Annotated in this window: 58 protein-coding genes and 1 tRNA gene (2 of these 59 only partly in view); 32 read left to right on the forward strand and 27 right to left on the reverse strand. The window is 64.4% G+C overall.

Annotated elements, in window-relative coordinates:
- The 3 genes in view from DDE75_RS09695 to DDE75_RS09705 are tightly spaced (at most 52 nt apart) and all read right to left on the reverse strand, a layout consistent with a single transcriptional unit that may run on beyond the window.
- On the reverse strand, positions 1-874 hold the 5' portion of the coding sequence (locus DDE75_RS09695) for an imelysin family protein (protein ID WP_108502185.1). Its footprint begins 86 nt before the window's first position; only the first 874 of its 960 coding nucleotides appear in the window; its start codon is at positions 872-874; its stop codon lies off the left edge, out of view.
- On the reverse strand, positions 874-2,412 hold the full coding sequence (locus tag DDE75_RS09700) for a di-heme oxidoreductase family protein (RefSeq protein ID WP_245894689.1): 1,539 nt from the start codon (positions 2,410-2,412) through the stop codon (positions 874-876). The genes DDE75_RS09695 and DDE75_RS09700 overlap by 1 nt, the downstream gene beginning before the upstream one ends.
- 52 nt (positions 2,413-2,464) lie before the next feature.
- The gene (locus tag DDE75_RS09705) at positions 2,465-3,727 is read right to left on the reverse strand and encodes an imelysin family protein (protein ID WP_108502186.1); all 1,263 of its coding nucleotides are present in this window, start codon (positions 3,725-3,727) and stop codon (positions 2,465-2,467) included.
- A 150-nt stretch (positions 3,728-3,877) separates the two neighbouring features.
- Between DDE75_RS09705 and DDE75_RS09710 the strand changes: the two genes are divergently transcribed.
- The gene (locus tag DDE75_RS09710; RefSeq protein WP_211659325.1) at positions 3,878-5,092 is read left to right on the forward strand and encodes an NAD(P)-dependent oxidoreductase; all 1,215 of its coding nucleotides are present in this window, start codon (positions 3,878-3,880) and stop codon (positions 5,090-5,092) included.
- A gap of 33 nt (positions 5,093-5,125) precedes the next feature.
- Here DDE75_RS09710 and DDE75_RS09715 read toward each other — a convergent pair whose 3' ends face one another.
- Positions 5,126-6,157: an L-idonate 5-dehydrogenase gene (locus tag DDE75_RS09715; protein WP_108502187.1), complete on the reverse strand. Its 1,032-nt coding sequence runs from the start codon at positions 6,155-6,157 to the stop codon at positions 5,126-5,128.
- Positions 6,158-6,164: 7 nt separating this feature from the next.
- Entirely contained in the window at positions 6,165-7,112 is a 948-nt protein-coding gene (locus DDE75_RS09720; RefSeq protein WP_108502188.1) for a 2-hydroxyacid dehydrogenase, read from the reverse strand.
- 86 nt (positions 7,113-7,198) lie between these two features.
- Between DDE75_RS09720 and DDE75_RS09725 the strand changes: the two genes are divergently transcribed.
- The 4 genes from DDE75_RS09725 (at position 7,199) to DDE75_RS09740 (ending at position 10,303) form a co-directional block, all read left to right on the forward strand.
- Positions 7,199-7,966 carry an SDR family oxidoreductase gene (locus DDE75_RS09725; protein WP_108502189.1) on the forward strand — a complete coding sequence of 256 codons (768 nt, stop codon included), beginning with the start codon at positions 7,199-7,201 and terminating at the stop codon, positions 7,964-7,966.
- A 29-nt stretch (positions 7,967-7,995) separates the two neighbouring features.
- On the forward strand, positions 7,996-8,883 hold the full coding sequence (locus DDE75_RS09730; protein WP_108502190.1) for an NAD(P)-dependent oxidoreductase: 888 nt from the start codon (positions 7,996-7,998) through the stop codon (positions 8,881-8,883).
- Positions 8,880-9,143, forward strand: a complete 264-nt coding sequence (locus tag DDE75_RS09735) for a hypothetical protein (protein ID WP_211659326.1) — start codon at positions 8,880-8,882, stop codon at positions 9,141-9,143. Before DDE75_RS09730 ends, DDE75_RS09735 begins: the two co-directional genes overlap by 4 nt.
- Positions 9,144-9,346: 203 nt before the next feature.
- Positions 9,347-10,303, forward strand: coding sequence for a substrate-binding domain-containing protein (locus tag DDE75_RS09740; RefSeq protein WP_211659333.1), 957 nt, complete (start codon positions 9,347-9,349; stop codon positions 10,301-10,303).
- A gap of 58 nt (positions 10,304-10,361) precedes the next feature.
- On the opposite strand, the gene DDE75_RS09745 is transcribed toward DDE75_RS09740, so the two are convergent.
- From DDE75_RS09745 to DDE75_RS09755, 3 genes are read right to left on the reverse strand one after another with little or no spacing between them, the layout of a single operon-like run.
- Entirely contained in the window at positions 10,362-11,339 is a 978-nt protein-coding gene (locus DDE75_RS09745) for a TRAP transporter substrate-binding protein (RefSeq protein ID WP_108502192.1), read from the reverse strand.
- Between the two features lie 19 nt (positions 11,340-11,358).
- A complete protein-coding gene (locus DDE75_RS09750; protein ID WP_108502193.1) occupies positions 11,359-12,639 on the reverse strand; it encodes a TRAP transporter large permease subunit in 1,281 nt (426 codons plus the stop codon).
- The gene (locus tag DDE75_RS09755) at positions 12,636-13,139 is read right to left on the reverse strand and encodes a TRAP transporter small permease (protein ID WP_245894690.1); all 504 of its coding nucleotides are present in this window, start codon (positions 13,137-13,139) and stop codon (positions 12,636-12,638) included. Before DDE75_RS09755 ends, DDE75_RS09750 begins: the two co-directional genes overlap by 4 nt.
- A gap of 188 nt (positions 13,140-13,327) precedes the next feature.
- On the opposite strand from DDE75_RS09755, the gene DDE75_RS09760 reads away from it, so the two are divergent.
- The gene (locus DDE75_RS09760; RefSeq protein WP_108502194.1) at positions 13,328-14,617 is read left to right on the forward strand and encodes a PQQ-dependent sugar dehydrogenase; all 1,290 of its coding nucleotides are present in this window, start codon (positions 13,328-13,330) and stop codon (positions 14,615-14,617) included.
- Between the two features lie 21 nt (positions 14,618-14,638).
- On the opposite strand, the gene DDE75_RS09765 is transcribed toward DDE75_RS09760, so the two are convergent.
- Both DDE75_RS09765 and guaB read right to left on the reverse strand, forming a co-directional pair.
- Positions 14,639-15,880 (reverse strand): Hsp70 family protein, encoded by a 1,242-nt coding sequence (locus tag DDE75_RS09765; protein WP_108502195.1) that lies wholly within the window; start codon positions 15,878-15,880, stop codon positions 14,639-14,641.
- A 109-nt stretch (positions 15,881-15,989) separates the two neighbouring features.
- A complete protein-coding gene (gene guaB, locus DDE75_RS09770) occupies positions 15,990-17,438 on the reverse strand; it encodes an IMP dehydrogenase (protein ID WP_108502196.1) in 1,449 nt (482 codons plus the stop codon).
- 215 nt (positions 17,439-17,653) lie between these two features.
- On the opposite strand from guaB, the gene DDE75_RS09775 reads away from it, so the two are divergent.
- The 8 genes from DDE75_RS09775 to metH all read left to right on the forward strand — a co-directional run bounded on the left by DDE75_RS09775 (position 17,654) and on the right by metH (position 27,431).
- A complete protein-coding gene (locus DDE75_RS09775) occupies positions 17,654-18,805 on the forward strand; it encodes an OmpP1/FadL family transporter (RefSeq protein WP_108502197.1) in 1,152 nt (383 codons plus the stop codon).
- Positions 18,806-18,933: 128 nt separating this feature from the next.
- Positions 18,934-19,797 (forward strand): ATPase, encoded by an 864-nt coding sequence (locus tag DDE75_RS09780; protein ID WP_108502198.1) that lies wholly within the window; start codon positions 18,934-18,936, stop codon positions 19,795-19,797.
- A 1-nt stretch (position 19,798) separates the two neighbouring features.
- Positions 19,799-20,725: a homoserine O-succinyltransferase gene (locus DDE75_RS09785; RefSeq protein WP_108502199.1), complete on the forward strand. Its 927-nt coding sequence runs from the start codon at positions 19,799-19,801 to the stop codon at positions 20,723-20,725.
- Complete coding sequence (ppk2, locus tag DDE75_RS09790; protein ID WP_108502200.1) at positions 20,722-21,606, forward strand: polyphosphate kinase 2; 885 nt, start codon at positions 20,722-20,724, stop codon at positions 21,604-21,606. The genes DDE75_RS09785 and ppk2 overlap by 4 nt, the downstream gene beginning before the upstream one ends.
- 64 nt (positions 21,607-21,670) lie before the next feature.
- Complete coding sequence (locus tag DDE75_RS09795) at positions 21,671-22,414, forward strand: SDR family oxidoreductase (RefSeq protein WP_108502201.1); 744 nt, start codon at positions 21,671-21,673, stop codon at positions 22,412-22,414.
- 94 nt (positions 22,415-22,508) lie between these two features.
- Positions 22,509-23,546, forward strand: a complete 1,038-nt coding sequence (locus DDE75_RS09800; RefSeq protein WP_108502202.1) for an extracellular solute-binding protein — start codon at positions 22,509-22,511, stop codon at positions 23,544-23,546.
- Between the two features lie 134 nt (positions 23,547-23,680).
- Positions 23,681-24,724: a homocysteine S-methyltransferase family protein gene (locus DDE75_RS09805; protein ID WP_211659328.1), complete on the forward strand. Its 1,044-nt coding sequence runs from the start codon at positions 23,681-23,683 to the stop codon at positions 24,722-24,724.
- Positions 24,717-27,431, forward strand: coding sequence for a methionine synthase (metH, locus tag DDE75_RS09810; RefSeq protein ID WP_108502204.1), 2,715 nt, complete (start codon positions 24,717-24,719; stop codon positions 27,429-27,431). The genes DDE75_RS09805 and metH overlap by 8 nt, the downstream gene beginning before the upstream one ends.
- A gap of 39 nt (positions 27,432-27,470) precedes the next feature.
- On the opposite strand, the gene betA is transcribed toward metH, so the two are convergent.
- The 3 genes from betA to betI are packed head-to-tail and all read right to left on the reverse strand — an operon-like array spanning position 27,471 to position 31,130.
- On the reverse strand, positions 27,471-29,135 hold the full coding sequence (gene betA, locus DDE75_RS09815) for a choline dehydrogenase (protein ID WP_108502389.1): 1,665 nt from the start codon (positions 29,133-29,135) through the stop codon (positions 27,471-27,473).
- Positions 29,122-30,561 (reverse strand): betaine-aldehyde dehydrogenase, encoded by a 1,440-nt coding sequence (betB, locus tag DDE75_RS09820; RefSeq protein ID WP_170310943.1) that lies wholly within the window; start codon positions 30,559-30,561, stop codon positions 29,122-29,124. The genes betA and betB overlap by 14 nt, the downstream gene beginning before the upstream one ends.
- Positions 30,562-30,563: 2 nt before the next feature.
- On the reverse strand, positions 30,564-31,130 hold the full coding sequence (gene betI / locus DDE75_RS09825; protein WP_108502206.1) for a transcriptional regulator BetI: 567 nt from the start codon (positions 31,128-31,130) through the stop codon (positions 30,564-30,566).
- Positions 31,131-31,218: 88 nt separating this feature from the next.
- Here betI and DDE75_RS09830 point away from each other — a divergent pair, with 88 nt between their 5' ends.
- From DDE75_RS09830 to choV, 3 genes are all read left to right on the forward strand, one after another.
- The gene (locus DDE75_RS09830; protein WP_108502207.1) at positions 31,219-32,160 is read left to right on the forward strand and encodes a choline ABC transporter substrate-binding protein; all 942 of its coding nucleotides are present in this window, start codon (positions 31,219-31,221) and stop codon (positions 32,158-32,160) included.
- A 61-nt stretch (positions 32,161-32,221) separates the two neighbouring features.
- Positions 32,222-33,070 (forward strand): choline ABC transporter permease subunit, encoded by an 849-nt coding sequence (gene choW, locus DDE75_RS09835; protein WP_108502208.1) that lies wholly within the window; start codon positions 32,222-32,224, stop codon positions 33,068-33,070.
- On the forward strand, positions 33,067-34,077 hold the full coding sequence (gene choV / locus DDE75_RS09840; protein WP_108502209.1) for a choline ABC transporter ATP-binding protein: 1,011 nt from the start codon (positions 33,067-33,069) through the stop codon (positions 34,075-34,077). The genes choW and choV overlap by 4 nt, the downstream gene beginning before the upstream one ends.
- 20 nt (positions 34,078-34,097) lie before the next feature.
- Here the strand turns inward: choV and DDE75_RS09845 are convergent, their stop codons facing one another.
- Positions 34,098-34,967 (reverse strand): ABC transporter permease, encoded by an 870-nt coding sequence (locus tag DDE75_RS09845; protein ID WP_108502210.1) that lies wholly within the window; start codon positions 34,965-34,967, stop codon positions 34,098-34,100.
- 122 nt (positions 34,968-35,089) lie between these two features.
- Between DDE75_RS09845 and DDE75_RS09855 the strand changes: the two genes are divergently transcribed.
- Both DDE75_RS09855 and DDE75_RS09860 read left to right on the forward strand, forming a co-directional pair.
- Positions 35,090-36,490 carry a KpsE/RkpR family capsule polysaccharide export protein gene (locus tag DDE75_RS09855; RefSeq protein ID WP_245894691.1) on the forward strand — a complete coding sequence of 467 codons (1,401 nt, stop codon included), beginning with the start codon at positions 35,090-35,092 and terminating at the stop codon, positions 36,488-36,490.
- A complete protein-coding gene (locus DDE75_RS09860) occupies positions 36,487-37,155 on the forward strand; it encodes an ABC transporter ATP-binding protein (protein WP_108502211.1) in 669 nt (222 codons plus the stop codon). Before DDE75_RS09855 ends, DDE75_RS09860 begins: the two co-directional genes overlap by 4 nt.
- On the opposite strand, the gene DDE75_RS09865 is transcribed toward DDE75_RS09860, so the two are convergent.
- Together DDE75_RS09865 and DDE75_RS09870 are read right to left on the reverse strand one after the other, a co-directional pair.
- Entirely contained in the window at positions 37,152-37,970 is an 819-nt protein-coding gene (locus DDE75_RS09865; protein ID WP_108502212.1) for an alpha/beta fold hydrolase, read from the reverse strand. The genes DDE75_RS09860 and DDE75_RS09865 overlap by 4 nt on opposite strands.
- Before the next feature lie 89 nt (positions 37,971-38,059).
- Entirely contained in the window at positions 38,060-38,443 is a 384-nt protein-coding gene (locus DDE75_RS09870; protein WP_108502213.1) for a DUF2147 domain-containing protein, read from the reverse strand.
- Between the two features lie 137 nt (positions 38,444-38,580).
- Between DDE75_RS09870 and hisA the strand changes: the two genes are divergently transcribed.
- From hisA to aat, 6 genes are all read left to right on the forward strand, one after another.
- Positions 38,581-39,297, forward strand: coding sequence for a 1-(5-phosphoribosyl)-5-[(5-phosphoribosylamino)methylideneamino]imidazole-4-carboxamide isomerase (gene hisA, locus DDE75_RS09875; RefSeq protein WP_108502391.1), 717 nt, complete (start codon positions 38,581-38,583; stop codon positions 39,295-39,297).
- Between the two features lie 87 nt (positions 39,298-39,384).
- A complete protein-coding gene (hisF, locus tag DDE75_RS09880) occupies positions 39,385-40,146 on the forward strand; it encodes an imidazole glycerol phosphate synthase subunit HisF (protein WP_108502214.1) in 762 nt (253 codons plus the stop codon).
- Complete coding sequence (locus tag DDE75_RS09885) at positions 40,143-40,469, forward strand: phosphoribosyl-ATP diphosphatase (protein WP_108502215.1); 327 nt, start codon at positions 40,143-40,145, stop codon at positions 40,467-40,469. Before hisF ends, DDE75_RS09885 begins: the two co-directional genes overlap by 4 nt.
- Before the next feature lie 126 nt (positions 40,470-40,595).
- A complete protein-coding gene (gene accB, locus DDE75_RS09890; protein WP_108502392.1) occupies positions 40,596-41,123 on the forward strand; it encodes an acetyl-CoA carboxylase biotin carboxyl carrier protein in 528 nt (175 codons plus the stop codon).
- Positions 41,124-41,134: 11 nt separating this feature from the next.
- The gene (accC, locus tag DDE75_RS09895; RefSeq protein ID WP_108502216.1) at positions 41,135-42,481 is read left to right on the forward strand and encodes an acetyl-CoA carboxylase biotin carboxylase subunit; all 1,347 of its coding nucleotides are present in this window, start codon (positions 41,135-41,137) and stop codon (positions 42,479-42,481) included.
- A gap of 7 nt (positions 42,482-42,488) precedes the next feature.
- Entirely contained in the window at positions 42,489-43,118 is a 630-nt protein-coding gene (aat, locus tag DDE75_RS09900; RefSeq protein ID WP_245894692.1) for a leucyl/phenylalanyl-tRNA--protein transferase, read from the forward strand.
- Here the strand turns inward: aat and DDE75_RS09905 are convergent.
- The 5 genes from DDE75_RS09905 to DDE75_RS09925 form a co-directional block, all read right to left on the reverse strand.
- On the reverse strand, positions 43,085-43,435 hold the full coding sequence (locus tag DDE75_RS09905) for a DUF2155 domain-containing protein (protein ID WP_335672040.1): 351 nt from the start codon (positions 43,433-43,435) through the stop codon (positions 43,085-43,087). The genes aat and DDE75_RS09905 overlap by 34 nt on opposite strands.
- Positions 43,432-43,902, reverse strand: a complete 471-nt coding sequence (gene mlaD / locus DDE75_RS09910; protein WP_108502218.1) for an outer membrane lipid asymmetry maintenance protein MlaD — start codon at positions 43,900-43,902, stop codon at positions 43,432-43,434. The genes DDE75_RS09905 and mlaD overlap by 4 nt, the downstream gene beginning before the upstream one ends.
- Entirely contained in the window at positions 43,903-44,277 is a 375-nt protein-coding gene (locus DDE75_RS09915; protein WP_108502219.1) for an NADH:ubiquinone oxidoreductase subunit NDUFA12, read from the reverse strand.
- A 93-nt stretch (positions 44,278-44,370) separates the two neighbouring features.
- Positions 44,371-45,636, reverse strand: a complete 1,266-nt coding sequence (gene clpX, locus DDE75_RS09920) for an ATP-dependent Clp protease ATP-binding subunit ClpX (protein WP_108502220.1) — start codon at positions 45,634-45,636, stop codon at positions 44,371-44,373.
- A 158-nt stretch (positions 45,637-45,794) separates the two neighbouring features.
- Complete coding sequence (locus DDE75_RS09925; RefSeq protein WP_108502221.1) at positions 45,795-46,427, reverse strand: ATP-dependent Clp protease proteolytic subunit; 633 nt, start codon at positions 46,425-46,427, stop codon at positions 45,795-45,797.
- A 163-nt stretch (positions 46,428-46,590) separates the two neighbouring features.
- Between DDE75_RS09925 and pth the strand changes: the two genes are divergently transcribed.
- The 4 genes from pth to DDE75_RS09945 all read left to right on the forward strand — a co-directional run bounded on the left by pth (position 46,591) and on the right by DDE75_RS09945 (position 49,314).
- A complete protein-coding gene (pth, locus tag DDE75_RS09930; RefSeq protein WP_108502222.1) occupies positions 46,591-47,289 on the forward strand; it encodes an aminoacyl-tRNA hydrolase in 699 nt (232 codons plus the stop codon).
- A complete protein-coding gene (locus tag DDE75_RS09935; RefSeq protein ID WP_108502223.1) occupies positions 47,286-48,287 on the forward strand; it encodes a DUF2332 domain-containing protein in 1,002 nt (333 codons plus the stop codon). Before pth ends, DDE75_RS09935 begins: the two co-directional genes overlap by 4 nt.
- Before the next feature lie 120 nt (positions 48,288-48,407).
- Positions 48,408-48,725, forward strand: a complete 318-nt coding sequence (locus tag DDE75_RS09940) for a DUF2237 family protein (RefSeq protein WP_245894702.1) — start codon at positions 48,408-48,410, stop codon at positions 48,723-48,725.
- Positions 48,703-49,314 (forward strand): DUF4893 domain-containing protein, encoded by a 612-nt coding sequence (locus DDE75_RS09945; RefSeq protein WP_108502225.1) that lies wholly within the window; start codon positions 48,703-48,705, stop codon positions 49,312-49,314. Before DDE75_RS09940 ends, DDE75_RS09945 begins: the two co-directional genes overlap by 23 nt.
- Before the next feature lie 26 nt (positions 49,315-49,340).
- On the opposite strand, the gene trpB is transcribed toward DDE75_RS09945, so the two are convergent.
- The 6 genes from trpB to pdxH form a co-directional block, all read right to left on the reverse strand.
- On the reverse strand, positions 49,341-50,567 hold the full coding sequence (gene trpB / locus DDE75_RS09950; protein ID WP_108502226.1) for a tryptophan synthase subunit beta: 1,227 nt from the start codon (positions 50,565-50,567) through the stop codon (positions 49,341-49,343).
- Between the two features lie 96 nt (positions 50,568-50,663).
- Positions 50,664-51,239 (reverse strand): hypothetical protein, encoded by a 576-nt coding sequence (locus tag DDE75_RS09955; RefSeq protein WP_108502227.1) that lies wholly within the window; start codon positions 51,237-51,239, stop codon positions 50,664-50,666.
- A gap of 98 nt (positions 51,240-51,337) precedes the next feature.
- A tRNA-Pro gene (locus tag DDE75_RS09960) sits at positions 51,338-51,414 on the reverse strand.
- A 40-nt stretch (positions 51,415-51,454) separates the two neighbouring features.
- On the reverse strand, positions 51,455-51,955 hold the full coding sequence (locus tag DDE75_RS09965) for a DUF192 domain-containing protein (protein WP_108502228.1): 501 nt from the start codon (positions 51,953-51,955) through the stop codon (positions 51,455-51,457).
- Positions 51,942-52,538 (reverse strand): cold-shock protein, encoded by a 597-nt coding sequence (locus DDE75_RS09970; protein WP_108502229.1) that lies wholly within the window; start codon positions 52,536-52,538, stop codon positions 51,942-51,944. Before DDE75_RS09970 ends, DDE75_RS09965 begins: the two co-directional genes overlap by 14 nt.
- Before the next feature lie 137 nt (positions 52,539-52,675).
- On the reverse strand, positions 52,676-53,290 hold the full coding sequence (gene pdxH / locus DDE75_RS09975; RefSeq protein ID WP_108502394.1) for a pyridoxamine 5'-phosphate oxidase: 615 nt from the start codon (positions 53,288-53,290) through the stop codon (positions 52,676-52,678).
- A gap of 79 nt (positions 53,291-53,369) precedes the next feature.
- Between pdxH and fabI the strand changes: the two genes are divergently transcribed.
- The 3 genes in view from fabI to gpt are tightly spaced (at most 21 nt apart) and all read left to right on the forward strand, a layout consistent with a single transcriptional unit that may run on beyond the window.
- Positions 53,370-54,197, forward strand: coding sequence for an enoyl-ACP reductase FabI (gene fabI / locus DDE75_RS09980; RefSeq protein WP_108502230.1), 828 nt, complete (start codon positions 53,370-53,372; stop codon positions 54,195-54,197).
- Positions 54,198-54,218: 21 nt separating this feature from the next.
- Complete coding sequence (locus DDE75_RS09985; RefSeq protein ID WP_245894693.1) at positions 54,219-54,833, forward strand: LysE family translocator; 615 nt, start codon at positions 54,219-54,221, stop codon at positions 54,831-54,833.
- A gap of 16 nt (positions 54,834-54,849) precedes the next feature.
- Positions 54,850-55,246, forward strand: partial view of a xanthine phosphoribosyltransferase gene (gpt, locus tag DDE75_RS09990; RefSeq protein ID WP_072296239.1) — the 5' portion only. It continues 92 nt past the right edge of the window; the window shows 397 of its 489 coding nt (coding positions 1-397); its start codon is at positions 54,850-54,852; its stop codon lies off the right edge, out of view.

The following is a 55,246-nucleotide window of genomic DNA, read 5'->3' on the forward strand; positions in this document are numbered from 1 at the left end:
TGCTGGTCTGGATGGCCTCAATGCGGAAACGGGCAGCAGGATCCTCGACATCCGCCAGCGAGGGATCGCCCGCACGACCCGCCTGATCCTGCGCACGCGCAAGGGCGGCGTCGGTCTGCGGGTCGGGGCCAAGGGCGGCGGCCATCTGGCGCAGCCCCGCGATCTGCGCGCGGACCATCGGCAGCGATTGCCCCGACCGACGCAGCTCGGCCCGCAGTGGCTTCGGTTCATCGAAGCTGCCCAAAGGGCGGCCGATGCGCTGGTCGGACAGATGTTCAAGCCCCGCCATCAGCGCGGTGAACAGCGCCTGATCGACCTCGGCGTCGGTCAGAAAGCGGGTGTTGCCCGCCTGCCCCGGATGGCGCATCTGATCGGCGAAATCATCATGCCAGCCGTCGCGGATCTGGCCCGCCGTGGCCGCCAGATCGTCGGCCAAGGCTTCGGTCAAATCGCAGGGTTGCGCATCGCTGTCGAAGATCTGGCGTTCCAGCGCACCCAGGCCCCGCGCCGCCACGGATGCCTTGGCCATCGCCTCGGACGTCAACGCATCGGCCCCTTGCGCCTGCAGCAGCCGCAAGCCGCGGGCGGTGGCATCGCGGTCGTCGGGCCAGAACAGCACGGCCCGCGAACGCCCCTCATCCTGGATCGGCCCCATCTCCAGATGCGAGATCGCAGCCCAGGCCTGTGCGGTTTCGGCGAAAGCCGTCTTGAGCGCGGGCATATTGCAATCGGCGGCGGCTAGGGCATCGGCGGCATCGGCAAAGCGGTCGACACCCGGCAGGATATAGCTGTCGATCACATCCCCCGCATCGGCATGGGCCGCCGTCGCCAAGGCGGGCGTGGCAAGACAGATCAGGGCAAGGGTGCGGATCATCACAGGGACTCCAGGAATGCAATCAGGGCGGCGCGGTATTCGGCGGGCAGTTCGGCAAAGCCGTCGCGGGATGCACGGCCTTCGCCATCATGCCACAGGATGGCCTCGGTCAGCGACCGTGCGCGACCGTCGTGCAGGTAATTGGCATGACCCGACACCTGCTCGGTCATGCCGATCCCCCAAAGGGGCGCCGTCCGCCATTCCGACCCCGAGGCCTGCCCTGCAGGCAGCCCGTCGTCCAGCCCCGGTCCCATGTCGTGCACCAGGAAATCGGAATAGGGCCAGATCAACTGGAAGCTCTGCTCCTCGCGGTCCTTCAGGCGGTGGGTGACGAAGGACGGGCGGTGACAGGCGGTGCAGCCGGTCTGCTGGAACAGCTGCTTGCCGCGTAGAACCTGAGGGGCACCCACATTGGCCCGCGCGGGCACACCCAGATTGCGGCTGTAGAAGGTCACGAGGTCCAGACTGTCGTCCGACACCTCCAACCCGTCCTGTTCGGGGCTAAGGCCATCGGGCGCATTCCGGCATTCGACCTGCGCCGGGGTGCAGTCGCCCCAAGGTTCGGGGTGCAGCGGAGATGCGATGCCGATGTCGTTGTGGAAGGCATCGGCCGCCTGCTGACGCAGCGTGGGCGTGCTGGCGCGAACGCCGAAGCGGCCCAGCATCGGTTGCTGGAATTCCGGCGACCAGATGATGTTGGCGCGACCGCTGATGCCGTCACCATCCGCATCATCGGGGTCGGCCAGCGCGATGATGTCCTGGGCCGGGATCGCCTCGACCAGCCCCAGCCCGATCATCTGCGGCGCAACGCGCGGGCTGATGCGGGTCTTCGGATCCAGCGGGCCATAGCCCAGATCCTGCAGCGACCATTCGGGGCGGCGCAGCGTCACCCTTTCCCCGCCCGGCAGGTCGAAGCTGTCGGCATCGCGCCATTCGACCTGCACGCGACCTTCGGCGGGGACGCCCGCGACTGATAGATCGGAGAACTGATGGCCATAGACCGGATCGCCCTCGGTCGAGATATAATCCCGCAGCGCCTTCAGGTCCGCCGGTCCCGCCCCGGTCGGGATACCAAGCCGCACCACCAGGCTGCCGGCATCGTCATGGGGACCGGCGGGCGGATGGCCGCGACCGTCCTTGACGTGGCAGTCCTGACATGCGCGGGTGTTGAACAGCGGCCCCAACCCGTCAGACGCGATGGTCGAGGCAGGCGGCGTCACCCAGATGCGTTCGAACAGACCGTTGCCGATGTTGAAGCGGGCATCCTGCTGAAACGTCAGGTTCTTCTGCGGCATGCTGAAGGCCTGCGGATCGCCGCGGCGGCGCACGGTGCCCGCGCCACCCTGATTGGCCTCGAAGGGGGCGGGTTTGTCGAAGTCGGCGGTGGGGCGCGTGACGGCCTGAATGCGCGCAGTCTCGGCAGCCGTGCGGGGCTGGATCGCCAGATGCGGGTCCGAGACCTGCGCGTGGGCCGCGCCCGACAGCAGCAGCGTCATGCAGGTGGCGATCAAGCCCGGACGGGCAAAACGGCTGGTCATCATCGAAACCTCTGGTCGGCCCGGCGCAATGTCACGCCGGGCCGGATGCGTCTTATTGGAACACAGCTTCCGGATCGTCCAGACTGTCCGAGCCTTCGAAGGCGATGGCGTCGCGGCCCAGCACGGCCACCGCACGTTCGATATCGCGGGTCTGCGCAATCAGCCCGTCGATGGCGTCCTGGATCAGCTGGCCGCCTGCCTCGTTCCCCGGATCCAGCATCATGTCATAGCGCATTCCCGCCTCGGCCACGGTCTTCAGGCGCACCATCTGGAACTGCGTATGGTCCAGCGATGCGGCCAGCGCGTCGGCGACATCCGCGTCCTTTTCGGCCACCAGATCACGCAGCGACGGCCCTTCGGTCACCTGACCGTCGATGCCGGTATAGCTGCCAAGATAGATGTTGCGCACGCCGAGGGCGTCATAGAAGTGATCGTTGTGGGTGTTGTCGGAAAAGCAGGAATGCTCTTCCTCGGGGTCGTTCAGCATCAGCCCCAGCTGCATGCGCTGGCCCGCCTGCTCGCCATAGGACAGGCTGCCCATGCCGGTCAGGATGCGGTTCACGCCATCCTGATCCTGCATGATGCTGGCGCGGGCCTCACCCTCGGACGCCCAGGCCGCGGCCATCTCTTCAAGGTCCGAGACCAGCAGGTCGATCGCTGCCGTCAGATAGGCGCCACGCCGGTCGCAGTTATCGTTGGTGCAATCCTCGCCCTTGGCGAAATCGGTCCAGGGACGCTGACCCGCCGTCGCATCATAGGGCCCAAGGTCCTGCCCCCACAGCAGGAACTCGATGGCGTGGTAACCGGTGGCGACATTCGCCTCGGCGCCATTCGCGGAATGCAGGGTGTTTTCCAGCAGGTCAGGCGTGATTTCGGTCGCATCGATGGTCTGACCCGAGATCGACAGCTGCGGGTTGGCGATCACGTTCAGCCCTGCCGCCGGATTTTCGTCGTAGCCTTCCGTGGGCGCCGAGCCTGCCGCATCGACGTAATCGATCAGCCCCTCGTCCAGCGGCCAGGCGTTCACCTTGCCTTCCCATTCGTCGACGATGGGGTTGCCGAAGCGATAGACCTCGGTCTGTTGATAGGGCACGCGCGCAGCCAGCCAGGCATCGCGCGCGCTCTGCAGGTTCTGCGCCGAGGGGTCCTGCACCAGCGTTTGGACCGCCTGCTGCAATTGCTTGGCCGTGGTCAGGCTGTCGCCATAGGATGCGGCGGCGATATCGGCATAGGTCGCCAGCACCTCGGATTCCTCGACCGCATGGGCGGCGGTTGCGGTCAAGACGCAGAGGGCGGTGGTCGTCAAAAGGCGCATGGGAACTCCGGAAGGGCTGTTGGACAGGCTTTTCCCAGCTTCTGACCAAATTTGTCGGAAAACACAAGGCGCAGGATGGGTCATGCGACGTGACAATCCACAGACCACTGCGTTAACGTTATCATATGAATCACAGCGGGCGGGACGACCATGACAAGCTTGACGAACGACGTGAGGCGCATCGCCTTTCTGGGCACAGGCCTGATGGGCGCGCCCCTGGTTCGCAGGCTGGCTGCGGCGGGGTATCAGGTCACGGTCTGGAACCGCACCGCCGAACGCGCGGTACCGCTGGCCGATGTGGCGCGGGTCGTCGCCACCCTGCCCGAGGCCGTCCGCGACGCCGATGCGGTCATCGCCATGTTGACGGACGGCCCCGCGACGCGGGCGGTGCTTGGGGATGCGATGGCCCATATCCGGGCGGGCGCAGTCGTCGTGGACATGGGCTCGGTCGATCCGCAGACGGATCGCACGCTGGCCGAACAGGCGGGGGCGGCAGGCATCGGCTTTCTGGACGCCCCCGTGTCGGGCGGCGTCGTTGGCGCCGAGGCCGGGACGCTGTCGATCTTCGTGGGGGGCGACGCGTCGCTGGCGGAACGGCTGGCGGGGGTCTTTGCCGCCCTTGGCCGGGCGACGCATATGGGGCCGGTCGGCGCGGGACAGGCCACCAAGCTGGCCAATCAGCTGATCGTCGCCACCACCATCGGTGCCGTGGCCGAGGGGCTGCGGCTGGCTGGGGCGGCGGGCTGCGATCCGGCCACCGTCCGCGCGGCGCTGAGGGGCGGATTTGCCGACAGCCGCATTCTGGAACTGCATGGCGACCGCATGGTCCGGGGAGATTTCGCGCCGGGCGGCCGATCTGCATCGCAGCTGAAGGATGTGGTCAATGCGCTGGATCTGGCCGACCGCCATCGGCTGCACCTGCCCTTGGCGCGCACGGTTGCCGGGGCCTTCGACGATCTGGTCCGCAATCATCAGGGGGCCGATCTGGATCACTCGGCCTATTACCTCTGGCTTGGAAAGCGGCAGCGTCAAACGGGTGGCGTGACCCGCAGCGCCATCTTCCAGGGCCGCATCCTGCCGGGGCAGGAGGAAGCGTTCTACCGCGCCGTCGATCGGCACATGGTGCCTGCATGGAAACAGATGCTGCATGCGCAGGCTGTGCGCGTCTATCGCCCCCTCCAGTCCGAGCCGGGGTCGAATAGCGTCTTTCTGGTACAGCAGATCGACTATCCCTCGCATGCCGCCATGGCCGAGGCCTTGGCATCGCCCCGCAGGCAGGCCGCGACTGAGGCGATGCAGATCATCCGCCCGATGTATGAAGGCTTTCACCATCACGTCATCTATGAAGGCCTAGACGGCCATTGATCGCAGGGGGCCGCCGAAGGCCCCCCGTCAGGATCAGTTGAAGACGATCTGCGCCTTGATCGCCTGGCTGCGGTCGCCCGCGATCTGGAAGGCCGCGACGGCGTCGTTCAGCGCGAAGCTGTGCGTGATGAAGGGGCTGACGTCGATTAGGCCCTTGCGCATCAGGCTGACACCGGTGGCAAATTCCTCGTGGAAGCGGAACGAGCCTTTCAGGGACAGTTCCTTGGCGGTCATCGCCTGCACCGGCAGGGTCATGTCGCCGCCCAAGCCCAACTGTATGATCGTGCCGCCCGGACGCATCGCGGGGATCGCACCCGCCAGCGCCGGTGCCGCGCCCGAACATTCATAAAGCAGATCGAAGCTGCCCTTGTCGGCGCCATAGGCATCAAGCGCGGCGCGGTCGGTGCCGGTGTTCAGCACCACATCTGCCCCCGCCTTGCGCGCCATCTGCAGGGCGAAATCGCCCAGATCGGTGGCGACGATCAGATCAGCCCCTGCCCGGCGCGCGGCCAGGATGCACAGGATGCCGATGGGACCGCAGCCGGTGACCAACACCGATTTGCCCAGCATCGGACCCGCGCGGCGGGTGGCGTGCAGGCAGACGGCCAGCGGCTCGGCCATGGCGGCCTGCGCAGGGGTCAGCCCGTCGGCGGGCACGCATTGCGCGGCATCCGCCACCAGCAGTTCCCGGAATGCGCCCTGGATATGCGGAAAGGGCATGGCCGAGCCATAGAACCTCATGTTCAGACAATGGTTGAACATCGCCTGATCGCAGAACTTGCAGCTGCCGCAGGGCCGCGAGGGCGAGACGGCGACCAGCTGACCCTTGGACAGGCCGGTGACGCCCTCGCCCAAGGCCTCGACGTGGCCCGCGACTTCGTGGCCCAGAACCATCGGCTCTTTCAGGCGCACGGTGCCGAAGCCGCCGTGGTTGAAGTAATGCAGGTCCGACCCGCAGATCCCGCCCGCGGCCATGCGGATCAGGACCTGACCGGGACCGGGATTTTCGACCGGCTGTTCATCGATGCGCAGATCGCGCGCGTCGTGGATGACGATGGCTTTCATGATGCCCTCACAAAACCGGCGTGGGCAGGTCGTTGCCCGCGAAATAGGCCGTCAGATTGTCGCGCACCAGCTGGCCCATCGCCTTGCGCGTCTCGACCGTTCCCGAGGCGTGATGCGGTTGCAGCAGCACGTTCGGCAGCTCAAGGAAGCGCGGGTCCAATGCGGGTTCGCCTTCAAACACGTCCAGCGCTGCGGAACCAAGACGACCGTCGCCTAGGGCTGCGATCAGCTCCTCTTCGTCGATGTTGGAGGCGCGCGAGATGTTGATGATCATGCCTTCGGGGCCAACGCCCTCGATCACGTCCTTGCCGACGATGTGACGGGTGGCGGCGGATGCCGCCAGCGTCACGAACAGGAAATCGGCGTGTTTCGCCAGTTCGACCGGATCGGCGATAAAGGTCCAGTCCTTGGCGTAATCCTTGGCCGAGACGTCGCTATAGGCGATGTCCATGCCGAAGCCCGCCAGGCGGGTCGCGACCTCGAAGCCGATGCGGCCAAGACCCAGAACGCCCGCCTTTCGACCAAAGACGCGACGCTTCAGCGGATAGAGGCCCTTGCTGGCCCAATTGCCGCTGCGCACCCATTCCTCGGCGCCGACCATGCCGCGCGACAGGGTCAGCATCATCGCCACGCCCAGATCGGCCACATCGCCGGTCAGCACGTCGGGCGTGTTGGTCACGCGGATACCCTTTTCGCGGCATGCCGCCAGATCGACCGCGTCATAGCCGACCCCATAGACCGAGATGACCTTCAGCTGCGGGCAGGCCTCGATCATGGCGCGGTTCGCACCCAACTCGCCGCGCGTGGCGATGCCCTGAACGTCGGGGCCGACCTTGGCAAGGAAGGCCGCCTTGTCGTTCGCCTTGAAGTAACGATGGACGGTGAAGGCCGCGTCCAGCGGGACCTGATCCCATTCCGGATAGGGGCCGACCTGCAGGATGACGGGCTTGGACATGTGGCATTCCTCACTTGACTTGCTTGTTATCGATAACATATTCAGGACCCAACCCGATGTCGAGCATAATTCCGAAAGGCCATCACATGAGCATCCAACTGTTTGATCTGACCGGAAAACGGGCGCTGATCACTGGATCGTCGCAAGGGATCGGGATCGCGTTGGCCAAGGGTCTGGCCGATGCCGGGGCCGAGATCGTGCTGAACGGCCGCGATGCGGGCAAGCTGGCCAAGGCCGCCGCAGTCCTGCGCGACGCAGGTGCCACGGTGCATGAACTGGCCTTCGACGTCACCGATCACGCCGCCGTCCGCGCCGCCGTCGATGCTTTCGAGGCGGAAACCGGCCCCATCGACATCCTGATCAACAACGCCGGCATGCAGCACCGCAGCCCGCTGGAAGATTTTCCTGCGGATGCCTTCGAGCGTCTGCTGCAGACCAACATCGCCTCGGTCTTTCACGTCGGTCAGGCATGCGCGCGGCACATGATCGCGCGGAAGGCGGGCAAGATCGTCAACATCTGCTCGGTCCAAACGGCCTTGGCGCGTCCGGGCATCGCGCCCTATACCGCCACCAAGGGCGCGGTCGCGAACCTGACCAAGGGCATGGCCACCGATTGGGCGCGCTACGGCCTGCAGTGCAATGGCTTGGCCCCCGGCTATTTCGAAACGCCGCTGAACCAGGCACTGGTCGATGATCCGGAATTCACCGCATGGCTGGCCAAGCGCACCCCCGCAGGCCGTTGGGGCAAGGTCGAGGAACTGGTCGGCACCGCCATCTTCCTGTCCTCGGCAGCATCGTCCTTCGTGAACGGCACCACCGTCTTCGTCGATGGCGGCATCAGCGCCTCGCTGTAACACCCCAAAACCTAGGGAGGAGGAACCACATGACCCTGAAGATCGCCCTGATCGGCGCCGGTGCCATGGGGGGTGCCATCGGCGCCCGCCTGATCGAAACCGGCCAGCATCTGATCGTCTTCGACCTGAACAAGGATGCCGTGAAGGCCCTGACCGACAAGGGTGGGCAGGCAGCCACCAGTGCGGCCGAAGCGGCGGCGGCGTCCGACTATGTCATCACCAGCCTCAATTCACCCCAAATTGTCCGAGCTGCGATATTCGGCACCGATGGCGTGGCACAGAGCGCGAAACCCGGCATGCTGATCATCGACATGTCCTCGATCGATCCGGCGGCGACGCGGGAACTGGCGCAGATGGCCGGGGAACGGGGTCTGCGGTGGGTGGACAGCCCGCTGTCGGGCGGCGCGCCCAAGGCCGCAACGGGCAATCTGACCCTGATGTGCGGCGGACCGGATACCGATGTGACCGAGGCAAAGACCGTCCTGTCGCATGTCGCCAGCAACATCACCCGCATGGGCGATCACGGCGCGGGTCAGACCACCAAGCTGATCAACCAGGTGCTGTGCGGATTGAACTTCATGGCCGTGGCCGAGGCGACCCAGCTGGCTCTGGATGCAGGTGTCGATGCGGAAATGATCCCCGTCGCGCTGAAGGGCGGGCGTGCCGACAGCGCCATCCTGCAGGAATACATGCCGCGCTTTGCCACCAAGGATTACCGCCGCACCGGTCGCATCGACAATATGGTCAAGGACCTGAACGGGGCGCAAGATCTTGCGCGGCAGACCAATACCTCGATGCCGATGACGGCGCTTTGCACGGAAATCCACCGGATGCTGACGGCAGCCGGTCTGGGCGGCGAGGATCAGGCGGCCCTGATGGAATACTTCCGCGGCCCCGACAAGGAACAGTTCGAATGATCACCCGCTTCGCGCTATTCGAGGGTCAGGTCAGACCCGGCCAAACCGAGGCCTTCCGCCGTGCCGTCACCGAAAGGCTGGTTCCCGTCTGGACCACCTTCCCCGGCCATTCCGAGGTCCGCGTCATGTTCGGCGAGGAACGTGACGAAGGCGCGCCGGAATTCCCGCTGATTCTTGCGATCAGTTATCCCGACCGCGCGGCCATGGGGCTGGCGATGAACAGCGGTGCCCGCCTCCGGTCCCGCGACATCACCGGCTAGATCGTCGTGGAATACTTCGACGGGCGCATCCACCATCATGTGACCGAGGCGGCAAATTATCCCGCCACGGCATCGGCTTGACCCGTTAACGTTACCAGAAGATAATTGCCCTGCCCGCCTCGACGGGTTGCCGCCCCGAGGTGCCGATGACCCAACGCCCCATCACCATGAAGGACGTCGCCCGCGCCGCGGGGGTCTCGGTCATGACGGTCAGCCGCGCCTTCAAGACCGACAGCTCGGTCAGCCCCGACACGCGCGATCACATCCGCAAGGTGGCCGAGGATCTGGGCTATGTGCTGGACAGCACCGCCGCGAACCTGCGATCGCAGCGCAGCGACTTCGTGGCGGTCACCATCCCCTCGCTGAACAACGCCAACTTCGCCGATACCGTCAGCGCCATGTCGGACGTGCTGGGCAAGGCCGGGATGCAGATCCTGCTGGGCCACACGAATTACGACATCCACGAGGAGGAACGCCTGATCGCGCAGTTCCTGCAGCGCCGGCCTGCCGCGATGGTCGTGACGGGCGGTCGTCATACCGACCGGACCCGCAAGCTGCTGTCCAACGCCGGCATCCCCGTGGTCGAGACATGGGACCTGCCCCCCGACCCCATCGGCCATGTCGTAGGCTTTTCCAACGCGCGGGCGATGGATCCGCTGGTGGCGCATCTTCAGGCGACGGGGCGGCAGCGCATCGCCTTCATCGGTGGCGATGCCGATGGCGATACGCGCGGCACCGACAGGCGCATGGGCTTCATCCGCGCGATGGAGGCGCGGGGCTTGGACCCCACCCGCCTGATCCGCGCGGGTCAGGTGCCCATCTCGATGAAGGAGGGCGCCGCCGCCATGGCGCGCCTTCTGGCGGATCTGCCCGATACCGATGCGGTGATCTGCGTGTCGGACCTGTCGGCCTTCGGTGCGCTGTCGGAATGCGCGCGGCGTGGGGTCGATGTGCCGGGCGATATCGCAATCGCGGGTTTCGGCGCCTATGAGATCGCGGGCATCGCCCATCCGACCATCACCACCATGAACCCTCATCCCCGCCGCATAGGCACCCGTACCGCCGATCTGCTCTTGATGACCATGAACGGCGATGCCCAGGGCGAGACCCTGCGGTTCGAGATCGCACCCGAGTTCGTTCCCGGCGGCTCGACCGGCTGACCGTCGAGACGCAAAAAGGCCCGGTCGCAACCGGGCCTTTCTTCAATGGATCAACGGCTTACTTGGCAGATGCTTCCTGAATAGCCGTCACCATCGCATCGCCGTTTTCGCTGATGAACTTGTCCCAGACCGGCTTGACGACCTCCTGGAAGGCGGCGGCGTCGACGTCGGTGTTGACCTCCATCCCGTCGGCTTCCAGATCGGCGATCATCTGCGCCTCGCTGTCGATGGACATCTGGCGCTGCATGTCGGTGGCCTCCTTGGCGACGTCCATGATGATCTGGCGCTGCTCCTTGGTCAGGCCGTTGAACTTGTCCAGGTTCATGGCGACGGCCAGCGGCGCATAGGCGTGCTGGGTCAGCGAGAGGTATTTCTGAACCTCGTAGAACTTGAAGGAGAGGGTCACGCCGATCGGGTGGTCCTGGCTGTCCACGACGCCGGTTTCCAGCGCGGTATAAAGCTCGGCCACGGGGATCTGCTGGGGCTGCGCTTCCAGCAGCTGGAACATGTCGTTCAGCGCCTTCGAGGAATTGACCCGCATCCGAAGCCCCTTGACGTCGTCCGGCGTGCGGATCGGGCCGCGGTTGTTGGTCATGTTGCGATAGCCGTTCTCGGGGAAGGCCAGACCCTTCAGGCCGTGATCCTCGAAGCTTGCCAGAACACCTTGGCCAACCTCGCCGTCCAGAACGGCATAGGCGGTTTCGCGGTCGGGGAACATGAAAGGCAGGGTGAAGGCCGCCGATTCCGGCATCAACCCCGAGAAGTTGTTCAACCCGACCATGACGATATCGATGATGCCCGAACGCGCGCCGTCGATCATCGCGCTGTCATTGCCCAGCTGCCCCTGCGGGAATATCTGGACGGTGACATCGCCGTTGGTGCGCTCGGCCACCTGCTCGGCGAAGAAGGTCGACAGGTTCTGCTGCAGGTCGGTTTCCGGCGCGGCATGGGCCATGCGCAGGGTCTCGGCCACGGCGGGCAGCGCGGTCACGGCCAGCGCGGACGCCATACATAGCGATTTGACCAGGGTTTTCATGTGTTTTCCTCCCACAAGTTTATCCGATGAAGAATTCCATAGGCACGGTGATCAGCTGCGGGACGGCGACGAAGGCCACCAGCAGCAGCAGATAGGCGATGATGAAGGGCCAGGCCCCACGGATGGCCGTCGACATCTTCACCTGCCCCACACCGCAGACCACGTTCAGCACGTTCCCGACCGGCGGCGTGATCAACCCGATTGAGCAGTTGATGACGAACATCAGCCCGAAATAGACCGGGTCGATGCCCGCCGCCTTGGCCACCGGCAACAGCAGCGGCACAAGGATCAGGATGGTCGGCGACAGGTCCATCACCATGCCGACACACAGCACGATCAGCATGATCACGGCCATCAACAGGCGCGGCTGGTCGATCAGCGGTTGCAGCAGCGTGACCAGTTGCTGGGGCAGCTGGGCGACGGTGATCAGCCATGCGGCGACGATGGCGCAGCCGACAAGGAACATCACCATGGCGGTGGCGCGGCCCGAATTGATCAGCACGCGCAGGAAGACCGGCCACTTCAGTTCGCGGTAGATGACGCTGGACACGAAGATGGCATAGACGGCGGCGACGACGGCGGCCTCGGTCGGTGTGAAGACGCCGAAGCGGATGCCCCCCACGATGATGACCGGCAGCAGCAGCGCCCAGAAACCGGACCGCAGGGCGGCCCAACGCTCGGACGCGCTGGCCTTGGGCAGGGCCTCGACGTCCTCATTGCGAATGATCAGGCTCCAGACGACCATCAGGGTCGCGCCCATCATCAGGCCGGGCGCGATTCCGCCCAGAAACAGGTTCTTGATCGAGATGTTTCCCGCGACGCCCACAAGGATCAGCGGCAGCGAGGGCGGGATGACCGGCGCGATGATGCCGCCCGATGCCAGCAGGCCGACCGAGGCGCCCTCGGGGTAATTCCCCTTGCGCATCATCGGATAGAGGATCGAGACCAGCGCCGCCGCATCGGCCACCGCAGACCCCGACAGTCCCGCCATCAGGATCGCCGTCATGATCGCGACATAGCCCAACCCGCCCTTGCAATGCCCGATCATCGCCGTGGCAAGCCGCACGATCCGCGTGGACAGCCCGCCCGAGGACATCACCTCGCCCGCGACGATGAAGAAGGGGATCGCCAGCAGCGGAAAGCTGTCGACGCCGTTGATCAGGTTCTGTGCAAGGATGTCGGCGCTGAACAGCCCCATCTGCAACATCAGCGCCATGGCGGCCAGCAGCAGCGCGAAGGCCACGGGCAGGCCCAGCAGAATCGATCCGATCAGGACGCCCAGGAACAGCAGCAGGATCATGCGTGAAAATCCCCCGCCTGAGTGTCCTTGGCGTCATCGTCCAGCAGCGCATCAGGCAGGAAGACCCGCACCGCGCCGATGAAGACCATCAGGGCCGCCGAGACCGTCCCCGCCAGATAGAAAAGCGCCGAAGGCAGCCCCGTGATCTGCGAGATGTTGTTCCAATTCGCGTTCATCTGCTTGAACGAGCCCATGAACAGCATGACCATCGAGATGACGACGACCAGATAGGCCAGCCGCCGCAGCAAAGGCACCAGGCGGGGCATCAGCACCTCCGAGAATTCGGCGATGGCCAGATGTTCGTTGCGGCGCAGCAGCACCGCGGCGCCCAGCATCACCAGCCAGACGAGCCCCAAGCGCGACAGCTCGACCGCCTCGCGCAGGCCCGATGACAGGCCATAGCGCAGGACGACATTGGCAAAGACCAGCACGATCATCAGCATCAGGATGACCGCCATGACGTAATCGACGACCCTCCACAGCAAACGCCAGAACTTCATGATCGCGTCCCCCTCCAAGGCAGTGCCATGACAGCGCGGGCCGATGCCCATCATTTCAGAAAAGTTATCGATAACATCAGCGGCGCGCAAGCTTTTATTGATCGTGCCGGGGCGTTCCGCGACGGTTGCGCCCTTGATGGTGCCCGTGCGGTCGCTAAGCTGCGCGAAATGCAAACTGGGGGAACAGCATGGAATTCATGGCACGCGCGACGGCCATCGTCGGCGGCACGATGGTCGCACTTCGCCGCTTCGGCGCGCCCAAGACGCAAGCGATGGGCCAGACGCCCCAGATCCCCGAGGCCCGCAAGCAGGGGATCATGACGCTGAAGATGCCCACCGCGCAGGGCTGGGCACCGGGGCATGTCCCCTCGGCTGCCGAGGGGCTGAAGGTCAACGCCTTCGCATCGGGCCTGGACCATCCCCGCTGGATCGAGGTGCTGCCGAACGGCGATGTGCTGGTGGCCGAATCCAAGGAGCAGGCAGGCCCCGCCAAGACGCTGTTCGACATGGCCGCGCAAGCCACGATGCGCCGCGCCCGCGCCATCGGCATCAGTGCCAACCGCATCAGCCTGTGGCGCGACGAGGACGGCGACGGCGTGGCCGAGGTCCGCAAGACCTTTGTCGAAAACCAGAACCAGCCCTTCGGCATGGCGCTGGTGGGCGACACCTTCTATGTCGGCAATACCGATGGGATCGTGGCCTTCCCCTATCAGGAGGGCGACACCAGCCTGAAAGGTCCGGGGCGCAAGCTGGTCGATTTCAAGCCCTCGGGGCATTGGACGCGCAGCCTGCTGGTCTCGCCCGACGGGACGCGTATCTATGCGGGCGTCGGCTCGCTCAGCAATATCGGCGACAAGGGGATGGAGGCCGAGGAAGGCCGCGCCGCCATCTGGGAATTGGACGTGGCCACCGAAGAGGCACGCATCTTCGCCTCGGGCCTGCGCAATGCCGTTGGCATGGCGTGGGAGCCTGTGACGGGCGCCTTGTGGACCGTGGTCAACGAACGCGACGGGCTGGGGGATGAGACGCCACCGGATTACCTGACCTCGGTTCAGCGGGATGGCTTCTATGGCTGGCCCTATTGCTATTGGGGGCAGACGGTCGACGACCGGGTGCCGCAGGATGCCGCCAAGGTCGCATCCGCGATCACGCCCGATTACGCGCTTGGCGGGCATACGGCCTCGCTCGGCCTCTGCTGGATGCCCGAGGGCACCCTGCCCGGCTTCCCCGACGGCATGGTCATCGGCCAGCACGGGTCGTGGAACCGTTCGACCCTCAGCGGCTACAAGCTGATCTTCGTGCCGTTCAAGGATGGCAAGCCCTGCGGTGCGCCGCGCGACATCCTGTGGGGCTTTTTGTCCGATGACGAAAAGCTGGCCTATGGCCGCCCGGTCGGGGTCGCCATCGGTCCCGATGGCAAGTCGCTGCTGATGGCCGATGACGTCGGCGACATCATCTGGCGCGTGACGGCTGCGTAAATACCCCGCCGCGGGCCGCGATCAATCGCGGTTCGCGGCAATCGCCAGACCGTCGGCCACGGCGGTGAAGACCTCGGAGAAACTGTGGCGGGCATCGGGGAAGATCGCCTTCATCTGGTCCGAGACCATGGTCATCAGGCTGGACCCGCCGACATAGATCACCTGCCCCACCTGATCGGCCCGCAACCCCGCCATCTGCAGCGTCACCTGCGCGCCTTCTGACAGCTGTTCGCCGTGCCGCGCCAGGCTGTCGGCCATGCCCTGCGCGGTCAGGGGCGCCGACAAGCCGCGCTGGATCGCGTCCAGCATGATGCGCGGATCGTCCTGCAACCCGTTGGCTGCGATCTTGCCGCGTTCGGTGGCGAAGGCCAGCTCGTGGCCCAGCTCATCCTCCAGCACGGTGGCAAGGCGGGCCAGCTTTTCGGGCTCCTGCGCCAGACGCACCATCTCGGCGACCATGCGCGTGTTCTGGGGTGTATAGACGAAGGCGATTTTTTCCCATGTCGCTAGATCGTTATAGATCGCGTTCGGCGTGGGCGAGGTCCCCGTTCCCATCACCTTGCGCAGCTCGGTCCCCTTTCCCAGCAGCGGCATTACCCAATCGATGTTGATGGCGCGGTCGAAATCCGTCCCGCCGATGCGCACACCGTGATTGGCCAGGATCCGCACCCCGTCCAGTCCCGTTCGGAACAGCGAGAAATCCGAGGTACCGCCCCCCACGTCGACGATCAGCCCCACGTCGCCCGTCCGCTCCAGCGCACCGCTGGCAATAGCGGCGGCCTGAGGTTCGGGCATGAAGTCGACCTCGGTGAAACCGGCGGCCAGATAGCAGGCGCGCAGATCGGCCTCGGCCTGAGCCTCGCGCGGGTCGTCCTGGCCGTGAAAGACCACGGGGCGGCCCGAGAGGACGCGGTCGAAGGTCAGGCCGGTCTCGGCCTCGGCGCGCGTCTTGATCTGGTTCAGAAAGCGGGCGATGATGTCGACGAAGGTCACGCGCTCATGCAGGATCTGGCGCTTTTCGTGCATCAGGCTGGTGCCGAGGACGCGCTTCAAGGCGCGCATGAAGCGGCCTTCGACCCCATCCAGCAGCGCCTGGTTGGCGGGCTCGCCGATCAGCGTGCGGCGGTTTTCCTGATCGAAGAAGAAGGTGGTCGGCATGGTCGTCTGACCGGGCGCCATCGGGATCATCCGCGGCTTGCCGTTCACCAGATAGGCCGCAGCCGAATTCGAGGTGCCGAAATCTATGCCGATCGCCTGTGCCATGACCACGCCCTGTCTGTGAAGGAAGGGGGGCTTTAGGCAGGGTACCTTTGGTTGTCAAGCAAGGGTCCCGGATGCCCGACGTCAGGGCATCCGGGGAAAGTCGAAGGGATCAGCCCGCGCGATAGTTGGGCGATTCCCGCGTGATTTGCACGTCGTGGACGTGGCTTTCCTTCAGGCCTGCGCCGGTGATGCGGACGAATTCGCAACCCTTGCGCATCTCGGCCACGGTGGCGCAGCCGGTATAGCCCATGGCCGCGCGCAGTCCGCCGACCAGCTGATGGATGACGGTACCCGCCGGACCCTTGTAGGGGACCTGACCCTCGATGCCTTCGGGGACCAGCTTGTCGGATGCCGCGTCCTTCTGGAAATAGCGGTCGGCCGATCCGCGCGCCATGGCGCCAAGGCTGCCCATGCCGCGATAGGATTTGAAGCTGCGGCCCTGATACAGGATCACCTCTCCGGGGCTTTCGTCGGTGCCCGCGATGGCGCTGCCGACCATGGCGCAGCTGGCGCCCGCCGCAATCGCCTTGGCGAAATCGCCCGAGAACTTGATGCCGCCATCCGCGATGATCGGAATGTCGCCAGCAGCCGCCGCGGTATCCATGATCGCCGTCAGCTGCGGCACGCCCACGCCCGCAACGATGCGGGTGGTGCAGATGCTGCCCGGCCCGATGCCGACCTTGATCGCATCCGCACCCGCGCCGATCAGCGCGCGGACGGCCTCGGCGGTGGCGACGTTGCCCGCGACGATCTGCACGTCCCCGGCCACGGCCTTCAGGCGTTCGACGGCGCGCGCGACCCCTGCGGAATGGCCATGTGCGGTGTCGATCACGACCATGTCGACGCCCGCCTCGATCAGCGCCATGCTGCGTTCGAAGCCTTCGTCGCCGACTGTCGATGCAGCGGCCACGCGCAGACGGCCCATGTCGTCCTTGCAGGCCAGCGGGTTCAGCACGGCTTTTTCGGTGTCCTTCAGCGTCAGCAAGCCGGTCAGCTTGCCTTCACCATCGGTGATCAGCAGCTTTTCGATGCGGCGCGACTTCATCAGGTTGATCGCCTCGGCGCGGTCGGCGGGTTCGCGCAGGATGGCAAGGTTCTGATCGCTCATCATGGCGCGGACGGGGGTGCGGGCGTCATTGGCGAAACGCATGTCGCGGTTCGTCACGATGCCCAGCACACGGCCCTGTTCGTCCACCACCGGGAAACCGGTGACGTTGTAGCGGTCCTGGAACGCCTTTGCGTCGGCCAGCGTCTGGTCGGGCGTCAGGGTGATCGGGTTGTAGACGATGCCGGATTCGAACCGCTTGACGCGGCTGACCTCGGCGGCCTGCTGTTCGGTGGTCAGGTTGCGATGGATCACGCCCATGCCGCCCGATTGCGCCATGGCGATGGCCATCCGCCCCTCGGTGACCGTATCCATGGCCGAGGACAGAAGCGGGATGTTCATCCGGATGGACTTGGTGACATTCGTGGTCACGTCAGCGGTCGACGGCATCACCGTCGAGGCGGCCGGAACCAGAAGAACGTCGTCGAATGTGAGAGCCTCACGAATCTGCATGGGGGTGTCCTTGCGGCAATTTCGTTTGGCAGTTTCCACTTTCACGGGCAGCCTGCTTTGTCCAGCCCGAAGACGCATCAATCTGCGTTGCCGAACTGCCACCGTCGCGAACCAAGCGCTGACGCCTACGTCACGTCAGTTGATCGCGCTAATTGATTCGTAACCATCGTGTCGTAAGGTCGAATCGGGACAAGGTGCCCTCAAGGGAGGAATGAATGAAAATCGCGTCATCGGGAATCGCAATTCTGATGCTCAGTGCATCCCAACTGGCCGCAGGCGGCATCGAACGTGCACCGCAATCGCTGAACGCGCTGTTCGAAGAGGGGAACTATGCCGAACTCAGCTTCGGCGGCGTCGACCCCACGGTCGAGGGCACCGATATAGCCGGCTTCGATACCGGCGACGTGGCGCAGGGCTACGGCTTTACCGGACTGGCCTACAAGCATCAGTTCACGCCGGAATTCTCGGGGGCGATCATCATCGAGCAGCCCTTCGGTGCAGACATCCTCTATCCGTCGGCGACGGATGGCGGTTCGCCCGTGTTGGGAGGCACGATGGCGAAGGTCGACAGCACCACCTTCACGGCACTCGGCCGCTACAAGATGCCGAACAACTTCTCGGTCCATGGCGGTATCCGCGGATCGCGCGCCGATGGCCATGTGACGCTGAACGGTTTGGCCTATGGCCCCGTGGCGGGCTATGACGTCGATCTGGACAGCGACACCGGCATCGGTTGGGTCGCAGGTGCGGCCTGGGAAAAGCCCGAGATCGCGGCGCGGGTATCGCTGACCTACAACTCGGAAGTCGAACATGAATTTGCCACGACCGAGACCGGTCCGCTGATCGATCCCGATGGCCCCGGCCCGATCCCGGCAGTTCCGCTGCTGAACGGAACCTCGACCACCACCGTCAACACGCCCGAAAGCTGGAACCTGGAATTCCAGACCGGCGTCGCCGCCGACACCCTGGTCTTCGGGTCGATCCGTTGGGTCAACTGGAGCGAGTTCCGCGTCGATCCCGTGAATTTCGTGACCGTCACCGGCGGTGGCCTGGTCGATCTGGAAGACACCACCACCTATACCTTGGGCGTGGGACGCAAGTTCACGGAGAACTGGTCGGGCTCGGCCTCATTCACCTATGAGAAGGGTGGCGACGATCTGGTTTCCCCGCTGGCACCGACGAACGGTCGCAAGGGCATCACCCTGGCCGCGATCTATACCCAGGGGCCGATGAAGATCTCGACCGGGATCAACTATACCAAGCTGGGTGACGCGATGCCCGAAACCGGCACGCCGGACACCGCACGCGCCAGCATGGAAGGCAACCACGCATGGGGTGCGGGCGTCCGCATCGGCTACAGCTTCTGAAGCCCGTGACATGACGCGAACGGCCCCCTCCGCTCGGACGGGGCCGTTTTTCATCTGCCACCGCGTGGGGTCTTTTCCTTCGGCCATGCGCGGTTTAGCTAGGGTCCGGCGCAGACAAGGGACCACGCATGATCTATCGCAGTGCAGAGGCTTGGCGGACGGCCGCATCGAAACGGATCGTGCTGTTCGGGATGTCGGGGCTGGGCAAGACCTATCTGGCTTCGATGCTGCGCGAGACGGACGACTGGTTCCACTATTCCGTCGATTACCGCATCGGCACCCGCTACATGGGCGAATATATCGCCGACAACTTCAAGCGCGAGGCGATGAAGGTCCCCTTCCTGCGCGAATTGCTGATGTCGGACAGCGTCCATATCTCCAGCAACATCACCTTCGACAACCTGGCGCCGCTGTCCACCTATCTGGGCAAGCCCGGCAGCCCAAGCCGTGGCGGCCTGCCGTTCGAAGATTACTGCCGCCGCCAGAACCAGCACCGCCGGGCCGAGATCGCATCCCTGCTGGATACGCGCCATTTCCTGGATCGCGCGCAGGACATCTATGGCACGCCGCATTTCATCTGCGACACCGGCGGCTCGATCTGCGAGGTGGTGGACCCCGAGGATCCGCAGGACCCGGTGATGAACGCCTTGGCGCGTGATTTCCTGATGGTCTGGATCAAGGGCAGCGACGCCCATACCGCCGAACTGGTGCGCCGCTTCGACCGTGCGCCCAAGCCGATGTATTACCAGCCGCAATTTCTGGAAAAGGCCTGGATCGCCTATCGCGTCGAAAAGGGCCTCGAGGAGGAGCAGGTCAATCCCGACGACTTCATCCGCTGGACCTATGCCCGCGCTCTGGCCCACCGCCAGCCGCGATACGAGGCCATGGCCAAACGCGGTGTCACCATACTGGCCGAGGAGGTCGCGCAGATCCGCACCCCTCGGGATTTCGACGATCTGATCGCCAAGGCCATTTCGCGCAAGGACGCCTGACATGCCCATCACCCTGAACGAGAATCTTCCCGCCTATCGCATCCTGTCCAAGGAAGGCGTGATGGTGATGTCTCCGGGGCGGGCCGCGACGCAGGACATCCGACCCCTGCGCATCGGGCTGTTGAACCTGATGCCCAAGAAGATCCAGACCGAAAACCAGTTCGCCCGCGTCATCGGCGCGACGCCCCTGCAGATCGACTTCCAGCTGATCCGCATGTCCGACCACGAAAGCCGCAACACCGCCGCCGACCACATGGAGAGCTTCTATCGCCCCTTCCGCGAGGTCGAGGCCACGGGCGAGAAGTTCGACGGGCTGATCATCACCGGCGCCCCGATCGAGCATCTGCCCTTCGAAGAGGTCACCTATTGGGACGAACTGACCCGCGTCTTCGAATGGACTCGGACGCATGTGCATTCCACCTTCGGCGTCTGCTGGGGCGGCATGGCGATGGCCTGGCATTTCCACGGGCTGCCCAAGCATATCCTGGACCGGAAGGCCTTCGGCTGTTTCGCGCATCAGAACCTCGAACCTTCGTCGCATTACCTTCGCGGTTTCGCCGACGAGGTGCTGGTTCCCGTCAGCCGCTGGACCGAGGTGCGGCAGGAAGACGTCGATGCCCGCCCCGATCTGACCACCCTGCTGGCCAGCCCCGAGGTCGGCCCCTGCCTGCTGTCGGATGCCAAGCGGCGCGGGCTCTATGTCTTCAACCACTTCGAATACGACAGCACGACGCTGAAGGACGAGTTCGACCGCGACGTGCAGGCCGGCAAGCCCGTCACGCTCCCCTCGAATTACTTCCCGCAGGACGACCCGTCGCGGGTGCCGCTGAACCGCTGGCGCAGCCACGCGCATCTGCTCTACGGTAACTGGATCAACGAGATCTATCAGACGACCATGTACGACATGGCCCGCATCGGAGAGGGATGACCATGACCGCACCGGACCTGCCCTATGTCGGCCAGATCACCGACTATCTTGAGAACAAGGCACCCAAGTCCATCCGCAAGCAGATTGCCGAAGCGGACAAGAACGACATCATGGACAAGGATTTCCCCTATCGCGACATGATGGACAAGGACGACTACAACGACCAGATGGAGCAGTTGCAGTTGCAACTGATCCGGATGAAGTACGATGCCATCGCCACAGGCAAGCGCATCGTCGTCTTGTTCGAGGGGCGCGATGCCGCAGGCAAGGGCGGCACCATCGAACGCGTGCGCGAGAACCTGAACCCGCGATCGTCCTATGTCGTGGCCCTGCCGAAGCCGACCGAGCGTGAGGCTGGCCAATGGTATTTCCAGCGCTATGTCGACCATCTGCCGGCGGCGGGCGAATTGGCGCTGTTCGACCGCAGCTGGTACAACCGCGGCGTGGTGGAACGGGTCTTCGGCTTTTCCGACGACCAGCAACGCAACGCCTTCTTCCGCCAGCTGCCCAGCTTCGAACAGATGCTGGTCGATGACGGGGTAATCCTGGTCAAGCTGTGGCTGAACGTCGGCCGGGCCGAGCAGCTGCGCCGTTTCCTTGATCGCGAGAAGGACCCGCTGAAACAATGGAAGCTGAGCGGGATCGACGTTCAGGGCCTTGCGAAATGGGACAATTATACCGCCGCCATCCGCGACACGCTGAACCTGTCGCATTCCCCCATCGCGCCCTGGACGGTCATCCGGTCCGACGACAAGAAACGGGCGCGGGTGGCCGCGATCCAGACGATCCTGCATGCGGTGGATTACGTGGGCAAGGACCTTGATGCGATCGGCGCGGTCGATCCGCTGATCGCGGGCGGGCCGGACCTGCTGCGCGACTGATCCTCTTGGCCTTTGGCGGGGGCCATGCCAGAACCCCTGCGAGGGGATCATCTGGGAGGATATCATGAACCTGTCAAACAGCCGCGCCATCGTGACCGGCGGCGCATCCGGCCTTGGCGCCGCCACCGCCGCGCATTTCCGCAAGATGGGCGCGCAGGTCACCGTGCTGGATCTGGACCACGCGGGCGAAGCTACGGCCACCGCCATCGGGGCGGGCTTTGCCCAAGCCGATGTGACCGATGAGGCAAGCGTCGCCGCCGCGCTGGACCATGCGGTCGGCCTGATGGGCGGCATCGACATCTGCGTGAACTGTGCGGGCATCGCCACGGGTGAAAAGACCCTTGGCCGCGACGGTCCGCATCGCCTCTCCAGCTTTCGCCGCACCATCGAGATCAACCTGATCGGTAGCTTCAACGTCCTGCGGCTGGCCGCCGAACGCATGGTCCTGAACGACCGAACCGACAACGGGGTGATCGTGAACACCGCCTCGATCGCGGCCTTCGACGGGCAGAAAGGTCAGGCGGCCTATGCGGCCTCGAAGGCGGGGATCGCGGGCATGACCCTGCCCTTGGCGCGCGATCTGGCGGGCCAGCGCATCCGCGTCTGCGCCATCGCGCCCGGCATCTTCGGCACGCCGATGCTGAAGGGTCTGCCCCAGGACGTGCAGGACAGCCTGGCCGCCGAGGTGACCTTCCCCAAGCGCCTCGGCGATCCCGAAGAATACGCCCGCATGGCCGCCTTCATCGTCGAAAGCGATTATCTGAACGGCGAGGTGATCCGGCTGGACGGCGCATTGCGCATGCGCTGACCATCAAGTCCCCCGCCTTGCGCGAAACGCTTGCGCGGGCGGGGGGCGGCGGCTAGCGTTCACGCAGAACAGTTGAACCGAAAGGCCAGTTTTCATGCGCTTGCTGACCACCACCATCCTGGCCGCGGCGGCCCTGCCCGCCTATGCCGCCGACAGCCAGTTCACCGTCTTTGACTGGGCCGGGTTCGAGGAACCCTCGATCTTCCAAGGCTATATCGACAAGCACGGCGACAGCCCGACCTTCGCCTTCTACGGCGACGACGACGAGGCGTTTCAGAAGGTCGCATCCGGCTTTCGCGCCGATGTGGTCCACCCCTGCAGCCAGATGGTCAGCAAGTATCGCGACGCCGGCCTGATCGAGCCATGGGACACCGCCAAGATCCCGAACTTCGACAAGATCGACGAACGCTTCCTCGATTCCGAGGTGTTCCGCGACGATCAGGGCGTCTGGTTCATCCCGACCGATTGGGGCGCCACCGCCATCGCCTATAACAGCGAAACGGTCCCGGCCGAGGATGTCTCGACGCTCGAGGTCTTCACCAATCCCAAATATCAGGGCCGCACCTCGCTGCCCGACAGCTCGGACGATGTCTGGGCGCTGGCATATCTGGCGACGGGCACGACCGACTGGACCGATGTGACGGACGAACAGTTCGCCGCCGCCGCCGACTGGCTGCGCAAGGCGCATCAGAACGTCGCCGCCTATTGGGCCGATCCGTCCGAACAGGCGCAGCTGATGGCATCGGGCGCGGTCGATGTGGCCTGGTCGTGGAACGATGGCGTCGTCTATCTGCAGGAGGACGACTATCCGGTGGGCTTCCAGCGCGAGGCGAAGGAGGGGTCGTCGACCTTCTTCTGCGGCTTCGTGAACGTCAAGGACGGTCCGGGCGACGAGGAACGTGCCTATGACTTCATCAACGCCTGGCTGGAGCCTTCGGCTGGCAAGGCGCTGCTGGATACCATCGGCTATGGCCATACCTCGACCGAGGCGATGGAGACCATCAAGGACGAACCTGCCGTGGCCGAGGGCCTGGCCGAGGTCGACGTCCCCGTCCTGGCCCAGACCCCGAACGACCCCGAACAGCGCCAGAAGCAGCTGGCCGAGTTCGAGAAGATCAAGGCCGGTTTCTGATCGACCGCATCCGGCAGCGGGTTCGCCCGCTGCCGGATGAACTTGAGCCGATTTCATCATCTTATAGAAAACTATGAATTTGCCGCCATGCCGCCGGGGGTCTATAGAACAGACTTCTGATGAAAGGCGCGATCATGTCCGGCAAGCTTCCCCAATCCGATGCCTTCGCGGTCCTGAATAAGGCCGCCTCCGAACGCATCCTGATCATGGATGGCGCGATGGGCACCCAGATCCAGTCCCTTGGGCTGGCCGAGGATGATTATACCGGCCGCGGATCGGGTCATGTCTGTCGTCACCATTCGGACCACCCCCAGCAGGGCAACAACGACCTGCTGATCCTGACCCAGCCCGAGGCGGTCGAGGAGATCCACTTCAATTACGCCATGGCCGGTGCCGACATCGTCGAGACGAACACCTTTTCCGCCACCACCATCGCGCAGGCCGATTACGGCCTGCAGGAGGCCGTCCACGACCTGAACGTGGAAGGCGCCCGCGTCGTCCGCCGTGCGCTGGACCGGGCGACCGCCATCGACGGACGCCCGCGTTTCGTGGCGGGCGCGATCGGGCCGACGAACCGCACGGCCTCGATCAGTCCGGACGTGAACGACCCCGGCTATCGCGCCGTAACCTTCGACGACCTGCGCGTCGCCTATCTGCAGCAGGTGCGCGGCTTGATCGCGGGCGGGTCCGACATCCTGCTGATCGAGACGATCTTTGACACCCTCAACGCCAAGGCCGCCATCTTTGCCTGCATCCAAGCAATGGAGGAGCATGGCCGCGCCCTGCCCCTGATGATCTCGGGGACGATCACCGATGCCTCGGGGCGCACGCTGTCGGGCCAGACGCCGACCGCCTTCTGGCACTCGGTCCGCCATGCACGGCCCTGGACCGTGGGGCTGAACTGTGCGCTAGGCGCGAACGCCATGCGTCCGCACTTGGCCGAACTCTCGGGCGTGGCGGACACGCTGATCTGCGCCTATCCCAATGCGGGTCTGCCGAACGCCTTCGGGCAATATGACGAAGACCCCGACGACATGGCCCCCCAGATCGCCGATTTCGCCCGCGAGGGGCTGGTCAACGTCGTCGGTGGCTGCTGCGGCACGACCCCCGACCATATCCGCGCCATCGCCGAGACCGTCGCCGGTTTCGCCCCCAGAAAGGTGCCCGCCTATGTCTGATCGCATGCTTCGCCTGTCCGGCCTGGAACCCTTCGTCCTGACCCCCGACATTCCCTTCGTGAACGTGGGCGAGCGGACGAACGTCACGGGCAGCGCGCGTTTCCGCAAGCTGATCAAGAACCGCGACTATGCCACCGCCTTGGAGGTCGCGCGCGATCAGGTCGAGAACGGCGCCCAGATCATCGACATCAACATGGACGAAGGCTTGATCGATTCAAAAGCCGCCATGGTCGAATACCTGAACCTGCTGGCCGCCGAACCCGACATCGCCCGCGTGCCGGTCATGATCGACAGCTCCAAATGGGAGGTGATCGAGGCGGGCCTGCAATGCGTCCAAGGCAAGCCGGTCGTCAACTCGATCAGCATGAAAGAGGGCGAGGATCAGTTCCGCCACCAGGCGCGCCTGTGCCTGGCCTATGGCGCGGCCGTCGTGGTCATGGCCTTCGACGAACAGGGCCAGGCCGATACCGCGGCGCGCAAGATCCAGATCTGCGAGCGTGCCTATCGCATCCTGGTCGATGAGGTCGGCTTCCCCCCCGAGGACATCATCTTCGACCCGAACGTCTTTGCCGTCGCCACGGGCATCGAGGAGCACAACAACTACGGCGTCGATTTCATCGAAGCCACCCGCTGGATCCGCCAGAACCTGCCGCATGCGCATGTCTCGGGCGGCGTGTCGAACCTGTCCTTCAGCTTCCGCGGCAACGAACCCGTGCGCGAGGCGATGCACGCCGTTTTCCTCTATCACGCCATTCAGGCGGGCATGGACATGGGCATCGTCAATGCGGGCCAGCTGGCGGTCTATGACCAGATCGACCCGGACCTGCGCGAGGCCTGCGAGGATGTCGTCCTGAACCGCCGCGACGATGCCACCGACCGTTTGCTGGAGGTCGCGGAACGCTATCGCGGCGAAGCCGGGGCAAAAGGCCGCGAAAAGGATCTGAGCTGGCGCGAATGGTCCATCGAAAAGCGTCTGGAACACGCGCTGGTCAATGGCATCACCGAATATGTCGAGGCCGATACCGAAGAGGCCCGCCAACAGGCCGAACGCCCGCTGCATGTCATCGAAGGGCCGCTGATGGCGGGCATGAACGTCGTGGGCGATCTATTCGGCGCGGGCAAGATGTTCCTGCCGCAGGTGGTCAAATCGGCCCGCGTGATGAAGCAGGCCGTCGCCGTCCTTTTGCCCTATATGGAGGAGGAAAAGCGGTTGAACGGCGGGAAAGAACGCCAGTCGGCGGGCAAGGTGCTGATGGCTACCGTCAAGGGCGACGTCCATGACATCGGCAAGAACATCGTCGGCGTCGTTCTGGCCTGCAACAACTACGAGGTGATCGACCTTGGCGTCATGGTCCCCGCCCAGAAGATCCTTGAGGTGGCCAAGGCCGAGAATGTCGATGTCATCGGCCTGTCGGGGCTGATCACGCCCTCCTTGGACGAAATGGTTCATGTCGCCAGCGAAATGCAGCGCGAGGGCTTCAATGTGCCGCTGCTGATCGGGGGGGCCACGACCTCGAAGATCCATACGGCGGTGAAGGTCGCGCCGCGCTATGTCGCGGGACAGGCGGTCTATGTCACCGATGCCAGCCGCGCAGTGGGCGTGGTGTCCGAGCTTCTCAGCCCCGAACGCAAGGATGCCTATGTCGAAGCGATCAGGGACGAATATACCCAGGTGGCCGAAAAGCATGAACGGGCCGAGGCCGCCAAAAGCCGCCTGCCCCTGGCCACCGCCCGCGCCAATGCGCTGCAGATCGACTGGTCGGCCTATCAGCCCGTCGCGCCGCAGTTCACCGGCACGCGCATCATCGATGACTGGGATCTGGCTGAAATCGCCCGCTATATCGACTGGACCCCCTTCTTCCAGACGTGGGAGCTGAAGGGCGTCTATCCCCGCATTCTCGAGGATGAGAAGCAGGGCGAGGCAGCGCGGACTCTGTTCGCCGAGGCACAAGAGATGCTGGCAAAGATCATCGACGGCAAATGGTTCAAGCCGCGCGCCGTGGTGGGCTTCTGGCCCGCCAACGCCGTGGGCGATGATATCCGCCTGTTCACCGGCGATGACCGCCAGCAGGAACTGGCCACGCTGCACACGCTGCGCCAGCAGGTGACCAAGCGCAACGGTCGCCCGAATGTCGCCCTGTCGGATTTCGTGGCCCCCACGGGGGCCGATCATGTCGGCGGTTTCGTCGTGACCGCCGGCCCCGAGGAATCCGCGATCGCCGCCGACTACGAAAAGGCGGGCGACGATTACTCCTCGATCATGGTCAAGGCGCTGGCCGACCGCATCGCCGAGGCGATGGCCGAGATGCTGCATGAACGCGTGCGCAAGGAGTACTGGGGATACGGCGCGGATGAGACCTTTGAACCCGAGGACCTGATCGCCGAGCCTTACGCAGGCATCCGCCCGGCACCCGGCTATCCCGCGCAGCCTGACCACACGGAAAAGCTGACGCTTTTCAAGCTTCTGGATGCGGAATCTGCAACGGGGGTCACCCTGACCGAAAGCATGGCGATGTGGCCGGGGTCTTCGGTCTCGGGGCTCTATATCGCCCATCCCGACAGCTATTACTTCGGCGTCGCCAAGATCGAGGAAGACCAGGCCCGCGACTATGCCGCCCGCAAGGGCATGTCGCTGGAAGAGGTCGAGCGTTGGCTGGCCCCCGTCCTGAACTATACCAAGCGCAAGGCCGCCGCCGACGCGGCATGAAAAAACCCGCGTCCCTTTCGGGGCGCGGGTCCTTTCGCATCAGGCGCGAAGCTGGTCCGGGTCTTCGCGCATCATCGTCCGACCCAGGATATGATCGGCGGCCTTTTCGCCGGTCATGATCGACGGCCCGTTCAGGTTGCCGTTGGTGATCCGCGGGAAGATCGAGCTGTCGACGACGCGCAGCCCTTCGACCCCGATCACGCGCAGCTCGGGATCGACCACCGACATCTTGTCGTCGGCCGCACCCATCTTGCAGGAACCGCAGGGGTGATAGGCCGATTCCGCGTGTTCGCGGATGAAGTCGTCGATCTGCTGATCGGTCTGGACATCATCGCCGGGCTGGATCTCATCGCCGCGGAATTCCGCGAAGGCGGGCTGGTCGAAGATCTTGCGCGTGTGGCGGACACAGGCGCGGAACTCCTCCCAATCGCCGTCCTGGGACATGTAGTTGAAGTGGATCTTGGGCGCGACGGTCGGATCGCCGCTGGCCAGCCGGATCGTCCCGCGCGAGGCCGAACGCATCGGCCCGACATGCGCCTGAAAGCCGTGACCCGACGCAGCCGCCTTGCCGTCATAGCGCACGGCCAAGGGCAGGAAGTGATACTGGATGTCGGGGTAGTCCTTCGTCTCATCGGACTTGATGAACCCGCAGCTTTCGAACTGGTTCGAGGCGCCCAGACCGGTCTTCTGAAGCAGCCATTCGACACCGACGCGACCTTTGCCCAGCAAGTTGTAGTAGGTATAGAGCGTGATCGGTTTCAGCGATTTATACTGCATATAGACCTCGAGGTGGTCCTGCAGGTTCTCACCCACGCCCGGCCGATCGACCAGCGGCGTGATGCCATGTTCGCGCAGGTGCTCCGCCGGACCGATGCCCGACACCATCAGCAGCTTTGGCGAATTGATCGAGCTGGCCGAGATGATGACCTCGCGCTTGGCCTCGACCTGCGTGATCTGGCCTTTCTGTTCCAGTTCAACGCCATAGGCACGCTTTCCTTCAAAGAGGACACGGCGCGCCAGACCCCGAACGACCGTCAGAAGGCCGGTCTTTTTGGCGGGGCGCAGATAGGCGTTGGCCGTGGACCAGCGGCGGCCTTTCCAGATGGTGGCCTCCATCGGGCCGAAACCCTCTTGCTGTTCGCCGTTGTAATCGTCGGTGCGCGGCCATCCCGCCTGTTCACCGGCCTTGATGAAGGTGTTGAACAGCGGGTTCTTGCGCTTGCCGCGCGACACATGCATCGGGCCGCTGTCACCGCGCCAAGGCGAGGTCTGATCACCGGTGGGATCGCCGTGCCACGTCTCCATCCGTTTGAAATAGGGCAGCACGTCGGCATAGTTCCACCCGGTCGCGCCGCTGTCTTCCCAATGCTGGTAATCCAGCGGGTTGCCCCGCACGAAGACCATCCCGTTGATCGAGGACGACCCGCCCAGCACCTTGCCGCGCGGGGTGGCCAGGCGACGCCCGCCCAAATGTTCCTCGGGTTCGGAGGAAAAGCCCCAGTCATAGCGCGCCATGTTCATCGGATAGGACAGCGCGCCCGGCATCTGGATGAAGGGACCGATATCGCTGCCGCCGTATTCGATCAGCGTGACGGTCCGTCCGGCCTCGGTCAGGCGATAGGCCAGCGCGCAACCCGCACTGCCGGCCCCGATGATGACGTAATCCGCGGGCGCTGCCGCATTCGTGTTCTCAGTACGGGGCATCGACGCCTCCCATTCCGACATAGACCGATTTCAGCTGCGAGTAATGCTCGATCGCAGCGGCGGAGTTCTCGCGTCCCAGACCCGAGTTCTTGACACCGCCGAAGGGCATCTCGACCGGGGTCAGGTTGTAGGTGTTGATCCAGCAGGTGCCTGCCTCTAGGCCTGCGACGACGCGATGGGCGCGGGTCAGGTCCTGCGTGAAGACCCCTGCCGCCAGACCGAAGCCGGTGCCATTGGCGCGGCGTACGGCCTCCTCCTCGTCGAAGAAGGACAGGGTCGTCATCACTGGACCGAAAATCTCGTCCGTGGCGATGGTCATGTCGTCGGTCGCATCGGCAAAGACGGTGGGCGGGATGAAGGCACCTTCGCCCGGGCCGCCGCAGACCAGACGCGCACCGGCGGCCTGACCCGAGGCGATAGCCTCGCGGATCTTGGCAGCCTGCGTCGGATTGATGATCGGGCCGTGGTTGGTGTCGGGATCCAGCGGGTCGCCCATCTTGATGGCCTTCACACGCTCCGCCAGGCGCTCAAGGAACGGACCCTTGATGCCTTCCTGCAGGAAGACGCGCGTGCCGTTCGAACAGATCTGACCCGAGCTGTAGAAATTCGCCAGGATCGCCGCACTGACCGCATCTTCCAGGTTCGCGTCATCAAAGACGATCAGGGGCGACTTGCCACCCAGCTCCATCGTCACATGGCGCATGCCTTCGGCTGCGGCGGTATAGACCTTGCGGCCCGTCGGCACCGAACCCGTCAGCGAGACCTTTTCAACGTTGGGGTCCGTCACCAGCGCGGCACCGACCTCGCCGCGGCCCTGCACGACGTTGAAGACGCCAGCGGGCATGCCGGCCTCGATGAAGATTTCCGCCAGTTTCAAGGCACCTAGCGGCGTTTCCTCGGAAGGTTTGAAGACCATGGTGTTGCCCATGATCAGCGCCGGCGCGGCCTTCCAGCAGGCAATCTGGCTGGGATAGTTCCAAGCGCCGATGCCCGCGCAGACGCCAAGCGCCTCGCGGCGGGTATAGGCCCAATCGGCGCCAAGCGGGATGTACTGGCCGGTCAGCGTCGCCGCCAGACCCGCGAAATATTCCAGCGCAGCAGCACCCGAAGGCCAATCCGCGACCTCGGTTTCCTGGATCGGCTTGCCGGTGTCCAGCGTCTCGAGGCGGGCCAGCTCGTCGTTGCGCTCCATGATGATGGCGGCGGCGCGGCCAAGGATGCGGCCACGCTCGACGGGGGCCATGGCGGCCCATGCGGGCTGCGCCTCCTTGGCTGCGCGGCAGGCTTCGGCCACCTGATCGGTGGTCGCCTCGTGCAGCGTCGCGATGGTCTCGCCGGTATAGGCGTAATGGACGGGCAGTTCCTTGCCCTGTCCCTCGACATGCTTGCCGTTGATGAACAGGCTGGCGGTCGGTTGGGCGTTCAGGCTCATGCTAGCGCCTCCTCAAGATAAGACATGATGGTGTTTTCGGCATCGGTCGCATCGGTCGGCCCCGGGGTCAGGACCGCGCGCAGATAGACGCCGTCGATCAGCGCACCCAAGGTATCGGCGGTGCGTTCGGGATGGTCGGTCAGACCCCGCAGCGCCACGATCAGGTTCGACCGCAGCCGCTTGTGATAGACACGCAGCAGGCGACCCGCATCCTTGTTGACGAAGGAAAGTGCGTAAAAGTTAAGCCACGCACTGACCGTTTCGCGCTGGAAGTTCTGGGGCGCGAAACTGGCCTTGACGATCCCGTCAAGCCGCCCGCGCGACCCGCGACCCGGCAGGACGTCACGAACCGATTGCCCGTAAGTCCTTAGGATGTAACGCATTGCAGCCAGGAATATCTTCTCCTTGGACCCGAAGTAGTGATGGGCAAGGGCGGGCGACATGCCAGCGCGGCGGGCGATCTGCGCCACCGTCACATCCAGCGATCCGGCCATTCCCACCTCGAAAATGGCGGCGTTGATCAACGCGGCTTTTCGGATAGGCTCGGCACCAAGTTTTGGCATGACTGCACCTGCGTTCGGAAGAAATCTGTTGCTTTACATGCCCTGTGTAACTTTAATTGACTAACCAATCAAGAACAGGGAGCCTAAAATGACCCTCACCCGCTTCATCGCGACCCTTGCCGTCGGGGCCTCGATCGCAGGATCGGCCACCGCGGCAGAGCCTGAATCATGCAGCAAGGTCGTCTTTTCGGACGTCGGCTGGTCGGACATCACGGCGACCACCGCCCTGACCAGCACGGTTCTGCAGGCATTGGGCTATGAGACCGAAACCCGCATCCTGTCGGTGCCGGTCACCTATACCGCCATGGCCACCGACGACGTCGACGTCTTCCTTGGCAACTGGATGCCCACGATGGAGGCCGACATCGCCCCCTATCGCGACGAAGGCACCGTCGACACGGTCCGCACCAACCTGACCGGTGCGAAATACACCCTTGCCACCAACAAGGCGGGTGCCGATCTGGGCATCGACGACTTCAGCAAGATCGCCGAGCACAAGGACGCGCTGGACGGCAAGATCTATGGCATCGAACCCGGCAACGACGGCAACCGCCTGCTGCTGGAGATGGTGGCCGGCGACCAATTCGGGATGGGCACCTTTGAGGTCGTGGAATCCAGCGAACAGGGCATGCTTGCGCAGGTCCAGCGCGCCAGCAACAGCGGCGATCCGGTCGTCTTCCTTGGCTGGGAACCCCATCCGATGAACGCGCAGTTCGAGATGACCTATCTGACCGGCGGCGATGACATCTTCGGTCCCGACCTTGGCGGCGCCGAGGTGCGGACCAACACCCGCGCCGGCTATGTCGAGGAATGCCCGAACGTCGGCAAGTTGCTGCAGAACCTGGAATTCACCCTGGCCATGGAAAACGAGGTCATGGGCAAGATCCTGAACGACGGCGAAGACCCGATGGATGCCGCCAAGGAGTGGTTGCAGGCAAACCCCGAAGCTGCGACGCCCTGGCTGGCCGATGTCACCACGCTGGACGGCAACGACCCTCAGGCAGCCCTGAGCGCCGCGCTGGAAGGCTGACGACAGGGCGCGGATCCGTCCCGGGTCCGCGCCACCACGACCGACATCCAAGGGGACCAGAATGGAACAGCTGACCGATTGGGTCACGGAGAACAAGATCCCGGTGGGAAAAACCGCCAAGACGATATTCGACTGGTTGAACGCCAATGCCTCGGGGGTGTTCAACACGATTTCCGACGTGATGGACTGGCTGATCGACGCTATCCTGACCGCACTCGAAGCCCCTCATCCCTTTCTTTTCATCGCCATCGTCGTTGCCCTGACCTGGGGGTTGCAGCGCCGTGTCTCGACCTGCGTGCTGGTGGCCGTGGGGCTGCTCTTCGTGCTGAACCAGGGTTACTGGGAAGAGACGTTGCAATCGCTGACGCTGGTGCTGTCGGCCTGTATCGTCTGCATGGCGATCGGCGTGCCCATCGGCATCGCCGCCGCGCATCGCCCACGGCTCTATGCCTGGATGCGCCCTGTGCTGGACCTGATGCAGACGCTGCCGACCTTCGTCTACCTGATCCCGGCCATCGTCTTCTTCGGCATCGGCATGGTGCCGGGGTTGCTGGCGACGGTGATCTTCGTTCTGCCCGCGCCGATCCGCCTGACGCAGCTGGGCATCGCATCGACGCCCACCGCCCTGACCGAGGCCGCGACCGCCTTCGGCGCCACCCCGCGCCAACTGCTGTGGAAGGTCGAGCTTCCAAGCGCCCTGCCCCAGATCATGGCGGGGCTGAACCAGACCATCATGCTGTCGCTGTCGATGGTCGTGATCGCCGCGCTGGTCGGCGCGTCGGGTCTGGGCGTGCCTGTCGTGCGCGCGCTGAACAGCGTGAACACCGCGCTTGGCTTCGAATCGGGCATCGTCATCGTGGTCGTCGCCATCCTTCTGGACCGCATCCTGCGCATGGAGGGCCGCAAATGACCCGCAACGCCGTCGAATTCGACAAGGTCTGCATCGTCTTCGGCGATGCCCCCGAAACCGCCCTTCCCCTGATGGACGAAGGTCTGGAGCGTGGTGCCATCAAGGATGAAACCGGCCAGGTGCTGGGTGTCCACGACTGCACGCTGGATGTGGCCGAGGGCGAGATCTTGGTCCTGATGGGCCTTTCCGGCTCGGGCAAGTCCACGCTGCTGCGGGGCGTGAATGCCCTGAACAACGTCTGCCGGGGCGATGTGCGCATCCGGCAGGGCGACCAGATGGTCAGCGTCACCGGCGCAGGCAAACGGGCGCTGCGCGACATCCGCCTGCGCAACGTGGCGATGGTCTTTCAGCAGTTCGGCCTGCTGCCATGGCGCAGCGTGCGCGAAAATGTCGGCCTGGGGCTGGAGCTTGCGGGCCTCTCGGCCTCGGAACGGCGCCGCCGGGTGGATGAACAGCTGAAGACCGTGGGCCTTGACGAATGGGCCGAACGGCGTGTCGGCGACCTGTCGGGCGGCATGCAGCAGCGCGTGGGCCTGGCCCGCGCCTTTGCGACCGAGGCCCCGATCCTGCTGATGGACGAACCCTTCAGTGCATTGGACCCGCTGATCCGCGCCCGGCTGCAGGATGAACTGCTGGAACTGCAGGCCAAGACCAAGCGCACCATCATCTTCGTCAGCCACGACCTGGACGAGGCCTTCAAGCTGGGCAACCGCATCGCCCTGATGGAGGGCGGTCGCATCGTCCAGATCGGCACCGCGCGCCAGATCATCGCCAACCCGGTGAACGATTACGTGGCCGATTTCGTCGCCCACATGAACCCCTTGGGCGTTCTGACCGCCGAGGATGTGGCCGAGGAAGGCGATGCCGAGGGCGAACCCGTGCCCCGCGACATGCCCGTCAAGATGGTCATGGACCGCCTGTCCGAGGATTCGGCGGTTCCAGTGGCTGGCGGCGGGCGCATCACCCGCAAGGCCGTTCTGGCGCGGTTGATCGACCCGCGCGGCTGAACGATGGGGCTGCTGGCCGATCAGCTGTTCTGCAGATCCCGGTGATAGCGGATCAGCAGCATCAGCCCGAAGGCCATCAGCCCCAAGCTGAGCCCGAAGACATAGAGATGGCTGACGTATTCCCCGGCATAGCTGGGATAGAAGGATCGCCGCATCTGCCCCACGACATGCACCAGGGGGTTCCACCACAGCCAGCCCTGATAAGGTTGCGGGATCGTATCGAACATGAAGAAGATGCATGAAAGAAGGAACAGGGGCCTCATCAGGATGCTCCATAGTGGCTGCCACCAAGTGAACGCCTCGAACATGAAGCAGTTCATGACGCCGATGGAACTGGCGAAGGTAATCGCCATCACCATCCCAAGCGCGATACCCAGCACCTGCGGATCGGTCCGCGTATCGAGCAGCGTATAGATGCCCGTGAAGACGATGGTCGACACCATGATATGGGTGACCGTGTTGAAGGCCATCCGCGCCAACAGCGCATCCATGAAGGTCACCGCCGGATAGGCCAGCAGCGACTTGGAATAGCGCACCGATCCCGCCACCTTCCCCGACACGTCCAGATAGCACATGAAGGGCACGACCCCGGTCGCATAGAAGATGGCGAAGTTCGTGCCGATGGGCGGCGTCCTGAATCCGACCGAGAAGATCAGCGTCAGCAGGATGATCCCGCCCACCGGTTCGGCAATCGCCCAGAAATACCCCCCCGAGGCGCGGCCGTGGCTGGTCTGCATCTCGCGCAGGATCAGGGCGCCGATGGCGCGCAGGCTGGCATAGCTGCGGTGCTGGCGGACCTCGCGCAGGGTCCGGGCCGTCCGGGGCCGCGCGGCCTGTGGCAAGGGTGCGTGGCCGCGATCGGGGCTGCTGTCTTGGAACGTGTCTTGCATGGATGCGCGCCCGTGGCGCCTTTCGCTGATCACCGCCCCGACATGGGATCAGTGCTGGAACTGTTCAAAAGGCTTATGTATGAGAGCCGGGAAGAGTTCAACATGACAGGCGGGGTAAGCGCATGTCCGCCCAGGACGACAAACCCGGAACCAACACGCCGGAACAGACCCCCAAAACCGATGCTGGCAATCCCGATGCACCGGCAAAGGCTGCAGCCCGGCCGGGCGGCCCGAACCGTCCCGGCAAGGCTGGTCCCGCCAAAGGACCGGGCGCCAAGATGGGTGGCGGACGCATGGGGCCGGGCAATGGCGGTGCTGGCGGCCCCGGTCGTCGCGGCAACGCGGGCGGTCCGGGCAATGCCCAGATGCAGCAGCGCATTCAGGCGGCGCTTGATCAGCCCGTCATGCCGCCTGCCAGCCCTGCCGCCTTCGAGAAGCGTCATTTCGGGCTGGCCATCAGCTTCGTGCTGCTGGTCATTCTTCCGACGTTCCTAGCAGGGTTCTATCTTTATACCCGGGCGGCGGATCAATATGCCTCCTATGTGGGGTTCTCGGTGCGCAGCGAAACGGCCTCCAGCCCGACAGATGTGCTGGGGGGCTTGGGCTCGCTTGCGGGGATCAGCTCCAGCTCGACCTCGGATACCGACATCCTCTACAAGTTCATCCAGAGCCGCGATCTGGTCGAACGCGTCAACACTCGGCTGGATCTGCAGGAGATCTGGTCGAAGGCCCCCAATGACCCGATCTTCAGCTATCGCGGCAGCGACGCGCTGGAGGATCTGGCCGACGAATGGGAACGCAAGGTCCGCATTTATTACGACAATGGCATGATCGACCTGCGCATCCTGGCATTCGAAGCCCAGGACGCGCAGGACATCGCCACCGCGATTCTGGATGAAGGTGGCACGCTGATCAACGAGCTGAACGACATCGCCCGCGAGGATGCGCTTCGCTATGCCCGCACCGAATTGGAACGGGCGCAGGAACGGTTGAAGACGGCGCGTCAGAAGGTAACCGAGTTCCGCAACCAGTATCAGCTGGTCGATCCGACCGCCGATGTCCAAAGCCAGATCGGGGTCGTCACCTCGCTGCAGCAGCAGCTGGCCGAACAACTGGTTTCGCTTGGGATGCTGCAATCGAATGCGCAACCGAACGATCCGCGGATCAGCCAGACCGATCTGCGCATCAAGGTCATCCGCGAACAGATCGATGCCGAACGCCAGAAGTTCAGCTCGGACAGCGAGGATGTGGCGCTGAGCGATGTCGTGGGCCAATACGAGACCTTGGCCGTCGACCGTCAGTTCGCCGAAACCAGCTATACCGCGGCACTGGCCTCTTACGAATCCGCCCGCGCCGAGGCCGTCCGCCAGTCGCGCTACATCGCCTCCTACATCCGCCCGACGCTGGCACAGGAGGCCGAGTTCCCGCAACGCGGTCAGCTGCTGGCGATCATCGCGGGCTTCCTGGCCGTGGCATGGGTGATCGGGGCACTTGTCTTCTACAGCCTGCGCGACCGTCGATGATCCACCTGCAGAACATCTGCAAGACCTACACGCTGAACGGTCGCCGCAAGGTTGTCGCCGACAATATCACGGCGACCTTTCCTTCGGGAGTTTCCGTGGCCCTGCTGGGGCGTAACGGCGCGGGCAAGTCGTCGCTTCTGCGGATGATCTCGGGGGCCATGCTGCCCAGCAGCGGCAAGATCCTCTCGACCGGCACGATCAGCTGGCCGGTCGGGTTCGCGGGTTCCTTCAACGGAGAACTAACGGGCGAGCAGAACTGCCGCTTCGTCGCGCGGGTCTATGGCGTCGACACCCGCGAGCTGCTGGCTTTCGTCGAGGATTTCGCGGAACTGGGCGATCACTTCCATCTGCCGATCCGCAGCTATTCATCCGGCATGAAATCCCGGTTGGCCTTTGGCCTGTCAATGGCGGTGCCTTTCGACACCTATCTGGTGGATGAGGTCTCGGCCGTGGGCGATGCTGCCTTCAAGGCCAAGTCCAACCGTGTCTTCAACGAACGCATGTCGCGGTCGGGTGCCGTGGTCGTAGCCCATTCGATGGGCATGCTGCGCCAGATCTGCCATGCGGGTGCGGTTCTGGAAGGTGGAAAGCTGACCTTCTTTCCCGACCTTGAAGATGCGATCGCGCTGCACATGGAAAACATGCAGCGCGGCCAGCAGGCTTAGGCCAGAAACGCCTTCAGGTCGTTCAGAAGACGATCCGCATGGGTCGCGGTCAGGCCGTGGGGCGCGCCTTCGTACTCGATCAGCTTGGCAGAAGGGACCATCTTGGCGACCCGATGTGCCGTGGCCTCGATCGGGACGGTCTTGTCGCCCGTGCCATGGATGACCAGCGTTGGCACGGTGATGCTGTCCATGTCGGCGGTGAAATCGGTCGTGCCGAAGGCGGTGACGCAATCCAGCGTCGCCTTGGGGCTGGCCATCAACGCCATGCCCTGCGCCCAGTCAAGTTGCGCATCACTGACGCCGCCCTCGGGCGTGCCTTGGCCAAAGAAGTCCCTGAAGAAATCGGCCAGAAAGCCCGGACGATCGTCGCGTAGCCCTTGGCGCATCTGTTCGAACAGATCGGCGGGGGCACCGTTCGGATTGTCCTCGGACTTCAGCATCCCCGGCGCGACCGAGGACACGAAGACCACCTTGGACACGCCCTGCCCCTTGTGCCGCGACATATAGCGCGCGACCTCTCCGCCCCCCATCGAGAAACCGGCGATGGTCGCGTCATTCAGATCCAGCGCCTTGATGACGGCAGCCAGATCGTCGGACATGGTGTCGTAATCGTAACCCGCGAAGGGCTGACCCGACCGGCCGAAGCCGCGGCGGTCATAGCTGATGACGCGGTATCCCGCCTCGGCCAGACCAAGGGCCTGGGTCTCCCAGCTGTCGGCATTCAGGGGCCAGCCGTGGATCAGGACGACGGGCGCACCCTGCCCCCAATCCTTGACATAAAGTTCGGTGCCGTCGTTTGCGGTGATCATCGGCATGGGGTCGTCCCTTTCATCAAATGAAACTTGCGGGACAAACGCAGGGCGGCGGCATGGGGTTCAGCCGCCACCCTTCAGGATATCGTGGGTTACTGGACCTTGACCCAGTTCTGGCTCTTGCACAGCAGGCCGCCCGCGACGCAGCCCGACAAGCTCATCTGGTTGCCCGAGACGCTGGCCTTGCCTGCATAGACCTTGTCGTTCGACGGTCGCCAGACCTGCCCCTGATACTTGCCACCACCTTGGGGTGCCATGTCGATGACGATCTGACGGCCGACGTTGGGGGACTTGTATTCCTGCGTCCCCTTGAAGGCGCGGGTGATGGTACCGCAGAAGGCCCCGCCGCAGGGCGCGATGGTGACATGGGCAAAGGCGCCGCCGTCGGGCTGGGTCTGCCAGATGCCCTCGATGGGGTCGGCCGCGGCGGCGGTGGCACCAAGGGCCAGAACGGCCGCCAGAATGATGTGACGCATGATCTCTCCTCCTCAGGATATGCGATGTTGTGCGGGCCTTGGCGCATCTGGCAAGCATGACGTCAGGTCCGGGTCTTTACGTCACCGACCGCCCCGTGGCAAAGAGCGCGCAACCCAATCCGCGGAAGGCCAGCGACATGATCCTCTATCCCGCCATCGACCTGAAAGACGGCAATTGCGTGCGCCTGCTGCGCGGCGACATGGAGGCGGCGACCGTCTTCGGCAGCGACCCCGCAGCACAGGCCCGCGCCTTCCAGGATGCCGGTGCCGAATGGCTGCACCTGGTCGATCTGAACGGCGCCTTCGAGGGCAAGCCCGTGAACGCCGCCGCGGTCGAGGCGATCCTGGCCGCCACCGACATCCCCACCCAGCTGGGCGGCGGCATCCGCGACATGGCGACCATCGAAAGCTGGCTGGATCGCGGGCTGACCCGTGTGATCCTGGGCACCGTGGCGGTGGAAAACCCCGACTTGGTGCATGAGGCCGCGCAGGCCTTCCCCGGTCGCATCGCGGTGGGTATCGACGCGCGCGCGGGCCGCGTCGCGACCCGTGGCTGGGCGACCGAAACCGACGTGATGGCCACCGATCTGGCGCAGCGTTTCCAGGACGCGGGCGTGGCCGCCATCATCTATACCGACATCGACCGCGACGGCGCGATGGGCGGCCCGAATGTCCAGGCGACCGAGGCCCTGGCCCGCGCCGTCAACATTCCCGTCATCGCCTCGGGCGGTGTGTCCTCGATGGAGGATCTGCGGGCGCTGGCCGATACGCAGGTGATCGCGGGCGCGATTTCGGGGCGTGCGCTCTATGACGGTGCGCTGGATCTGACGCAGGCGCTGGCGGCGCTGAAGTAAGCTGCTCTGGCTGCGGCGGCGGTTTGGCATTAGAAGATGCCTGAAACGCCGCCGCGATCCGGGCGGCTCCAAGGAAAAGGTCATGCGATGCTGAAGACGCGCATCATTCCCTGCCTTGATGTGGCCGATGGCCGCGTCGTCAAGGGCGTCAACTTCGTGGACCTGCGCGATGCCGGCGACCCGGTCGAGGCCGCCCGCGCCTATGACGCCGCCGGTGCGGATGAAATCTGCTTTCTGGACATCCACGCCACCCATGAAAACCGCGGCACCATGTTCGATCTGGTGACGCGCACCGCCGAACAATGCTTCGTGCCGCTGACCGTGGGTGGCGGCGTGCGCACGCATGAGGACGTGCGCGCCCTGCTGCTGGCAGGGGCCGACAAGGTCAGCTTCAACTCGGCCGCCGTGGCCGATCCCGATGTGGTGGCGGCCGCCGCCGATCGCTTTGGCAGCCAATGCATCGTCGTGGCCATCGACGCCAAGACCGTCGCCGATGGCCGGTGGGAGATCTTCACCCACGGCGGTCGCAAGCCCACCGGCATCGACGCCGTGGAATTCGCCAAGCTGGTCGAATCAAAGGGCGCGGGGGAAATCCTGCTGACCAGCATGGATCGCGACGGCACGCGCTCGGGCTTCAACCTGCCGTTGACGCGCGCCATCGCGGATGCGGTGAACATCCCCGTCATCGCCTCGGGCGGTGTCGGCACGCTGGACCACCTGGTCGAGGGCGTGACCGAGGGTCATGCCAGCGCCGTCCTGGCCGCCAGCATCTTCCACTTCGGCACCCACACCATCGCCGAGGCCAAGGCCCATATGGCCGCGGCCGGCATCCCCATGAGGCTGACATGACCCCCCTGCAGCGCCTTGCCGCCACCATCGAATCGCGCAAGACCGCCGATCCGGACAGCAGCTGGACCGCCAAGCTGCTGGCCAAGGGCCCCGAGAAATGCGCCGAGAAATTCGGCGAAGAATCCGTCGAGGCGATCATCGAGGCCGTCAAGGGCGACCGCGCCCGGCTGACGTCCGAAGCCGCCGACGTGATCTTTCACCTTCTTGTGATGCTGGCCGCCCGCGATGTCACGCTGGCCGATGTCGAGGCCGAGCTGGAAAGACGCGAGGGAACCTCGGGGTTGACCGAAAAGGCGGCGCGCGGCCCCGCGAGCCCCGGCTAGGCGGTCAAACGGCACGCAAATGCGCACCAAGGGGTTGAAACCCTTCCCCTTGACCGATCACAAGGGCTATAAGCCCCGCAATTGCCGCGCAAGACGCGGCCTGACCAAAACATGGCAGAGGACGGCATGAGCAACGATTCCAACAACGGCAAGCACCACGAGGGCGATGTGGCCTTCATCCAGTCGCTGGCCCAACTGCTGAACGCGAGCGAGTTGAACGAGATCTCGGTCAAGCGCGAATACGGCGAACACGACCGCCTGACCGTCAGCCTGACCAAGCAGGGCAAGCAGGTCGTCTATGCCGCGGCCCAGCAGCAGTCTGCCCCGGCCGCACCGCAGGCATCCGCACCCTCGACATCGCAATCGGCAGCCCCTGCCGCCGCCCCCGCAGCACCGGTCAACGAAGATCCGGCCAGCCTGCCGGGCGTCGTGACATCGCCCATGGTGGGCACGGCCTACCTGGCCGCCGAACCCGGTGCCGCGGCCTTCGTGCAGGTCGGCCAGCAGGTCGCCGAGGGCGAGACGCTGATGATCGTGGAAGCCATGAAGACCATGAACCACATTCCCTCGCCGCGCGCGGGCACTGTCAAGCGCATCCTGATCGACGACGGCAGCCCGGTCGAATTCGGCGCCCCCCTGATGATCGTCGAGTGAGGCAGATCCCCATGTTCGACAAGATCCTCATCGCCAACCGCGGCGAGATCGCGCTTCGCGTGATCCGCGCCTGCCGAGAGATGGGCATCGCATCCGTTGCGGTCCATTCCACCGCCGATACGGACGCCATGCATGTGCGCATGGCCGACGAATCGGTCTGCATCGGCCCGCCCTCCTCGACCAGCAGTTATCTGTCGATGCCCGCGCTGATCTCGGCCTGCGAGATCACCGGCGCGCAGGCCATCCACCCCGGCTATGGTTTCCTGTCGGAAAACGCCGGTTTCGTGCAGATGCTGGAAGATCACGACATCACCTTCATCGGGCCGCGTGCGGAACACATCCGCATCATGGGCGACAAGATCACCGCAAAGGACACGATGAAGGCGCTTGGCGTCCCATGCGTTCCGGGCAGTGAAGGTGGCGTCAACGACGTCGAGGACGCCAAGCGCGTCGCGGCTGAAATCGGCTATCCGGTCATCATCAAGGCAACCGCCGGTGGCGGCGGTCGCGGCATGAAGGTCGCCCAGGACGAAGCGGGTCTGGAAGTCGCCTTCCGCACCGCCCGTTCGGAAGCCAAGGCCGCCTTTGGCAACCCCGACGTCTATATCGAGAAATACCTTCAACGCCCCCGCCACATCGAGATCCAGGTCTTCGGCGACGGCAAGGGGCGCGCCGTCCATCTGGGCGAACGCGACTGTTCGCTGCAGCGCCGTCACCAGAAGGTGCTGGAGGAAGCGCCGGGTCCCTCGATCACGCAGGAACAGCGCGACCGGATCGGGGCCATCTGCGCCGATGCCGTCGCCAAGATCGGCTATGCCGGGGCCGGAACCATCGAGTTCCTGTTCGAGGACGGCGAGTTCTATTTCATCGAGATGAACACCCGCCTTCAGGTCGAACATCCGGTGACCGAGGCGATCTTCGGCGTTGACCTCGTGCGTCAGCAGATCCGCGTCGCCGCCGGTCTGCCGATGGAGTTCCAGCAGGAAGACCTAAAGATCAACGGCCATTCGATCGAGGTGCGCATCAACGCCGAGAAGGTGCCCAGCTTCTCGCCCTGCCCCGGCAAGATCACCCAATATCATGCGCCCGGCGGTCTGGGTGTTCGCATGGATTCGGCGCTCTATCAGGGCTATTCAATCCCGCCCTATTACGACAGCCTGATCGGCAAGCTGATCGTTCACGGGCGCGACCGTGACGAGGCCTTGGCCCGCCTGTCGCGCGCCTTGGGCGAATTGATCGTGGACGGTGTCGATACGACCGTGCCCCTGTTCGATGCGCTGTTGCAGGAACCCGATATCCTGTCGGGCAACTATTCGATCCACTGGCTGGAACGCTGGCTGGCCCAGCACTTCGGCTGAGGGCTTCGTGCTGACGCCATCGCAATTGCTGAACGGCTATGCGCGTGGCGTCTTTCCCATGGCCGAAAGCGCCGAAGACGATCGGCTGTACTGGTTCGACCCCCCGATGCGGGGGGTCCTTCCCATCGGTGGCGTTCACGCCTCTCGATCACTGCTGCGCGACCTTCGCAGGGGCGGGTGGTCGGCGCATCTGGACAGCGATTTCGACCGGATCGTCGCGATCTGTGGCGATCGGGACACCACCTGGATCAACGCCCCCCTTGCGCGGCTCTATGGGCAGTTGCACCGGGCCGGACATGCGCATGCCTTCGAGATACGCCACGAAGGCAAGTTCGCCGGCGGTCTGTTCGGGGTGACCCTGGGGGCGGCGTTCTTTGGGGAATCCATGGTCTCGGCGCGCACGAACGGATCGAAGATGGCGCTGATCTGGACCTCAGATCACTTGGCGCGCTGCGGGTTCACCCTTTTCGACACCCAGTTCCTGACGCCGCATCTGGCCCGCATGGGCGGGACCGAAATGGAACGCCACATCTATCAGCAGCGCCTGTCATTCGCCCTGAAACGCAAGGCTGATTTCACCGCGTATCAACCGCGGTCCGCCGATCAGCTTTGGCAGGACATGACCCAGACATCATAGCGCGCATCGTCCAAGGCCGAGAGCGCCGGCGAGCTGGCAATCATCCAACCGGCGAAGGCAGTCGTGTTCTGGCGCAGATCAGTGATGGTCATCTGGGCGTAGGCATCCGAGCTGGGGTCGCCCGATGGATATCGGCATTCCCCGACACGAACCTCCAACCGGCCATAGCGCACGGCATCCCCGACCGGCACCAGCAGATCGGTCGTCCGACCCGAGACCTTGTCCAGACCGCGAAGCATGGCCGCACTGCCCTGCTGGGTATCCTGTGCGACCGCAGGGACACTCAGGGCCAGGATGCAGAGAATGGGCTTGATCACGGCGTCACCTCCGGCTCGCTGGCCTGACTGTCGACGAATTTCATCATCAGCTGCAGCAGGCTGACGGCACCTTGCACATCCTCGATCTCATCCCCGGGGGCCAGGTTTTCCAGGCTTCCGCCGGGTTGCAGCTGGATATAGGCGCCGCCCAGAAGACCATCGGACTGGATCAGCGCAGCGCTGTCGGCGGGCAGGATGACGTCATCGGGAATTTGAAAGACCGCATCGGCCAGATAGGTCTGAGGGTTCAGACGAATGTCGCTGACGCGACCGATCTTCACGCCGGCAAGGCGGATTTCGGTCCCGACGCTGACACCATCGACGTCAGGAAAAGACGCGGTCACGTGATAGCCGCCCCCCGAAGACCACATGCCCTGCCCGGCCCAAGCCAGAAAAGCCGCCGCGACCGCAAGCACCACGCCACCTGCAATCAGCTCGGTCCGTGCCTCGGCCACTGCGGTCGTCATTTATTCAGGCTGCCAAGCGTCGTAATCGCTGCGCACCACGGGCTGCACGCGGCTCAGCGAGCCCGCAGGGACATAAGCCTCGGTCGTGCCGGTCAGGTTCGGCTGATGCGGCCTTTCCCAAGCCTTGCGCGGAACGGGCACCTCGGTCGGCGGCTCGTTCCAGGTGTGGTGCAGCCAGCCGTGCCACTCGGGGCTGACGCGGCTCGCCTCGGCCTCGCCGTCATAGATCACCCAACGGCGCTTCCCATCCTTGCTTTTATAGAAGACGTTGCCGTTACCGTCTTCCCCAACCTTGACGCCGTTCCGCCAAGTCCAGAACTGGGTATTGAGCGTCTGGCTGTTCCACCAGGTCAGAAAGCGCAGGGGATAGGACATCGACAGGACCTCACCAATCAGAATTGCTTGACGATATGCACCGAAAGGCGCCCAAGGTCCAGCCTTGGTGCGCCTTGGAACAGCCCGCCGGGATCACCCGACCGAGGCGCTTTCCTTCTTGGGGTCGGCGTGGATCAGCAACGGCTTGGCCGAGGCCATCTCGACCGCTTCCTCGTTCACGACGACTTCCTCGACGCTGTCCATGCCGGGCAGTTCGAACATCGTCTCGAGCAGGATCTCCTCGAGGATCGAACGCAGGCCCCGCGCGCCGGTCTTGCGCTTGATGGCGCGGGCGGCGATGGCAGTCAGCGCATCGTCGGTGAAGGTCAGCTGAACGCCTTCAAGGTCGAACAGGCGCTGGTACTGTTTGATCAGCGCGTTCTTCGGCTTGGTCAGGATGATGATCAGCGCTTCCTCGTCCAGATCGGTCAAGGTGGCGATGACGGGCAGACGACCGACGAATTCCGGAATCAGGCCGAATTTCAGCAGATCCTCGGGTTCAAGCTCCTTGAAGGTCTCACCGACGCCCTGGTCGGTGTTTTCCTTGACCGAGGCGCCGAAGCCCATGGCCGTGCCCTTGTTGCGCTGCTGGATGATGCGATCCAGACCGGCAAAGGCGCCGCCACAGATGAACAGGATGTTCGTCGTGTCCACCTGCAGGAATTCCTGCTGGGGATGCTTGCGGCCACCCTGCGGGGGCACGCTTGCCACGGTGCCTTCCATGATCTTCAGCAACGCCTGCTGCACGCCTTCGCCCGAGACGTCGCGCGTGATCGAGGGGTTGTCGGACTTGCGCGTGATCTTGTCGACCTCGTCGATATAGACGATGCCGCGCTGCGCACGCTCGACGTTGTATTCGCTGGCCTGCAGCAGCTTCAGGATGATGTTCTCGACATCCTCGCCGACATAACCGGCCTCGGTCAGCGTGGTCGCGTCGGCCATGGTGAAGGGCACGTCCAGAATGCGCGCCAAGGTCTGCGCCAGCAGCGTCTTGCCGCAACCGGTCGGTCCGATCAGCAGGATGTTCGACTTGGCCAACTCGATATCGGTCTTCGAGCCGTGGTTCAGGCGCTTGTAGTGATTGTGCACCGCAACCGACAGGACCCGCTTGGCGTGTTCCTGACCGATGACGTAATCGTCCAGAACGCCGCAGATCTCGCGCGGGGTGGGCACGCCTTCGCCGGTCTTCAGGCCGTTGGTCTTGGTCTCTTCGCGAATGATGTCCATGCAAAGTTCGACGCATTCGTCGCAGATGAACACGGTCGGCCCCGCAATCAGCTTGCGGACCTCGTGCTGGCTCTTGCCGCAAAAGCTGCAATAGAGCGTGTTCTTGCTGTCGTTGCCGGACTGGTTGGCCATCGTCCACTTCCTTCATTGCCGCCGATGCGCTTTGGCAGGCGGGCGACGGCAGAGGTTCCGCGCGCCGCGTCTTCGGATTGCCCGCGCCGGGCTGGGCCGGCACGGGTATTTGTCGTCAGTTTAAGGACGAGGCTTGCCCGTCACAATCCCAAACTGCCTTATTTCTTTTCGGCTTCCGCCTTGCCGCGGGGTGCCACGACCTCGTCGATCAGACCCCAGTCCTTGGCTTCCTCGGGCGACATGAAGCGGTCGCGCTCCAACGCGGCCTCGACCTCGTCCAGCGGGCGGCCGGTGTGGTTGACATAGATCTCGTTCAGGCGACGCTTCAGCTTCTCGGTTTCGCGCGCATGGATCAAGATATCGGTCGCCTGACCCTGGTAACCGCCCGAGGGCTGGTGGACCATCACGCGGCTATTGGGCAGCGAATAGCGCAGACCCTTTTCACCGGCGGCCAGCAGCAGCGACCCCATGGATGCCGCCTGCCCCACGACCAGCGTGGAAACGCGCGGGCGGATATACTGCATCGTGTCATAGATCGACAGGCCCGAGGTGACGACGCCACCGGGGCTGTTGATGTACATGCTGATGTCCTTGTTCGGGTTCTCGGCCTCAAGGAACAGCAGCTGCGCGCAGATCAGCGTCGACATGCCGTCATGGACCGGGCCCGAAACGAAGATGATCCGTTCCTTCAGCAGGCGCGAGAAGATGTCATAGGCACGTTCCCCCCGCGACGTCTGTTCGACCACCATGGGCACAAGGGTGTTCATGTAGAATTCTGCCGGATCGCTCATCTTCAGTCCTTCTTTGGTCCCTGTCCCCGCGATTCGACCGGGCACTCGGACCCGTGTTAGACGCGATAGGTTGACAGAGTCTTAGTAACCGGCAAGGTCAGCCGCAAGGGATGGAACGAAAATCGGCCCGCGCAATTGCCGCAGGCCGCCACAGGAGACGCGTGTGAAACTGATCGTGGGGCTGGGCAATCCCGGCACGAAATATGCAGCCAACCGTCACAATATCGGCTTCATGGCCCTTGACCGCATGGCCGAGGATCACGGTTTCACCCCGTGGAAGTCCCGCTTCCAGTCGCTGACCGCCGAAGGCCGCTTGGGCGATACCCGCGTCACGCTGCTGAAACCGCAGACCTTCATGAACCTCTCGGGGCAATCCGTGGGCGAGGCGATGCGCTATCTGAAGCTGACCCCTGCCGATGTGATCGTCCTGCACGACGAGTTGGACCTGGCGCCCGGCAAATGCCGCGTCAAGCAGGGCGGCGGCCATGCAGGCCACAACGGCTTGCGGTCGATCCACCAGCATATCGGCGCGGACTACGGGCGCGTCAGGCTGGGCATCGGGCATCCGGGCCACAAGGACCGGGTGGCGGGCTATGTGCTGTCGGATTTCGCCAAGGCTGATCAAGAGTGGGTGGACGACCTTATGCGCGGCATCTCGGACGGGGCGGCGGCATTGGCGGCGGGCGATGGCGGAAGGTTCCAGAACGCCGTGGCCGCCCGCGTGAACCCCGCCCGCAACAGCGGCACCGAGGCCCCCGCCAAGCCCGCCGACGCCCCAGCCCCCCGCAGGCCCGAACGCGCAGCCCCTGCCCCGACCGCCTTTGCCGACAAGCTGAAATCCCTGACCGACCGCTTCAAATGACGGTGCGGGCGGCCTTTCGCGATCAGGCGCAATCCTGCCGCCAGCTGGGATCGCCTTTGACGGCTGCGCTGTGTGAAGCTTTTGCCCGCCTTCTGGACACATCGCAGGGGGCTGTCGCGCAACGCATTCTGGCTTGGCCGGGCGATCCCAGCAGCCGAGCGGATTCCGTTCCCTTGCGGCTTTGCGGGGCACTGCATGCGCTGGTGCTGACCGGGGCGGATACGCAGTTGGCCCAAGCTTATGCCGCGCGGGATGTTCCCGATGCGCTGCTGATCGATGTCCTGCAGCGACACGCCGACCACATCCTGAATTGGCTGGAAAGCCCGCCACAGACGAACGAGGTCGGGCGTTCCGCCGCCCTGATCGCAGCAGCGCGTTTCCTGAGCGAACGGGCACCGCGACCTTTGCACCTGCGTGAACTGGGCGCCTCGGCGGGGCTGAACCTGAATTTCGACCGATATCACCTTGGGCCCCGCGACCATGGCGTCGCGCTGACGCCCGATTGGCAGGGAAGCGTCCCCGATGGCCAATTCACCATCGCCAGCCGACGCGGCGTGGATTTGAACCCGCTGCATCCTGAACGCGACGGGCTGCGGCTGATGGCCTATTGCTGGGCCGATCAGACGGCGCGTCTTGCCCGCCTTCGCGCCGCGCTGGAACTGGCACGAACCGATCCGCCGCCCGTTGACCGGGGCGATGCAGGTGCTTGGCTGGGCGAACAACTCCAGACCCCCGCCGAAGGAACGCTGCTGATCTTTCACACTGTCGCCGCGCAGTACTTTCCGCCCGCAACGACCGCCGCCTGCGCGACCGCCCTGACCACGGCCGGCGCTCAGGCATCCCCCGACCGTGCCATCGCACATCTGCAGATGGAGGCCGACGGCGGCGAAGGTGCCGGGCTGACGTTGACGCTGTGGGATGGCCGCCGCCGCGACTGGTCGCTTGGGCGGGCGGATTTCCATGGGCGGTGGGTCCGCTGGTCGCCCGAACGGATCTGACATAAAGCGGGCTTTCGCAACGCAATCGCAGGCCTTAGTCTGGCGGAAACGAAAGGTGCGCGCGTGGAACCATCACTGAACGTCCTTGGGCAGGAATTGCAGCCCTGCTCGACCAGCCCGATGACCGGATTCTACCGCAACGGCTGTTGCGATACCGGCCCGCAGGATCAGGGCAGCCACACCGTCTGCGTGATCCTGACCGATGAATTCCTGGCCATGTCGCGCTATCTGGGCAACGACCTGACGACGCCACGACCCGAGTTCGGCTTTCCGGGGCTGAAGGCCGGCGACCGCTGGTGCCTCTGCGCCAGCCGCTTCCTGCAGGCCGCGCAGGAATTCGCGGCGCCCAAGGTGGTGCTGGCCTCGACCCACAAACGCGCCCTTGATGTGATCCCGTTGGAGCTGTTGAAACGTCATGCGGAAACCGGCACGCCTTGAGGCCGCCCTTGTCGCGGCCCTGCTGATCGCCACGCAGGCCGGGGCTTTCCAGCCCGACCTCACGCAGGACATCAGGCCCGATGATACGGCCCGTCTGGAAAGCCTGAACCAGACCGCGGGGCTGACCTTGCGACGTGCGATCGCCGTTGCGGATGCCGCGGATCTGGACGTCCTGATGCAAGGGCTTTCCGGCGCGCCCCTGCCCTTGGGCGAGGCGACCTCGGTCTTGCCCGGCGACTGGTCATGCCAAATGCTGAAGCTGGGCCACGATCTGCCGCTGGTGGTCTATGCGCCCTTCACCTGCCGCATCACGGACGACGGCAGGTTCGAGAAGCTGACGGGATCGCAGCGCAGCAAGGGGCGCATCGGGGTGATCGGCGACGATCTGGTTTACTTGGGAACGGCCTATGTCGCGGGCGATACGCCACCCGATTACGCCGACCTTCCCGAGCAGGTGGACCCGACGGCGATGCCGCAGGTTGTCCCCGATGTCGGCTTGGTCGAGGTGACCTCACCCGATACGGCCCGCATCCTGATGCCCCTGCCGCATCTTGAATCCGACCTGAACATCCTGCTGTTAAGCCGTTGAAAAAGGGGGCAGAAGCCCCCCGTTCCTCAGGTATTGATCTCGACGCCCAGATGCTTGGCAACGGTGAAGATATCCTTGTCGCCGCGACCGCACATGTTCATCACGATGATATGGTCGGCAGGCAGATCGGGCGCGATCTTGATGACATGGGCCAGGGCGTGGCTGGGTTCCAGCGCGGGGATGATGCCCTCCTGCGCGCAGCACAGCTGGAAGGCCGCCAGCGCCTCGTCGTCGGTGATGCTGACGTATTCGGCGCGGCCCATGTCCTTCAGCCAGGCGTGTTCCGGCCCGATGCCCGGATAGTCCAGACCGGCGCTGATCGAGTGCCCTTCCAAGATCTGCCCGTCGTCATCCTGCAGCAGATAGGTGCGGTTGCCATGCAGCACCCCCGCGCGCCCACCCGAGAGGCTGGCGCAATGCTCCATCCGGTCGTCGACGCCCTTGCCACCCGCCTCGACGCCGATGATGCCGACCTCCTTGTCGTCGAGGAAGGGATAGAACAGCCCCATCGCGTTCGAGCCTCCACCGATGGCCGCCACCAGCGTGTCGGGCAGACGGCCTTCGCGCGGCATGATCTGTTCGCGGACCTCCTTGCCGATGATCGACTGGAAATCGCGGACCATGGCCGGATAGGGATGCGGACCTGCGACCGTGCCGATGCAATAGAAGGTGTCGCGGACATTGGTCACCCAATCGCGCAACGCATCGTTCATCGCGTCCTTCAGCGTGCCGCGACCGCTGGTCACCGGCACGACCTCGGCGCCAAGCAGGCGCATGCGGAAGACGTTCGGGGCCTGACGCTCGACGTCATGCGCGCCCATGTAGACGATGCACTTCAGACCGAAGCGCGCGCAGACGGTCGCGGTCGCCACGCCGTGCTGACCCGCCCCGGTTTCCGCAATGATCCTGGTCTTGCCCATGCGGATCGCCAGCAGGATCTGGCCCAGCACGTTGTTGATCTTATGCGCGCCGGTGTGGTTCAGCTCATCCCGCTTCATGTAGATCTTGGCGCCGCCCAGATGCTGGGTCAGGCGTTCGGCATAATACAGCGGCGAGGGCCTGCCGACGTAATGCGTCCACAGGTCGTCCATCTGCGCGGCGAATTCCGGATCGGTCTTGGCACGTTCGTATTCGGCCTCCAGCTCTAGGATCAGCGGCATCAGCGTCTCGCTGACGAAGCGGCCGCCATAGATGCCGAAGCGGCCCTGATCATCGGGTCCGGTCGTGAAGCTGTTCAGCAGATCGTCGGCCATAGCGTGCGCCTTCGCAGTTCGTTGTGACATGTTCGAACCGTCTTAGCGGTGAAAGGACGCGGGGTGAAGCCCAAGCGGCACCATCCCCTGCGCCCCTCAGTCGCGGTCACCCTGTCGTTGGCCGTCGGCGTCGATCCACCAGCAGATGACGCGGCTTTCCTGCAGCGTCCGCGCATCGTCGTCGGAGGGCGCAGCAAGGCCACGATGGGCCGTCAGCCCGGCGATCGTCACCTGCCCCATGACGCCGCGACCCAGCTGGGCGTTGGCGACCTTGTCTATCAGCAGGGGCGTGATCTCATCCGGCGTCGCGCAACTCGGGTCGGCAATGATGGCGGCCAGGCGGTCGCGGCGGGCGTCGTCTTCCGCCATCAGGCGCTCGACCTCGGCGCGGAAAGCGGGTTCCGTCTGGATATAGGCGGCAAGCACCGGCAGTTTCTTCGCGGCAGGCTTCTTCAGCTTGATCCGCCCTTGCTGGTACAGCGCCATCAAAAGCCGCGCCCCGATGGGCGAGGTCAGCGGCACCTGCCCGTCGAAAAATGCCAGATCCTTGTCATCTGGCGTCAGGCGGATGCTGCCCGCGCGCCCCTCGTGCGCCGCTTTGCGCAGGGCGGCCAGCGCGGGGGTGCGGTGAACATCGGGGATCATCTCGACCACGGAAAGCGCCGGTTTCATCAGCTCTCGAATGCCCCAAAGCATGATGCCCTCACTTGGTTTCCGTGGTGCGATTGTCACGGATGCGGGGCCAGATGGCCGCCCGGCAGATCCGAAAGTGGTCGGGGCGAGAGGATTCGAACCTCCGACCTACGGTACCCAAAACCGTCGCGCTACCAGGCTGCGCTACGCCCCGACTGCTTCGCTTTAGACGATTGATGCGGCGGTGAAAAGACCTAGCTGCAGGGAAATGCAGCCGCGTCTTGATCAAGCGCCGGATGCGCCAGTGCCTGGCCATTTGCCAGCCCAAGTCGGGCCGCCTCGCCGCCCGCGATTTCCAGCACCATCAGGCGTTCGGGATGCGGATCGCCGACCGAGGCGCCCGGCACCGGCGTTTCGTCCAAAGGGCGAGCGTTCCGATGAATATGGCGAATCACGCCCTCGGCATCCAGAAAGATCATGTCCAAGGGGACCAGCGTGTTGCGCATCCAGAAGCTGACGGGTTGCGGCTGTTCATAGACGAACAGCATGCCGGTCCCCTGCGGGACATCTTTGCGATACATCAGCCCCTGTGCGCGCAAAGCGGGCGTGTCCACGACCTCGATATCGAAGGAAAGGGTCTGCTGGTCGTCCACCCGGATCAGCGCCAGATCGGGGGCGCAAGCGGCCTGCGCCCCAGCCTGCCCGGCGCAGAGCAGGGTCGACAGCGCAACAGCGGCAAGCTTACTCGGCAACATGGGCAAGATATTCGGCGTCCTGCATGTCTTCGCGGATGTCGGCCTTCAGCTCTTGCGTGGCCGCGGGAACGGCGTTGTCCCAAGAAGCGACCTGGGCGGCCATCAGCCCGCGCGGGCCTTCGATGACCCTCAGGCAGATCGCCTCGCCTATGGCAAGGTCAGCAAAACCGGAATGGCGGACAACCTCGATATGTATGAATACATCTTCAGGATGTCCGAAGATATTTGCGAAACCGAAGCCCTTGCTCTTGTCGAACCACTTCACCCGGGCCGGTCGAAGCGGAAGGCTGTCCATATGCTCGATGACTTCGGGATCAAGATCGGCAATGGGGGGCAGCCCATCGGTCGCAGGCGGTTCGATCGAGACGACCTCGGCAGCCTGAGTGCCGCGCTTGGTGGCTTGGACCATGACGACGACCTTGGATTGATCGGCGACCGAGCTGCGCCCGAAATTGCGCAGCACGTTGGCGTGCAGAAGAATGTCTTCTCCGCCTGCGTCGTTCACGATGAAACCATAGCCCTTCGTCGCGTCGAACCACTTTACCAGTCCGGTTACGAGCGTGAGGCCAGAATCTTCAGTCATCGTCTGCAATTTCCACGAAATGCCAATTGGTGCGGACATTAGGACCGCCTTCATCGGACTACAACAAAATACCACCACCCGGGCAGAGCGACGAACCACGTTCCCTCATCTTGGCCCATGCAGCGCATTCGTCAAGCTTATGGTGCCAAACGCGTGACTTTCCAGCGACCTTCCGCCTGTCTGACCCAGACAAAACGATCATGAAGCCGAAAGGCGCCGTCAGCCCAGAACTCGATCTGGGACGGGCTGATTCGGAATCCGCCCCAGAACGGAGGGCGGTCGGGGGTGGTACCATGCTTCAGTGACACTTTTGCGACAGCCGCGACCAGCGCCGCACGATTTTCCAACGGCTGCGATTGTGGCGAGGCCCAGGCCCCCAGCCTGCTCTTCAGTGCCCGGCTGTTGTAATAGGCATCGGCCTGCGGCCCCTCCTCGCGCGTGACGGTGCCCCGGACGCGGATCTGTCGGCGCAGCGACTTCCAGTGCATCACGAAGGACGCCTTGCCCGTCGCGCTGATCTGGCGCCCCTTGGCACTGTCGTAATTGGTGTAGAAGACGAAAGATCCATCCTGCCCCTGCCCGTCGATATCCTTCAGCAACACCATCCGCGTGTCGGGCATGCCCTCGGCATCGACCGTCGACAGGGCAATGGCGTTGGGATCGTTGATCTCGCTGGCCTCGGCCTCGGCCAGCCATGCGCGGGTGATGTCGAAAGGGTCGTCCCCCGCGAAGATTCCGGTCCGATCTGTCATCATCCGTTCCTTGTGCTTGATGCGGCAGGGTAAACGGCATAATCACCGCTTAAACGGTTGAAAGCGCGAGGGACGGGACATGTCAAGCGAGCAGAGGTCAGGCCTGATGGCCGGCAAGCGCGGTCTGATCATGGGGTTGGCCAACGACAAGTCGATTGCCTGGGGCATCGCAAAGGCCCTAGCGGCCGAAGGTGCCGAACTGGCATTCAGCTATCAGGGCGAGTCGCTGAAGAAGCGCGTCGACCCGCTGGCAGCCCAGTTGGGGTCCGACACCGTGCTGCCCTGCGACGTGTCGAACGGTGAATCCATCGACCGGCTGTTCGGCGATCTGGCCGCGAAATGGGACAAGCTGGACTTCATCGTCCATGCAATCGGATTTTCTGACAAGGAACAGCTGCGGGGCCGCTATGCCGAGACCACGCGCGACAACTTCCTGATGACGATGGATATTTCCGTCTATTCATTCACCGCCGTCGCCCGCCGGGCTGCTGCGATGATGACGGATGGCGGCTCGATGCTGACGCTGACCTATTACGGTGCCGAACGCGTCATGCCGCATTACAACGTCATGGGCGTCGCCAAGGCCGCGCTGGAAGCATCGGTCCGCTACCTGGCCGAGGATTTCGGCAAGGACAACATTCGCGTCAACGCCATCAGCGCAGGTCCGATCAAGACGCTGGCCGCATCGGGCATCGGCGACTTCCGTTACATCATGAAGTGGAACGAGCTGAACTCTCCGCTGCGTCGCAATGTCACGCAGGAGGACGTGGGCAATTCCGCCCTCTACCTGCTGTCGCGCCTTGGTGCCGGCGTCACCGGTGAAACGCATCATGTCGATGCGGGCTATCACGTCGTGGGCATGAAGGCCGTCGATGCGCCCGACATCGCGACGGTCAAGAAAGACTGACGAACAAGGGGGCGGTCGGGCATGATCACCATCTCGGTCGACCAGCTGAGCATCTTCGTGGCGACGCTGGCGCTGGCGATCCTGTCGCCCGGCCCCGGCGTCATCGCGATCAGCCAAGGCACCTTTGCCCATGGACGCCGCCATGCCCTGCCCTATGGCTGGGGATTGGCGATCGGCGCATCGGCGTGGTGCCTCTTCGCGCTGCTGGGACTGACAGTGATCTTCCGCCTGTTCCCCTGGACGCTGACGGCCATGCGGATCGCAGGCGGCATCTACCTGCTTTGGATCGGGTCCAAGATGTGGCGTCATGCGGCCGATCCCGTGCCCGACCCCGCCACGACCAAGGGCCGACCCGGGTTCTGGTCCGGCATGGCGTTGAACATGTCGAACCCCAAGCCTGCGCTTTTCTATTCCGCCATTCTTCTGTCGATCTTCCCCGCCGTCCTCAGCGTCGCCGACCGGGGAACAATCTATCTGACAGCCTTGTCGGTCGAGCTGTTATTCTATACCGCACTGGCCTGTTTGATGGCGTTGCCGTGGTTGCGGGACCGTTATCATGCCACGAAGTTCTGGATCGACCGCGGGGCCGGCCTGGCGATTGCATTGCTGGGCCTCTCACTGGTCGTGAATCCCTGAGGAAGGAAATAGACGCATGACGGATCGTCTGCCCCACGAAAAAGGTTTTCACATCAGCTGGGACCAGCTGCACCGCGACGCCCGCGCCTTGGCCTGGCGGATGGAAGAACAGGAATGGCGCGCCGTCCTGGCCGTGACCCGCGGCGGCCTGGTCCCCGCGATGATCGTCGCACGCGAACTGGACATCCGCACGATCGACACCATCAGCGTGAAATCCTATCACCGGCAGGAACAATCCGGGCTGACGGTGCTGAAGAAGCCCGACCCCGAACTGATGGGCGACGGCGACGGCATCCTGGTCGTCGACGATCTGGTCGACAGCGGTCGCACGCTGGAACTGATCCGCGAGATGTATCCCAAGGCCCATATGGCCACGGTCTATGCCAAGCCCAAGGGCAAGCCGATGGTGAACA

Origin of the sequence: Paracoccus indicus (genome assembly GCF_003056335.1) — a bacterium.
Taxonomy (GTDB): Bacteria; Pseudomonadota; Alphaproteobacteria; order Rhodobacterales; family Rhodobacteraceae; genus Paracoccus; species Paracoccus indicus.

Bases quoted from the DNA above. Each gene is read 5' to 3' on its own strand.
- DDE75_RS09700 (WP_245894689.1), bottom strand. From the start codon at position 2,412: ATGACCAGCCGTTTTGCCCGTCCGGGCTTGATCGCCACCTGCATGACG.
- DDE75_RS09705 (WP_108502186.1), bottom strand. From the start codon at position 3,727: ATGCGCCTTTTGACGACCACCGCCCTCTGCGTCTTGACCGCAACCGCC.
- DDE75_RS09710 (WP_211659325.1), top strand. From the start codon at position 3,878: ATGACAAGCTTGACGAACGACGTGAGGCGCATCGCCTTTCTGGGCACA.
- DDE75_RS09715 (WP_108502187.1), bottom strand. From the start codon at position 6,157: ATGAAAGCCATCGTCATCCACGACGCGCGCGATCTGCGCATCGATGAA.
- DDE75_RS09720 (WP_108502188.1), bottom strand. From the start codon at position 7,112: ATGTCCAAGCCCGTCATCCTGCAGGTCGGCCCCTATCCGGAATGGGAT.
- DDE75_RS09725 (WP_108502189.1), top strand. From the start codon at position 7,199: ATGAGCATCCAACTGTTTGATCTGACCGGAAAACGGGCGCTGATCACT.
- DDE75_RS09730 (WP_108502190.1), top strand. From the start codon at position 7,996: ATGACCCTGAAGATCGCCCTGATCGGCGCCGGTGCCATGGGGGGTGCC.
- DDE75_RS09735 (WP_211659326.1), top strand. From the start codon at position 8,880: ATGATCACCCGCTTCGCGCTATTCGAGGGTCAGGTCAGACCCGGCCAA.
- DDE75_RS09740 (WP_211659333.1), top strand. From the start codon at position 9,347: ATGACGGTCAGCCGCGCCTTCAAGACCGACAGCTCGGTCAGCCCCGAC.
- DDE75_RS09745 (WP_108502192.1), bottom strand. From the start codon at position 11,339: ATGAAAACCCTGGTCAAATCGCTATGTATGGCGTCCGCGCTGGCCGTG.
- DDE75_RS09750 (WP_108502193.1), bottom strand. From the start codon at position 12,639: ATGATCCTGCTGCTGTTCCTGGGCGTCCTGATCGGATCGATTCTGCTG.
- DDE75_RS09755 (WP_245894690.1), bottom strand. From the start codon at position 13,139: ATGAAGTTCTGGCGTTTGCTGTGGAGGGTCGTCGATTACGTCATGGCG.
- DDE75_RS09760 (WP_108502194.1), top strand. From the start codon at position 13,328: ATGGAATTCATGGCACGCGCGACGGCCATCGTCGGCGGCACGATGGTC.
- DDE75_RS09765 (WP_108502195.1), bottom strand. From the start codon at position 15,880: ATGGCACAGGCGATCGGCATAGATTTCGGCACCTCGAATTCGGCTGCG.
- guaB (WP_108502196.1), bottom strand. From the start codon at position 17,438: ATGCAGATTCGTGAGGCTCTCACATTCGACGACGTTCTTCTGGTTCCG.
- DDE75_RS09775 (WP_108502197.1), top strand. From the start codon at position 17,654: ATGAAAATCGCGTCATCGGGAATCGCAATTCTGATGCTCAGTGCATCC.
- DDE75_RS09780 (WP_108502198.1), top strand. From the start codon at position 18,934: ATGATCTATCGCAGTGCAGAGGCTTGGCGGACGGCCGCATCGAAACGG.
- DDE75_RS09785 (WP_108502199.1), top strand. From the start codon at position 19,799: ATGCCCATCACCCTGAACGAGAATCTTCCCGCCTATCGCATCCTGTCC.
- ppk2 (WP_108502200.1), top strand. From the start codon at position 20,722: ATGACCATGACCGCACCGGACCTGCCCTATGTCGGCCAGATCACCGAC.
- DDE75_RS09795 (WP_108502201.1), top strand. From the start codon at position 21,671: ATGAACCTGTCAAACAGCCGCGCCATCGTGACCGGCGGCGCATCCGGC.
- DDE75_RS09800 (WP_108502202.1), top strand. From the start codon at position 22,509: ATGCGCTTGCTGACCACCACCATCCTGGCCGCGGCGGCCCTGCCCGCC.
- DDE75_RS09805 (WP_211659328.1), top strand. From the start codon at position 23,681: ATGTCCGGCAAGCTTCCCCAATCCGATGCCTTCGCGGTCCTGAATAAG.
- metH (WP_108502204.1), top strand. From the start codon at position 24,717: ATGTCTGATCGCATGCTTCGCCTGTCCGGCCTGGAACCCTTCGTCCTG.
- betA (WP_108502389.1), bottom strand. From the start codon at position 29,135: ATGCCCCGTACTGAGAACACGAATGCGGCAGCGCCCGCGGATTACGTC.
- betI (WP_108502206.1), bottom strand. From the start codon at position 31,130: ATGCCAAAACTTGGTGCCGAGCCTATCCGAAAAGCCGCGTTGATCAAC.
- DDE75_RS09830 (WP_108502207.1), top strand. From the start codon at position 31,219: ATGACCCTCACCCGCTTCATCGCGACCCTTGCCGTCGGGGCCTCGATC.
- choW (WP_108502208.1), top strand. From the start codon at position 32,222: ATGGAACAGCTGACCGATTGGGTCACGGAGAACAAGATCCCGGTGGGA.
- choV (WP_108502209.1), top strand. From the start codon at position 33,067: ATGACCCGCAACGCCGTCGAATTCGACAAGGTCTGCATCGTCTTCGGC.
- DDE75_RS09845 (WP_108502210.1), bottom strand. From the start codon at position 34,967: ATGCAAGACACGTTCCAAGACAGCAGCCCCGATCGCGGCCACGCACCC.
- DDE75_RS09855 (WP_245894691.1), top strand. From the start codon at position 35,090: ATGTCCGCCCAGGACGACAAACCCGGAACCAACACGCCGGAACAGACC.
- DDE75_RS09860 (WP_108502211.1), top strand. From the start codon at position 36,487: ATGATCCACCTGCAGAACATCTGCAAGACCTACACGCTGAACGGTCGC.
- DDE75_RS09865 (WP_108502212.1), bottom strand. From the start codon at position 37,970: ATGCCGATGATCACCGCAAACGACGGCACCGAACTTTATGTCAAGGAT.
- DDE75_RS09870 (WP_108502213.1), bottom strand. From the start codon at position 38,443: ATGCGTCACATCATTCTGGCGGCCGTTCTGGCCCTTGGTGCCACCGCC.
- hisA (WP_108502391.1), top strand. From the start codon at position 38,581: ATGATCCTCTATCCCGCCATCGACCTGAAAGACGGCAATTGCGTGCGC.
- hisF (WP_108502214.1), top strand. From the start codon at position 39,385: ATGCTGAAGACGCGCATCATTCCCTGCCTTGATGTGGCCGATGGCCGC.
- DDE75_RS09885 (WP_108502215.1), top strand. From the start codon at position 40,143: ATGACCCCCCTGCAGCGCCTTGCCGCCACCATCGAATCGCGCAAGACC.
- accB (WP_108502392.1), top strand. From the start codon at position 40,596: ATGAGCAACGATTCCAACAACGGCAAGCACCACGAGGGCGATGTGGCC.
- accC (WP_108502216.1), top strand. From the start codon at position 41,135: ATGTTCGACAAGATCCTCATCGCCAACCGCGGCGAGATCGCGCTTCGC.
- mlaD (WP_108502218.1), bottom strand. From the start codon at position 43,902: ATGACGACCGCAGTGGCCGAGGCACGGACCGAGCTGATTGCAGGTGGC.
- DDE75_RS09915 (WP_108502219.1), bottom strand. From the start codon at position 44,277: ATGTCCTATCCCCTGCGCTTTCTGACCTGGTGGAACAGCCAGACGCTC.
- clpX (WP_108502220.1), bottom strand. From the start codon at position 45,636: ATGGCCAACCAGTCCGGCAACGACAGCAAGAACACGCTCTATTGCAGC.
- DDE75_RS09925 (WP_108502221.1), bottom strand. From the start codon at position 46,427: ATGAGCGATCCGGCAGAATTCTACATGAACACCCTTGTGCCCATGGTG.
- DDE75_RS09935 (WP_108502223.1), top strand. From the start codon at position 47,286: ATGACGGTGCGGGCGGCCTTTCGCGATCAGGCGCAATCCTGCCGCCAG.
- DDE75_RS09940 (WP_245894702.1), top strand. From the start codon at position 48,408: ATGACCGGATTCTACCGCAACGGCTGTTGCGATACCGGCCCGCAGGAT.
- DDE75_RS09945 (WP_108502225.1), top strand. From the start codon at position 48,703: ATGCGGAAACCGGCACGCCTTGAGGCCGCCCTTGTCGCGGCCCTGCTG.
- trpB (WP_108502226.1), bottom strand. From the start codon at position 50,567: ATGGCCGACGATCTGCTGAACAGCTTCACGACCGGACCCGATGATCAG.
- DDE75_RS09955 (WP_108502227.1), bottom strand. From the start codon at position 51,239: ATGAAACCGGCGCTTTCCGTGGTCGAGATGATCCCCGATGTTCACCGC.
- DDE75_RS09965 (WP_108502228.1), bottom strand. From the start codon at position 51,955: ATGTTGCCGAGTAAGCTTGCCGCTGTTGCGCTGTCGACCCTGCTCTGC.
- DDE75_RS09970 (WP_108502229.1), bottom strand. From the start codon at position 52,538: ATGACTGAAGATTCTGGCCTCACGCTCGTAACCGGACTGGTAAAGTGG.
- pdxH (WP_108502394.1), bottom strand. From the start codon at position 53,290: ATGACAGATCGGACCGGAATCTTCGCGGGGGACGACCCTTTCGACATC.
- fabI (WP_108502230.1), top strand. From the start codon at position 53,370: ATGTCAAGCGAGCAGAGGTCAGGCCTGATGGCCGGCAAGCGCGGTCTG.
- DDE75_RS09985 (WP_245894693.1), top strand. From the start codon at position 54,219: ATGATCACCATCTCGGTCGACCAGCTGAGCATCTTCGTGGCGACGCTG.